This is a genomic window from Allobosea sp. ASV33, from assembly GCF_016428755.1.
GTDB lineage: Bacteria > Pseudomonadota > Alphaproteobacteria > Rhizobiales > Beijerinckiaceae > Allobosea.
Genome location: NZ_JAELTI010000004.1, coordinates 56323 through 111308, shown reverse-complemented (window position 1 = coordinate 111308; position 54986 = coordinate 56323). Strand labels below are relative to the sequence as shown.

Here is a 54986-nt window from a genome sequence, read left to right as displayed (position 1 = left end):
CGGTCGTGATGGGCGCATCCTTCCGCAACACCGGCGAGATCGAGGCCTTGGCCGGTTGCGACCGCCTGACGATCGGGCCGGGCCTGCTCGACGAGCTCGCCGCCGCGACCGGCGACCTGCCGCGCCGCCTCTCGCCGGCCGCCTCGCCGCAAATGGAAGGGGGCGTCAGCAGGAAGCTCGGCTTCGACGAGAAGGCCTTCCGCTTCGCCATGAACGAGGATGCGATGGGGACCGAGAAGCTGGCGGAGGGCATCCGCGGCTTCGTCAAGGACCTGCGCGGCCTGCGCAAGCTCGTCGCCGCGAAGCTGGGCTGAGGCGATTTGCGGCTGAGCGGCAGCGTGGCCTGATCTGCCGCTTTGCGGCAGATCATTGACGCGGGCCTCGGGCAGGCCTCTGATGGATCGATGTCCTGACGAGGCCGCCCCGGCTGTCGCGGCCCGCCCAACTGGAGTCGGTCATGAGCACGCCTGCAGAAACCTCGCCCCGCCATGGCTCCTCGCTCGCCACGCATCTCGTCCCGCTCCGCCGCAATTCCGGTTGGCTGATGGCGGCGGGCATCGCCCTCGTCATTCTCGGCATTCTCGGCCTTGGCGCCGTGACGATGCTCAGCCTCGCCAGCGCGATCTGGTTCGGCGCGATGATCCTGGTCGGCGGTATCGTCGTGCTGGTCGATGCCTTCAGGCATCAAGGCTGGAAGAGCCGCCTGCTGCATATCCTCATCGGCGCTCTCTATATCGCAATCGGCCTGATGACCTTCGCCAATCCGCTGCTCGCCACCGCCTCGCTGACATTGCTGGCGGGCGCGGCGCTGGTTGCGACCGGCGTGCTGCGCCTCGTAGTCGCCTTCCAGAACCGGGAATTGCCTGCCTGGGGCTGGATCGCCTTCTCGGGCGCGCTATCGCTGCTGCTCGGCGGCATGATCCTGGCGCAATGGCCGGCGTCCAGCTTGTGGGTGCTCGGCACCTTCCTGGCGATCGAACTGATCTTCCAAGGCTGGGCGGCGATCGCGCTGGCGCGCGCGATCCGCTCAACCTTCGATGGCGTGAAGCCGCGCTGAAGCCAAGCATTTTCGAGCGACGTGGGAACCGGTTCGCGTGAAGAAAATGCGAAGAGCGAGCCTTACTCGACGGCTTCGGCAGTCACGGCTGCCTTGGCGGGCGTGCTGAGATTGCCGAAGCGCGCCCTGCCGCCGGCGGCGGCCGTCTGCAATTGCTGTTTCCAGCCCTTGGAATCGCTGCCCCCGAGCGCGACGAAATCGGCCGGGCGTGCCGCATCGGCGTCGCGGCCCTGATAGACCAGCACGCCGCCGGCGGTGACGACGATGTCGCCGCGCCGCAGCGTCGGATCCTTGAGATACCACTGCTTGTCGCTCTGGGGATCGAGCTGGACCACGGGCGGCTTTGGCTTCGAGGAAGCCTCGGGCGCCTTGGCACGCGGCGCGCGCACGCGCGGCTCATCGTCATATTCGTAGATTGGAGAAGCCCTCAGGCGCGGCCCGCCGCCGAAGAAGGCGCGGGCGAGATCGTCGAAGAAGCCGGCCGCCTGGGCGCTCGGCGCAGCCGCGCAGGCAAGCGCTGCGGCCACCGCCCATCGCATCATTCCTGACCGCGTCATCGCCTCGCCTCCATCTCGTCGCCTTACCAACGACGAGTGGTCGCGAAAGGTTCGATCCGGGTTCACGAAAGCGGTTAAGAATCTTTCGCGCGATCCTCTGGCATCCTCACAACTGCGTGTCCGCCCCTGCCGGCGACCAGGCATCTCGGCCTAGGATGCCGGTGATCCGGCTGCCGAGGAGCCATGCCATGACGATGCGTGCGCTGCTTGTCGCGGCCCTCCTGGGGCTGCTCCCCGTTTCAGCGGTCGCGCAGGACAACTGGTCTCTGTCAAAGGGGGGCGGGGAAGTCTCCTTCATCGCCCGCCATTTCGGTATACAGACGGCGAGCGGCCGTTTCGGCGCTGTCGACGGTACCGTCACGCTCGATTTCGACCGGCCCGAGCGCAGCCGAATCCGCATGACGATCCAGACCGCGTCGCTGCGCACCGGCGCCGATCTCGTCGACGGCTTCATCAAGGGGCAGACGATGCTGGATGTCGCGCGCTATCCCGTCGCAAGCTTCGTGTCGCAGCAGGTCGCCCGCACCGGCGAACGCAGCCTCTCGATCATGGGCGAGCTCACCATACGCGGGGCATCGCAGCCTGTGACCGTCGACGCCGTGGCCGAAGGCGATCCCGCAGCGCTGGGAGCGGGCGGCAATCTCCCCTTCCATGCCAATGCCAGCTTCTCCCGCGCGGCCTTCGGGATCGGCCGCGAGGTCAATATCGTCGACGATCAGGTCGAGATTGCCATCAAGGGCGTGATTGCGCGCTAGCGTACCGATGATGCGCCCCCGCAATTGGCATCCGCTTCTGGTCCTGCTGCATTGGCTGACGGTGGTGCTGATAGCCGTGCAATACGGGCTCTCCCGCCTGATGGGCGACGAGACGCGCGACCTGCTCTCCCGCTTCGCGCTTTATCAGTGGCACAAGTCCTTCGGCCTGACGCTCGCCGGGCTCGTCCTGTTGCGGCTCGCGGCCCGGCGCCTGCTCGAGGCGCCCAGGCCGGTCCCGATGCCGTGCTGGCAGCGGATCGCGGCCGAAACCGTCCAAGGCGGGCTTTATCTCTGCCTGCTGGCGTTGCCGGTCACCGGCTTCCTGATGGCGGCAGCTGCGCCGATCCAGATCCCGACGCTGTTCTTCGGGCTGTTTTCCGTGCCGCATCCGATCGGGCCGGACCAGGCCGTCTATGACGCGATGCTGCGGGCTCATGCGATGCTGTTCGACATCATGGCCGCGCTCGCTTTCATCCATGCCGGCGCGGCCCTGCTGCACCAGTTCGTCCTCAGGGACGGGCTGATACAGCGGATGTGGTTCGGCAGGCCGTAGGGCAGGGCGATGCGTAAGAGAAACGCGGCGTCATCCCGGACAAGCGGCGGAGCCACGCAGATCCCGGATCCATCATGGAGCTCCAGAGCCCTCCGATGGATCCCGGGTCAAGCCCGGGATGACGGCGATGTTCCGAGGAAATCCGGTGCCCCTCAGTCTTTTTTCTGCGCCGCGAAAGCCTCGGCACGGATCGTCGAGAGCGACTTCGCCGGGGTGATCGCCTCGGGATCGAGCAGGCAGTGGATGATCGCGGGCTTGCCGCTCTTCACCGCACGCTCGAAGGCCGGCGCGAACTCTTCGGTCTTCTCGACGCGCTCGCCATGGCCGCCGAAGGCCTTGGCATAAGCCGCGAAATCCGGGTTCTTCAGCGTCGTCGCCGAGACGCGCCCTGGATATTCGCGCTCCTGATGCATGCGGATCGTGCCGTACATGCCGTTATCGACCACGACGACGATGACGGGCAGGTCGTATTGCACGGCCGTCGCGAAATCCTGGCCGTTCATCAGGAAGCAGCCGTCGCCCGCAAAGGCGATGACGGTGCGCTCCGGGAAGAGCCGCTTGGCGCCGATCGCGGCCGGCACGCCATAGCCCATCGAGCCGCAGGTCGGGGCGAGCTGCGTCGCGAACTTGTTGAAGCGGTGGAAGCGGTGCACCCAGGTCGCGTAATTGCCGGCGCCATTGCAGAGGATGGCGTCGTCAGGCAGCTGGCTGCGCAGCCAGCGCACCATCTCGCCGGGATGGAATTCGCCGGGCACGGGCGCCGGCTGCTCGCTCCAGGCGATATAGGCTTCATGGGCGGCCGCGCCGGCGCCCTTCCAGGCGGGAGACTTCGGCGGCTCGATCGTCTTGAGCGCGGCGCAGAAGCCGGCCGGCGAGGCGTTGATCGCGAGCGTCGGGCGATAGACCCGGCCGAGCTCTTCCGGGTCGGCATGGACATGCACCAGCGGCCGGCCTGGATTGGGAATGCCGAACAGGGTGTAGGACTGGCTCGGCATCTCCGAGAGGCGCCCGCCGACCAGCAGGACGAGGTCGCTCTCCTTGATGCGGGCGAGCAGCTTCGGGTTCGGGCCGATGCCGAGATCGCCGGCGAAATTCGGATGGTCGGCCGGGAACAGCATCTGCCGGCGGAACGAGACCGCGACCGGCAGGTCGAAACGCTCGGCGAAGGCCTGGAAGTCGGCGATCGCTTCCGGGCTCCAGCGCGAGCCGCCGAGAATCGCGATCGGCGACTTGGCTGCAGCGAAGCGCCTAGCGAGATCGGCCATCTGCGCCGGGGCGGGGTGCTGCTCCGTCACCTGATAGGGCTCGGCATCGGCAACATCCGCGAGGTCGGTCAGCACGTCCTCGGGCAGCGCGATCACGACCGGGCCGGGGCGGCCGGAGGTCGCGACATGGAAGGCGCGGCTGATGATCTCCGGGATGCGCGCGGCATCGTCGATCTCGGTCGCCCATTTCGTCATGGTGCCGAAGACGGCGCGGTAGTCCAGCTCCTGGAAGGCCTCGCGCTCGCGCATGCTGCCGTCGATCTGGCCGACGAAGAGGATCAGCGGCGTCGAATCCTGGTCGGCGATATGGACGCCGGGCGAGGCGTTGGTGGCGCCGGGGCCGCGCGTCACGAAGCAGATGCCGGGCCTGCCGGTGAGCTTGCCGGCGGCCTCGGCCATCATGCAGGCACCGCCCTCGGCCCGGCAGATGGTGACCTTCATCGAGGCGTCGTGCAGCGCGTCGAGCACGGCGAGATAGCTCTCGCCCGGCACGCAGAAGGCGTCGGTGGCGCCGTGGATCAGAAGCTGGTCGACGAGGATTTGCCCGCCAGTGCGATTAGCCATGCTGCGGCCCTCCCCAGGCCGGGTCGTTCAAGATGTCGTCGGCATGTTCGCCGAGCCGTGGGCTCGGACGTCCTGCCACCTGCCGCACGCCGTTCATGACGATCGGCGAGGCGATGGTCGGAATGCTGCCAGCCTTGGCGGCCTCGCTCGGCAGGTCGACCCTGACGCCGCGGGCGACGATCTGCGGATCGGCGAAGACCTCGGCGATATCGTTGATCGGGCCGGCGGGCACGCCGACCTTCTCCAGCGCGGCCAGCAGATCGAGCTTGGCATAGCGCTGGCAGAGCAGGTGCAGACGCTCCGTCAGCGCGACGCGGTTCTTCACGCGCGACTTGTTGTCGAGATAGTCGGGATGGTCGGCCAGAGCCGGCTCGCCGAGCACCTCGCAGAGCTTACGCCACTGCCCGTCATTGCCGGTTGCGATGATGATATGGCCGTCCGCGACCGGGAACACGTCATAGGGCACGATGTTCGGATGGGCGTTGCCGAGCCGCGGCGGCGGATTGCCGCCGACCAGATAGTTCATCGCCTGGTTGCCGAGCACGGCGACCTGCGAATCGAGCAGGGCGAGATCGAGCGTCGCGCCCTCGCCGGTCGCGTCGCGCTGGCGGAGCGCCGAGAGGATGCCGACCGTGGCGTAGAGCCCGGTATAGATGTCGGCGACGGCGTAGCCCGCCTTCATGGGTGCGCCCGCCGGCTCGCCGGTGATCGACATCGCCCCGCCCATGCCCTGGACGAGGAAGTCGTAGCCGGCGCGCGGCGCGTAGGGGCCGTCCTGCCCGAAGCCGGTGACCGAGCAATAGACGAGGCGCGGGAACTCCTTGCGCAGCGAGGCCGCGTCGAGCCCGTATTTCGAGAGGCCGCCGACCTTGAAGTTCTCGATGACGACATCGGCATGGGCGGCGAGACGCCGGACCAGCGCCTGCCCCTCGGCCGTGCGGAAATCGGCCGTGATCGAACGCTTGCCGCGATTGGCGGCGTGGAAATAGGCAGCGGAGAGATGCTCGTCGCCCGTGCCCTCGACGAAGGGGGGACCCCATTTGCGGGTGTCGTCGCCCTCGGGCGCCTCGACCTTGACGACATCGGCGCCGAGATCGGCCAGGAGCTGGCCGATCCAGGGACCTGCGAGGATGCGCGCCAGTTCCAGGACGCGCAGGCCGGCGAGGGGGGAGGTCGTCATGGCGGGTTCGACTCGGGCGTCATGGTCGGGCTTGACCCGACCATCTCCGGGGAGGTTCGCGTGGGACGAGATGCCCGGGTCAAGCTCGGGCATGACGGCTGACGATGCTCAGAAGAACGCCTGCAGGCCGGTGATCGCCCGGCCGAGGATCAGCGCGTGGACGTCATGCGTGCCCTCATAGGTGTTCACCGTCTCGAGGTTCGCGGCGTGGCGCATCACCTGGTACTCGATCTGGATGCCGTTGCCGCCATGCATGTCGCGGGCCTGGCGGGCGATGTCGAGCGCCTTGCCGCAATTGTTGCGCTTGACCAGCGAGATCATCTCCGGAGCCATCTTGCCGTCGTCGAGCAGGCGCCCGACGCGCAGCGAACCCTGCAGGCCGAGCGTGATCTCGGTCAGCATGTCCGCTAGCTTCTTCTGGTAGAGCTGCGTCTGGGCCAGCGGTTTGTTGAACTGCTTGCGGTCGAGCCCGTACTGGCGGGCGCGGTGGAAGCAATCCTCGGCGGCGCCCATCACGCCCCAGGAGATGCCGTAGCGGGCGCGGTTGAGGCAGCCGAACGGACCCGACAGGCCCGAGACGTTCGGCAGCAGGTTCTCTTCGGGAACGATGACGCCGTCCATGACGACCTCGCCGGTGATCGAGGCGCGCAACGAGAGCTTGCCGCCGATCTTCGGCGCCGAGAGACCCTTCATGCCCTTTTCGAGGATGAAGCCGCGGATCTGGTTGTCGTGCGCGGCCGATTTCGCCCAGACGACGAAGACGTCGGCGATCGGCGAGTTCGAGATCCACATCTTGGATCCCGTCAGCTTATAGCCGTCGGCGACCTTCTCGGCGCGGGTCTTCATGCCGCCCGGATCGGAGCCGGCATCCGGCTCGGTCAGGCCGAAGCAGCCGACCCATTCGCCCGAGCCGAGCTTCGGCAGGTACTTCTTGCGCTGTTCCTCGCTGCCATAGGCATAGATCGGGAACATCACGAGGGAGGACTGCACCGACATCATCGAGCGATAGCCCGAGTCGATGCGCTCGACCTCGCGGGCGACGAGCCCGTAGGAGACGTAGTTGGCGCCGGCGCAGCCATACTCCTCGGGGACGGTGACGCCGAGCAGGCCGAGCTCGCCCATTTCGTTGAAGATCGAACGGTCGGTCTTCTCGTCGAGATAGGCGTCATGGATGCGCGGTGCGAGCTTCTCCTGCGCATAGGCGCGGGCCGTGTCGCGGATCAGCCGCTCGTCCTCGTTCAACTGCTCGTCGAGCAGATAGGCATCGTCCCAGGTGAACTTCGCGAGCTTGTGGCTGCCGGCCATTTTCTGTCTCTCCCGTGTCGTTTGCGTCATGGTCGGGCTTGACCCGACCATCTCGGAAACCAGCTACTGGTTGTGAGATTCTCGGGTCTGCGCTTCGCTACGCCCGAGAATGACGGGTCTTAGTGATCACGCATCCACGTCGAAGCTGACGCCCTGCGCCAGCGGCAGCGTGGTGCCGTAGTTCACGGTGTTGGTGGCGCGGCGCATATAGGCCTTCCAGGCGTCCGACCCGGCCTCGCGGCCGCCGCCCGTCTCCTTCTCGCCGCCGAACGCCCCGCCGATCTCGGCGCCCGACGGGCCGATATTGACGTTGGCGATGCCGCAGTCGGAACCCTCGTCCGAGACGAAGAGCTCGGCTTCGCGCATGTTCAGCGTGAAGATCGAGGAGGACAGGCCGGCGCCGACCGCATTCTGGATCGAGATCGCCTCGTCGATGGACTTGTACTTCATCACATAGAGGATCGGCGCGAAGGTCTCGCGCTCGACCGGGCCGCACTGCTTGGGCATCTCGACCAGCGCCGGACGGACGTAGAAGCCGCCCGCGCCGACATCGACCTTCTCGCCGCCATGGACTTTGCCGCCCTCGGCCTTGGCCTCGGAGAGCGCCTTCTGCATGCCTTGATAGGCGGCCTCGTCGACCAGCGGGCCGACCAGAACGCCGGCCTCGCGGGGATCGCCGATCTTCACCGAGCCGTAGACCTTGGCGAGCTTCGGCACGAGCGCGTCATAGACGCTTTCATGCACGATCAGGCGGCGCAACGTGGTGCAGCGCTGGCCGGCGGTGCCCATCGCCGCGAAGGCGATGCCGCGCAGCGCGATGTCGAGATCCGCCGAGGGAGCGACGATCGCGGCATTGTTGCCGCCGAGCTCCAGGATGGCGCGGGCGAAGCGAGCCGCCAGCTTCTGGCCGACTTCCTTGCCCATGCGGGTCGAGCCGGTGGCCGAGACGACCGGGACGCGATGGTCCTGGACGAGGATGTCGCCGAGCTCGCGGCCGCCGATCAGGACCTCGGAGAGGCCGATCGGGGCCTCGGGGCCGAAGCGCTTCATCGTCTTCTCGACGATGGCCTGCACGGCCAGGGCGGTGAGCGGGGTCTTCTCGGAGGGCTTCCAGACCACGCTGTCGCCGCAGACGAAGGCCAGCGCCGCGTTCCACGACCAGACCGCGACCGGGAAGTTGAAGGCCGAGATCACGCCGCAGATGCCGATCGGGTGCCAGGTCTCCATCATGCGATGGTTCGGGCGCTCGGTCGCGACGGTCAGGCCGTAGAGCTGGCGCGACAGGCCGACTGCGAAGTCGCAGATGTCGATCATCTCCTGGACCTCGCCGAGGCCCTCGGAGGTGACCTTGCCGGCTTCGAGCGTCACCAGCAGGCCGAGATCGGTCTTGGCGGCGCGCAGCTCCTCGCCGAGCAGGCGGACGAACTCGCCGCGGCGCGGCGCCGGCACCTTGCGCCAGGCGAGATAGGCGGATTGGGCCCGGCCGATCGCGGCCTCTGCTTCGCCCGGAGTGGTCTCGCGCAGCGTGGTCACGGTCTCGCCGGTGATCGGCGAGCGGGCCGAAAGGCCGGCATCGGCATAGGCGCTCTCGGAGACGCCGAGGCGCTTGAGCAGGGCGAGCGTGTCTTTCGGCAGGGATGTGGCCATCTTTGTCTTCCAGCGGTCGCGAGCGGGTGCCCAAGGGCGCATGACGTAAAAGCGCGGGAACCGGAGGCCGCCGCGCTTGAGGCCGGCAGAATGCCCTCTTTCATGGCGCGACGGCAACCGATATGTTCTCACCACTTGATGAGATTTTATCATGGATGATGCCCTCGTTCCCGGCCGCTTGTCGGTGCCCTCGCTCTCCGCGCTCGCCGCCTTCGAGGCCGCGGCCCGGCATGGCAGCTTCACGCGCGCGGCGGAGGAGCTGAACCTGACGCAGGGCGCGGTCAGCCGGCAGGTCGCGCATCTCGAAAAGGGGCTTGGCGTCAGCCTGTTCGAGCGCGTCAAGAAGCGCGTCAGCCTGACGGCGGCGGGCGCGGCCTATGCCAACGACATCCGCGACGGCCTGTCCCGGCTCGCGGCCGCGACCGTCTCCGCGATGGCGTTTCGCGGCGCGGCCGGCGTGCTCAATCTCGCGACCTTGCCGACCTTCGGCACGCGCTGGCTGATCCCGCGCCTGCCGCGCTTCACCGAGGCGCATCCCGGCATCACCATCAATTTCACCACGCGGCTGGTACCGTTCGATTTCGCCCGCGAGCAGGTCGATGCCGCCGTGCATTTCGGTGCGGAGAACTGGCCGGGCGCACGGCTCCATCGCCTGATGGGTGAGGAGGTCGTGCCCGTGGCCGCGCCCTCCCTGCTGGCGCGCGTTGGGATCACGGAAGCGGCAGACATGCTGCGCGCACCGCTATTGCAGCAATCGACCCGGCCGCGCGCGTGGGCGAACTGGCTGGAACAGCAGGGATTGGCGCCCGAGCGGGCCCTGATGGGGCCGCGCTTCGAGCAATTCGCCATGATCGCGCAGGCGGCGGTGGCGGGGCTCGGGCTCGCCATCGTGCCGCGCTTCCTGGTCGAGGAGGAATTGCGCTCCGGCTCGCTGGTCATCCCGATCGACCGGCCGGTGACGGGCAAGGACGGCTATTATCTCGTCTATCCCGAGGAGAAGGCCAATCTGCCGACGGTCATCGCTTTCCGCGACTGGCTCCTCGGGGAATGCGCCCCGGCGAGCTGAGGCGCCTCTCGACAAGCGCTTCGCGCTCGTTCATTCATGCGCGAAATTCACCAACCCGGCTTTCCCAGCGAAGCCGGCTGCGCGAGGCCTGCCATGCCGCCCGTCTCCGAAAGCGCCGATGTCGTGATCTGCGGTGGAGCCGCGATCGGTTCCTCCGTCGCCTATCATCTCGCCGCCGATCCCGGCTTCACCGGCAAGGTCGTGGTGCTCGAGAAGGACCCGACCTATCGCTTCTCCGCCTCTGCGCTCTCGGCCGCCTCGATCCGCCAGCAGTTCTCCAGCGCGGTGAACATCCGCATCTCGCTCTTCGGCGTCGATTTCCTGCGCAATATCGGCCAGCACCTCGCTGTCGATGGCGAGGTGCCCGCTATCGATCTGCACGAGGGCGGCTATCTCTATCTCGCCAGCGAAGCCGGCGCGCCGATCCTCGAAGCCAACCAGAAGCTCCAGGCCGCCGAGGGCGCCGATATCGCCCTCTACGATCCCGCCACGCTGAAGCAGCGCTTCCCCTGGCTCAATACCGAGGATCTCGCCTGCGGCACCTTCGGCGTCAGCGGCGAGGGCTGGTTCGACGGCTGGGCGCTGCTCCAGGCCTTTCGCAAGAAGGCGCGCAGCCTCGGCGTCGAATACCGGCAGGGTGAGATTGCCCGCTACGTTACGGAAGGCGGTCGGATCACTGCGGTCGAACTCGCCGATGGCAGCCGCATCGCCTGCGGCGCGGTGGTCAATGCGAGCGGCACCCATGGCGCGAAGCTCGCCGCGACGGCGGGGATCGATATCCCCGTGAAATCGATGAAACGCTATGTCTTCACCTTCACCTGCAAGGGCGATGTCGATGGCTGCCCGCTCCTGATCGACACGACCGGCGCCTGGTGCCGGCAGGAGGGCAAGCGCACGGCGGAAGGCCAGCTCTTCATCGGCAGTTGCTCTCCCCTGACGCCGGAGCAGGACGTCGAATGGATCGAGACCGATCCTGCGGCCGAGGATGTCGACTGGGGCTTCTTCGAGGAGGTGGTCTGGCCCTCGCTCGCCACCCGCATTCCGGCCTTCGAGCAGATCAAGCCTGGCCGCGCCTGGGCCGGCCCCTACGACATGTGCGGGCTCGACCATAACGCGATCATCGGCCCGGCGGTCGGCCTGCCCAATCTCTATCTCGCCAACGGCTTCTCCGGCCACGGCCTGCAGCAATCGCCGGCGGTCGGGCGCGGCCTTGCCGAGCATATCGCGCATGGCCGCTATCGCTCGCTCGATCTTGCCGATCTCGGCCATCAGCGCATCGTTGAGGGCAGGCCTCTCATGGAGGCCAACGTCATCTGACCAAGAGCATTTTCGAGCGCAATGGATACCGGTTCGCGTGAAGAACCGAAGGTCCGCGCCAGCGAAAATGCGCTAAACCGATTGCCTAAGGAGGCCGCCATGGTCGATCCCGTTTTCGTCCAGACCATGGCCCGCTACAATGCCTGGCAGAACCGCAGCCTGATGGCGGCGGCGGACGGCTTGACCAACGAGGCGCGCAAGCTCGATCGCGGCGCCTTCTTCAAGTCGATCCACGGCACCTTCAACCATGTGCTCTGGGCCGACGAGACCTGGCTCAGCCGCCTCGCCGGCAGCGAGAAGCCCTCCGTCGGCGGGCGCGATTCGGCTGTGTATTTCGAGGGCTGGGCGCAGTTCTGCGCCCGCCGGCGCCAGCGCGACCAGTTCATTCTCGATTGGGCGGACAAGGTCACGGCCGATTGGCTGCGCGGCACGCTGATCTGGTATTCGGGCGCGGCCGGCCGCGAGATGGGCAGGCCGCGCGGCTTCGTGATCGCGCATTTCTTCAACCACCAGACCCATCACCGCGGCCAGATCCACGCCATGCTCACGGCGGCGGGCGCGAAGCCGGACGATACCGACCTCTTCCTGGTCGATGAGGTGCGGTGAGGGCCACCGCCGTCATGCTCGGGCGTGACCCGAGCATCTCCTGACACGGAGGCTCGGGAGCCTCTTCCTGAACGAGATTCTCGGGTCACCGCTTCGCGACGCCCGAGAATGACGCAAGGCGGGCGCCTAGCCCTCTCCCGCGACCGAAGAGGGCATGACCGCATGTTCTTTCGAGCGCCGAGCTTTCGCGTCTTCCTCCCCCTCATCCCGATCCGGCGGCACGGCCGCCGTCGCGTTCTGGCTGAGCTTCTGGAATAGGCCGAGCCCGACCAGCGCCAGCACGGCGAGCAGCATCAGCAGGCCGGGATAGACGACGTCGCCCATCGTATCGCGCGAGGTCTTGGCGATCAGCACCAGCGATTCCAGCGAGAGCGCCACGATCATGATCGACATGAACTTGGTCAGCGATCCCCGCGCCTCGGCCGGGCGGCGCATCTCGCGATCGGCGACGACCTCCTCCTCGAACAGGAACTTGCCGACATCGGCGACGGCGACCGCGATGATCACGAGCCCGATCGCGTCGAGCATCGTGTCGAGCGCGCCGTCGCCGGTCCAGAATCCCTGCGAAGTCCGCCAGACCGCGACGCCGATCAGCACGATCGAGGCGCCAAGCAACGCGACGGAGATGATGGTGTAGAGCAGCCGGCTGAACAGCGTCATGTTTCCCCCCAATGCGCTTGCAGGCGACAACCGCCTGTGGGCCGGTGGGTTCCGTGGCGGCGCATCCGGCGCTCCCGGAATGGCGGGCTTTGCATGGCCGCTCCCATCGTGCAGCCGATTGCCGGTTCTCGCGATCCATGGTCCAAGCGCTGAGTTCCGCCGGAGCGCTTCGCATGCCCGAGACGACGACCCTCATCACCTTCTCGCTGATCGCGCTCGGCATGGTGCTGACGCCCGGCCCCAACATGATCTACCTGATCTCGCGATCGATCGCGCAGGGCAGGGGCGCCGGCCTGATCTCTCTCGGCGGCGTGATCCTCGGCTTCTTCGTCTACATGTTCTGTGCAGCCTTCGGCATCACCGCGCTGCTTTTCGCCGTGCCCTATGCCTATGACGTGCTCCGGCTCGGCGGTGCGGCCTATCTGCTCTGGCTCGCCTGGCAGGCGGTGCGTCCGGGCGGGCGCTCGCCCTTCCATGTCCGCGATCTCCCGCATGACGGGCCGCGCAAGCTCTTCGCCATGGGCTTCCTGACCAGCCTGCTCAACCCGAAGATCGCGATGCTCTATCTGGCGCTCCTGCCCCAGTTCATCGACCCGGCCGCCGGCAACGTGCTGGGTCAGTCGATCGTCCTCGGCTTCGTCCAGATCGCGATCAGCGGCAGCGTCAACGCCCTGATCGCGACGGTGGCCGGCAGCATTGCGTTCTTCCTGAAGACGCGGCCCTTCTGGTCGCTGGTCCAGCGCTGGCTGATGGGCACGGTGCTGGCCGGCTTCGCGCTGCGTATGGCGATGGAAGCACGGCGCTAGCCGATCCGGATGTCGACGCTCGAAACCGCATCGGAAGCGCCCCGGCCGAGCCTGCCGGACCTGTTCACCGGCTTCCTCAAGATCGGCCTGATGGGCTTCGGCGGCGTCGGGCCGGTGGCGCGCCACATCATCGTCGCCGAACGCAATTGGCTCGACGATCGCGCCTATGCCGAACTGATGGGCATCTGCCAGGCCTTGCCCGGCGCCAACACCGTCAATGCCGCGGTGATGCTGGGCGATCGCTTCCGCGGCGGAACCGGCGCGCTGACCTGCGTCTTCGCGCTGATGGCGATGCCGCTGCTCTGTCTTGTCGCGCTGGCCAATGGCTATGACGCGGTCTCCGGCCACCCGCTGGCGCAGATCGCCCTGACCGGCGCGGCCGCCAGCGCCGCCGGGCTCATCCTCGGCACCGCGCTGCGGCTTCTGACGAAGGCAGGCCTTGCGCGCTGGGCCTGGCTGATGGCCGCTGCGGCCTTTGTCGCGGTCGGCCTGCTGCGCCTGCCCATGCTGCCGACCTTGCTTGTGCTCGTGCCGCTCGGCCTCGTCGCCGCAACATTGGGAGCGCGGCGGATCTGATGGAGCGTAGCGTCTTCTTTCAGTTGGTCGTCACCTTCGGCACGATCTCTCTGATGGCGATCGGCGGCGCCAATGCGGTCGTGCCGGAGATCCATCGGCAGGTCGTCGATATCCTCGGCTGGATGGACGCGCCGACCTTCGCCCGGCTCTTCGCCATCGCGCAGACGGCGCCCGGCCCCAACATTATGCTCGGCAGCATCATCGGCTGGCATGTCGCCGGTGTGGCCGGCCTGCTGGTCGCGACGATCGCGCTCCTGCTGCCCTCCTGTCTCCTGGCGCTGGCCTCCAGCCGCGGCCTGCAGCGCTATGGCGGCAGCCGCACGGTCCGGATCGTCACGCTCGCGCTCGTGCCGATCGCGCTCGGCCTGATGCTGGCGAGCGGCGTGGTCGCGACGCTCGCCGCAGATGCCGGCATCGTCGGCTATGCGATCACGGCGGCGACCGCGCTGGTGACCTATCGCTCGAAGGTCAACCCGCTCGTGCCGATGGCGATCGGCACGTTGGCCTATGTCCTCGCCTGGTCCGTCGGCATCGCCTGATATCCGGGGGAAGGATATCGCAAGCGCCGAGGCCATGCGCCGCATGAATGGCATGGCCGACCCATCCCGCCATTGCCGCCGGTCGCAATGGCGATAAGCTCCGCACATTGTCCCATCCGGAACGAATGCGAGCGAGCCCATGAGCGCCCCAGGCCAAAGCGCCCTGACCCCCGAGGAGAAGAAGGTCACCGAGTGGCTGGCGAGCCGCAAGGAGGGCATGGTCGCGCTGCTGCGCGAGCTGGTCGACACGGATTCCGGCTCCTACGATAAGGCCGGCGTCGACCGGGCGGGCGATGTCGTCGCCCGCTTCCACAAGGCGAACGGGCTCGAGGTCGAGATCGTGCCGGATAGCCGCTTCGGCGATGCGGTCCGGGCGCGCCTGCCGAACCCGACGGCCAACGACCAGCGCCCCGTCATGCTGCTAGGCCATCGCGACACCGTCTTCCCGCAGGGGGAGCCGACGCGCCGGCCCTTCACCATCAAGGGCTCTCGCGCCTACGGGCCGGGCGTCGCCGACATGAAGGCGGGCGTGATGATCTCGGCCTTCGTCGCCGCCGCCTTCGCCGAATGCGGCGGCCTCGCCGCGCCGCTGCTGATGCTGACGACCAGCGACGAGGAGATCGGCTCGCCGTCCTCGCGCCCGGTCATCGAGGCTGCGGCGCGCGAGTCGCGCTGCGTCTTCAATGCCGAGCCGAGCCGCCTGCCGGCCGGCACCGATTTCGCAAAGGACCAGAGGCAGTCGGTCACCAGCGGCCGCAAGGGCGGCGTCTTCATGCGCGCCGAGTTCACCGGCAAGCCTGCCCATTCCGGGGCGAATTACGAGAAGGGCGCCTCCGCCATCGTCGATCTCGGCCACAAGATCCCGAAGCTTCAGGGGCTCACCGACCTGGAGAAGGGCATCACCGTCAATGTCGGGCTGATCGGCGGCGGCCAGACCGTCAACACCATCGCGCCCAGCGCCTGGTGCGAGATCGACCTGCGCTATGTCACCGCCGCCCAGCGCGACGAGATGGTCGGCAAGATCAAGGCGATCATCGAGACGCCCGAGGTCGCCGGCACCAGCGCCGTGCTGTCGATCAAGGGCGAATTCCTGCCGCTGGAGCGCTCCTCGGAATCGGCTGCGCTCTACGACACCTATCGCGAGGCGGCTTCCGCCTTCGGCATCGGCGTCACCGCGGAATTCACCGGCGGCTGCGCCGATTCCGGCTTCACGGCCGCGCAGGGCACGCCGACCTTGTGCAGCGTCGGCCCGATCGGCGGCATGGCCCATACGCCGGACGAGTTCCTGGAGGTGGAGAGCATCGTCCCGGCGGCGCAGGTTCTGGCGCTCGCCGTGATGCGTGCAGCCGCCAAGGTGGAATGACCGGTCGCTAGCGGCAGAGCAGCTCGATCTTGCGGCTGAGCGAGGGCTCGTCCTCGCTCAGCCGGTCGGTCAGCGCGTGCAGCCAGTTGAAGGCAACCCATAATTCCAGCCGGTCGTCGATCTCCTCGGGCGCGAATTCGCCGCGCCCGGCGGCGCGCACGAACATCTCCCGCGGGGCCGCCAGCCGCTCCGGCATGAACTTGAAGCGCAGCGCGTCGAGCGCGCTGTCGCTGGTCTGCGCTTCCGCGATTAGTCCCTTGAAGACGCGCCCGGCCGTATCCTCACGCCAGAAGCGCCAGAGATCCCGTGTATAGCGCAACAGATCGGCGCGCAGGGAGCCCTCGTCCGGCACGGGGATGGCCGCATCCTTGTTCGCTCCGTAGATCGCGATGAACAGGTCGGCCTTGTTCGGCCACCAGCGATAGATCGTCGGCTTGCCGGCGCCCGCACGACGCGCGACCTCCTCGATCGAGAAGCCGGCATAGCCCTTCTCAGCCAGCAATTCGCGCGCCGCTGCCTTCACCGCGGCTTCCGTGTCGGGGCTGCGGCGAGCCCCGATCGAGGCCCGGCGCTTCGGTTTCGTTTCCACTCGCTCGAACCTCGCCAATCCATCGTCTCGCTTCTTGACATAACGAAACGGGCCGTTTAGATCAACAAATAGAAACGGAACGTTTCGTTATATGGAGATGCCCGATGGCTCTTTCATTCTTGTCGCGCCTCGGCTCACGCCTGCGCTTCCTGATGGTCGCAATCGTCGGTGCGTATGCCGCGATCAATCTCGTGCTGGCCGCGCTGGCGCCCTTCACCGCGGGCTGGCCCGTCCTTGGCGTCACGGCGCTGGCCGTGCCGCCCATGGTTGTGGCGATGGTCTACGGGGTGATCCCGATCGCCTTCCGCTTCGGTGCCCCGCGCTAAGCGGGCTACCGCGTGAAGCGGGTCGTCTCAGAACGCCTCTTCCCAATCCCGGCTCAGACGCATCGCGCAGTTGATCAGCCCGACATGCGAATAGGTCTGCGGGAAATTGCCCCAGAGCTCGCCGGTCTTGAGGTCGGCATCCTCCGAGAGCAGGCCGAAGCTGTTGCGGCGTTTCAGGACGCGCTCGAACAGCTCCTTCGCCTCGTCCCGGCGGCCGATCGCGTTCAGCGCATCGACGTACCAGAAGGCGCAGATCAGGAAGCCGGTGTGCATGTAGCCGAAATCGTCCTGCGTGGCGTAGCGCAGCAGCAGGTCGCCACGCTTGAGGTCGCGGCCGATCGCCTCGACGGTGGCGACGAAGCGTGCATCGTCCGGCTTGACGAAGCCGAGTTCCGCCAAGAGCAGCAAGGTGGCGTCGAGGTCCTCGCCGCCGAAGGTCGAGACGAAATGGCCTTTCGTCTCGTTCCAGATCTGGTCGGCGATGGTGCTCTTCAGCCGCTTGGCCTCGCTTTTCCAGAATTCCTTGCGATCGGCGCGCCCGAGCGTGCCGGCGATGCGGGCGAGCCGATCACAGGCCGCCCAGCACATCACACTGGAGAAGGAATGTACCGCCTCCTTCTCGCGCAGCTCCCAGGGACCGGCATCGGGCTTGTCGAAATAGGCGATGGCGAGCTCGCCCATGCGTTCGAGCTGTCCGAACAAGGCCTCCTTGCCGGGCTGGATCAGGCGGCGGTCGAAGAAGGAATGCGTCGCCGCCAGCACAACCGCGCCATAGCCGTCATTCTGAATCTGCGTCGCCGCGCCGTTGCCGAAGCGCACCGGCTTGTGCCCGCGATAGCCTGACAGGTTGCCGGCCTCGAACTCGTCCAGCGTGCCGCCGCGCGTGATCGGATAGAGCGGCGGCAGATGCTCGGCGCCGCTTTCGGTGAAGGTATCGACGATATTGGTGATGAAGCCGAGATAGTCCTCCATCGTCCGCGTCGTGCCGAGCCGGTTCAGCGCATGCACGACGAAATAGGCGTCGCGCAGCCAGCAATAGCGGTAGTCCCAGTTGCGCTGCGTGCCCGGCGCCTCCGGGATCGAGGTCGTCAGCGCCGCGACGATCGCACCGGTCTCCTCGAAGGAGCAAAGCTTCAGCGTGATCGCGGCCCGGATCACCTCCTTCTGGTACTCGAAGGGGATCGAGAGCGAGCGGACCCAGTCGCGCCAGTAATCGGTGGTCTTGTCGAGGAATTCGCGCGAGGTCGTTTCGATCTCGGCGCGCAGCGCCTCGTCCGAGCCTATGAAGAAGGAATAGGCCTGGTCCACCGCGAAGGGGGTGCCCTCCACGACATAGGAAAGCGGCGCATTGGTCGTCAGGCGAATGGTCTGGTCGGCGCCGACGAAGCGGACATGGTTGGAGCCGCGCGTCATCTCGTCGGGCTCCTCGCCGATGCCGAGGCACGGCTTGACCAGCACGCGGATGCGCGGCCGCCCGGAGACCCGCCGGACCCGCCGCACGAGCTGCGGCGGCCGGAAGAAGCGCTCATAGCGCACGAAGCGCGGCGCGAAATCGAGGATCTCGATCGCATTGCCCTGGTCGTCGGAGAGTACCGAGGAGAGGATCGCGGTGTTGTCGAGATAGCCCTGCTCGCAGCGCGTCATGCCGACCAGCTCGATCGCGAAGAAACCCTTGTCGGGATCGGCATCGCCGTCCTCGGCGTGGTTGTCGATCAGCGAACAGAACACGGGATCGCGGTCGAAGCGCGGGAAGCAGCCCCAGACGATGCGGGCGCGGCGGTCGATGAGGGCGGCGATCGAGCAATTGCCGATCACGCCGAGGTCGAGCGAGGCGGAGTGCTGCCCCGCAGCCGAAGTCGTCACGGTCATGGTCGGTCAGTCCTGCTTGAAGCTGGCAGCGGAAAGATGGCCGCTTTCGGCGGCTTCGAGAAGGATGTGCCGGAGCACTGTCGGCGAGGCCAGCCGGCAGGTTGCATGGCTCTCGCGGTCTGCGCCGATGCGCACGGAGATGCCGCCCATCGCGTTGACCGCCTCGAACCCATCCTCGTCGGTGATGTCGTCGCCGACGAAGACCGGGAGCCGGCCGGCATAGGTCGGGGTCGCCATCAGCCAGGCGATGGCGTTGCCCTTGCTGGCGCCGGCTGGAACGAGTTCCGCGACGGACTTGCCTTCCTGCAGGCGTATGCCCGGCCCCATTCGCTTGGCGAGGCCACGCATTAGCGCGAGCGCCTCGTCCTCCAGCGCCGGGGCGAGGCGCCAGTGCAGGGCGACGGAAATGCGCTTGTCCTCGACGATGATGCCGACATGGCTGTTGGCGAAGCGGACGAGGTCGCGCAGCGCCCCTCGCATGCCCTCATGCGGATCGGCCTGCGAGCGAATCTCGTCGTCGACGCGAATCTGCGCGCCATGCAGCCCGGCGATGTCGAAGCGATGCGGCGCCAATACGCCGTCGAGGAAGGCGATCGGCCGGCCCGAGACAAGCGCGAGTGCGCCGCCGAGCTGCGTGCGCAGCGCGCTCAGAGCCGGCGCCACCCGCCGGTCGAGGTGAACGTCGTTCGGCGAGGGGGCGATCTCCACCAGTGTCCCGTCGAAATCGAGAAACAGTGCGATTTCGCGATCTGCGGGAGCGATCTCGTGAGAGCTTGCGGCGCTATCGGGTTCGATCAATGTCGTCATCGTCTCGTATCTGGGCAGAGAAGGCGGCATAAGAGCGGCCGTGCAGCCAAGGATATCCTTTTCTGTCTTATCGACCGGCGGCGGCCTTGTCGAAAATAACGTGCGAGGGGTTGCCTCGATCTGTCGAAAGCCTACCATGGCGCCGCGATTTCACCGCACGGCTGCCACAGCGCGGCCATGTGACAGCGTCCGCACTACGGAAACATTACGCTTTCGGAAGCGTTCTGTTCCTGCCGCCGATGGCGAAATGCGGGCGGCCCCTGCCGGAGAATGCTCGTCCATGCGTCTTGTCATCGTTTCCAACCGGGTCACGATTCCCGATCGCCATGAAAAGGTGATGGCAGGAGGGCTGGCCGTCGCCCTGCGCGAGGCGCTGGAGCAGCGCGGCGGCTTGTGGTTCGGCTGGAGCGGGGCGGTCAGCGAGGGGTCGCCGGCGCAGGTCCGGCAGGTCGAGCACGGCAATGTCACCTATGCCGTTACCGATCTCAGCGAGCACGAGCGGCAGAGCTACTATCTCGGTTTCTCGAACCGGGCGCTCTGGCCGCTGATGCATTACCGGCTCGGCCTCACCGAGTTCCAGCGCAGCGATTACATGGGCTATCTCGGCGTCAACCGCCGTTTCGCCCGCGCGCTTGCCGCGCTGATCAAGCCCGACGATCTCATCTGGATCCACGACTACCATCTGATTCCTCTGGCGGCGGAGCTGCGCCGGCGCGGCGTCACCAACCGCATCGGCTATTTCCATCATATCCCCTGGCCGGCGGCCGAGGTCATCGGTGCCTTGCCCTTCAGCGCGACCTTGATCCGCACCATGGCGGCCTATGATCTCGTCGGCATGCAGACGGAGGTTGACGCCCGCAACCTGATCGGCGGGCTGGTCTCGCTTTGCGGTGCCCGTTCGGATGGCAGGCGCGTCCGTCTGGGCGCCCGCGAGACGGCAATCCAGGCCTTCCCGATTGGCATCGATGTCGAGGGCTTCCGGAAGCTCGCCGCCGCGTCCGTCCGCAAGGCGACGACGCCTTTGCGGGCGACGCAGGAATCGCTCGGCGAGCGTAAGCTCGTCATCGGCGTCGACCGGCTCGATTATTCCAAGGGCATCGTGCAGCGGCTGGAGGCCTTCGGCGAGTTCCTGCGCAATCATCCCGATGAGCGGGGCCGGGTGAGCCTTCTCCAGATCGCGCCGCCCTCGCGCAGCGACGTGCCCGAATACGCCGAGCTGGATCGCCAGTCCGATGAGGTCGCCGGGCGCCTCAACGCCCAGCTCGGCGAATTCGACTGGACGCCGATCCGCGTGGTCAAGAAGGCCTATTCGCGCAAGGCGCTAGCCGGCTTCTACCGCCGCGCCCAGGTTGGGCTGGTGACGCCGATGCGCGACGGCATGAATCTCGTCGCCAAGGAATATATCGCGGCGCAGGACCCGGCCGATCCCGGCGTGCTCGTGCTCTCGCGCTTCGCCGGTGCCGCCCAGCAGATGGGCGAGGCGCTGATCGTCAATCCCTTCGATTCCCATGAGGTGGCGGAGGCGATCCGCACGGCGCTGGCCATGCCCAAGACGGAGCGCATCCGCCGTTTCGAGAAGCTCTATGCGGTGATTGCCGGCACCGATATCGACTGGTGGACCCGCCAGTATCTTGCGGCACTGGCGGGAGAGGGGGCTGCCAAAGACATTTCGGCCGCAGGCGAACCGCATGGCGAGCAGCGCCGGGGCGTGCGACGGGCCGGGCGGGGCGAGGCATCGGCCGCGTCATCGGCGACCGCGGACGTCGCTGTACGCAAGATGTCGGCAGGAACCCGCGGCAAGCGGAGCGCTGGCAAGGCATCTCATCTCGCCCTGGTGCGACCTTGAGACTTTGCACTTAGGTCAGGAAAACGGCCGAAATCTTGGGGGGATGCTGCCTGCCCCCTTCGCGGCCCTTGCCGAATAAGGTCTTTGGTCGCTAGAAGGCAGCATGACCGGAGTGGGCGACTCAGGGTCTGGACAGGCATCGTATCATCGATGGCTGAGGAGGCGGGCGGAGGGCTGAGATCGATGCGAGGCGCTCTCGGAGGACCGGGCGTTCTGTTGCGCCGTCTCCGCGAGGTTATGGCGGCATCGATCAGCCCGCAGGAGCGGCTGGATCGCCTCGTCGTCCTGATCGCCGGCAATCTGGTGGCCGAGGTCTGCTCCGTCTACGTCCTGCGCGAGGACGGCTCGCTCGAACTCTACGCCACCGAAGGCCTCAACCGCGAGGCCGTCCACCTCACCACCATGCGCGCCGGCGAGGGTCTCGTCGGCCTGATCGCGAGCGAGGCCGAGCCGCTCGCCCTGTCGGACGCGCAGGCGCATCCCTCCTTCTCCTACCGTCCGGAAACGGGCGAAGAGGTCTACCGCTCCTTCCTCGGCGTGCCGATTCTGCGCGGCGGCGCCGTCATGGGTGTGCTCGTCATCCAGAACCGGGCGTCGCGGCTCTATTCCGAGGAAGAGGTCGAGAGCCTCCAGACCACCGCCATGCTGATGGCGGAGATGATCGCGGCCGGCGGACTGAAATCCCTGGCGGCGCCGGGCGCCTCGATCGGCCTCGATCGGCCGATCCATGGCGTCGGCGTGGCGCTGGCGGATGGCGTCGGCCTCGGCCATGCCGTGCTGCACGAGCCGCGCGTCGCGATCACCAATCTCATCGCCGAGAACCCGGCTGCCGAGGTCGGCCGGCTCGAAGCGGCGATCGGCGAGATGCGCGCCTCGATCGACGAGCTGGTCGAGCGCGGCGACGTCGCCCATACCGGCGAGCACCGCGACGTGCTCGAGACCTTCCGCATGTTCGCTCATGACCAGGGCTGGCTGCGGCGCATGCGCGAGGTCGTGATGACCGGCCTCACCGCCGAGGCGGCGGTCGAGCGCGTTCAGTCCGACACCCGCGCCAAGATGCTGCGCCAGACCGACCCGTATCTGCGCGAGCGGCTGCATGATCTCGACGATCTCGCCAACCGGCTGCTGCGCACGCTGGTCGGCAAGGCGAACGGCGTCGCCCGCGAGAACCTGCCCGAGAATGCCATCCTCGTCGCGCGCTCGATGGGGCCGGCGGCACTGCTCGACTATGACCGCGCCCATCTGCGCGGGCTCGTGCTGGAGGAGGGCGGGCCGACCAGCCATATCGCCATCGTCGCCCGCGCGCTCGGCATCCCCGCCGTCGGCGAGGTCGTCAACGCCACGGCTTTGGTCGAGGCGGGCGATGCCATCATCGTCGACGGTCAGGCCGGCGAGGTGCAGATCCGCCCGCAGCCCGACGTCGAGAACGCCTACAAGGACAAGGCGCGTCTGCGTGCCCGCAAGCAGAAGCAATACCAGAAGCTCAAGGAGCTTCCGGCGGTCACCCGCGACGGCGTCGACATCACCTTGCAGATCAATGCCGGCCTGATCGTCGATATGCCGAATATCGAGGCGACCGCTGCCGCCGGCATCGGCCTGTTCCGCACCGAATTGCAGTTCATGGTGGCGCAGCACATGCCGACCACCGCCGAGCAGCAGGCGCTCTATGCGGCCGTGCTGGAAGCCGCGGCGGACCTGCCGGTCACCTTCCGCACGCTCGATATCGGCGGCGACAAGGTGCTGCCCTATATGGAGCGGGTCGAGGAGGAGAACCCGGCGCTCGGCTGGCGCGCGATCCGCATCGGCCTCGATAAGCCGCGGCTGCTGCGCGCGCAGGTGCGCGCGATGCTGCGGGCGGGCGCCGGCCGCGACCTCAAGATCATGCTGCCGATGGTCGCGACCACCGAGGAGTTCCGCCGCGCCCGCATGATCATCCGCCGCGAGCAGGTCATGCTGGAGAAGCAGGGCGTGACGCCGCCGCGGGACCTGCGTGTCGGCGTCATGGTCGAGGTGCCCTCGCTGCTCTTCGAACTGCCGGAGATCGCGCGCGAGGCCGATTTCCTCTCGATCGGCACCAACGATCTCATGCAGTTCCTCTTCGCCGCCGATCGCGAGAACAAGCGCGTCGCCGACCGTTTCGATCCGCTCGGCGTCGGTGCGCTCCGGGCTCTCCGGCGCATCGTCGAGGCGGCGGCCGAAACCGGCTGCCCGGTCACCGTCTGCGGCGAGATGGGCGGCAAGCCGCTGGAGACTATGGCGCTGATCGGGCTGGGCTATCGCGGCTTCTCGATGTCGGCGGCCTCGATCGGGCCAGTCAAGGCGATGCTGCGCGCGCTCGATGCCGGCAAATTGCGCGAGCGCATGGACTGGATGCTGGCGTCGCCGGAAGGCGGCACCAATCTGCGCCCGCAGCTCGCGGCCTTCGCGGCCGAGTTCAAGGTCCCGGTCTAGCGACGCTGCCTCCGCATCCGCTGCCGCTTTTCCTGTCGTTTCACGAGTTCACTGAATGTCTCTCCAGCTTCCTCAGGATCGTCTCGACGTCATCGTGGCGCGCCATGCCGCGGCGACCGACGAGATAAACCATGCGACCGAGGCGGCGCGCACCGTCGAGCTCGCCAAGGAGCTGGCCGAGCTCGATCCCGTGGTCGCGGCGATCGCCTCCTGGCGTCAGGCGCAGGTCTCGCTGGAGGAAGCCGAGGCGCTGATCGCCGATCCCGCGACCGATGCCGAGTTCCGCGACCTCGCCTATGAGGAGCGCGATGCCGCCCGCGCCGAGATCGAAGCGCGTGCCCGCGAGATCCTCATCGCCCTGCTGCCGAAGGACGCTGCCGACGAGCGCGGCGTCATCCTCGAAATCAGGGCCGGCACCGGCGGCGACGAGGCCTCGCTCTTCGCCGGCGATCTCCTGCGCATGTATCAGCGCCACGCCGCCCAGAAGGGCTGGAGCGTCGATATCCTCTCCGAAAGCGAGGGGACGATGGGGGGGTACAAGGAGGTCGTCGCCGAGATCAACGGCCGCGGCGTCTATGCCCGCCTCAAGTTCGAATCCGGCGTCCACCGTGTCCAGCGCGTGCCTGATACCGAGGCGAGCGGGCGCATCCATACCTCCGCGGCGACGGTGGCGACATTGCCGCTCGCGACCGATGTCGATGTCGTCCTCAACGAGGCCGATATTCGCACCGATACCCTGCGCTCGGGCGGCGCCGGCGGCCAGCACGTCAACAAGACGGAATCGGCGGTGCGCCTCACCCATATCCCGACCAACACCGTCGTGCTGGTCCAGGACGAGCGTTCCCAGCACAAGAACAAGGCGCGCGCCTACGAATTGCTGCGCGCGAAACTCTTCGACATGGAGCGCCTGCGCATCGATGCAGAGCGCTCGGCAGACCGGCGTTCGCAGGTTGGCTCGGGCGATCGCTCGGAGCGCATCCGCACCTATAATTTCCCGCAAGGGCGCGTCACCGATCACCGCATCAACCTGACCCTCTACAAGCTCGACGAGATGATGCAGGGCCTCGTTCTCGACGAGATCATCGATGCGCTGACCGCCGAGCATCAGGCAAAACTGCTGTCCGAAGAGGGCATTGCCTGAGATGAAACCAAATCGCATCCTGGACGTTGGTGACGTACCGACACCAGAGAAAGGGGGGTTCTCCCATGATGAAGCTGTTTTCTGCTCTTGCAGTGGCCGGCCTGATGACCACCGCCATGACGGCGCCGTCGCAGGCTCAGGAAAGCAAGGTCTTCCGCAAGATGACCGCGGGTCAGCCCGCGGCGCTGCAGGGTTCGATGACCCAGGCGCAGGCCCGCAAGGCATGTCGCATGGAGATGAGCGGCGCGCGCGAAAGCAAGCGCTCGATCAACATCAAGATGCGCCAGTGCATGGACAAGAAGATGAACGGGACGATGTAAGCCCCGTCATCCATCTGAGGACGTTAAAGGGGAGGGCGCCGTGCCGACCGTGAGGGAGGTGCGGCGCCTTGCCGTTCAGACCTTGCGCCAAGCCGGTATCGAGACGGCGGGGCTCGATGCGCGCCTGCTGCTCGAAGGAGCTCTGAACATACGCGATCTCGATCCAGATCGTGTGCTCGATGCGAATGTCGCCGCGATCTTCGACGGCTTCCTGCTTCGGCGACGCGCGGGCGAGCCGGTCTGGCGCATTCTCGGCGAGCGCGAATTCTGGGGGCTGACCTTCCGTTTGTCCCCGGCGACGCTGGAGCCGCGCCCCGACAGCGAGACGATCGTCGAGGCAGCGCTCGCCCAGCTTGCCGGGCGCCGCGAGGAGGAGTTGGCGCTGCTCGATCTCGGGACCGGCACCGGCTGCCTGCTGCTCGCCTTGCTCAGCGAATTGCCGCAAGCGCGCGGTCTCGGCATCGACCTGTCGGAGGAAGCCCGCCGGACTGCGGCCGGAAATGCTGAGCTCAACGGCCTGAACGGACGGGCCACGTTCCGGCAGGGGAGCTGGACCGACGGGCTCGCCGGCCGGTTCGACCTCATCGTCTCGAACCCACCCTATATCCCCTCGGCCGAGATCACGACGCTGTCCGTCGAGGTGCGCGAGCACGATCCCATGCTCGCGCTCGATGGCGGCGCAGACGGGCTTGGACCCTACCGGCTCTTCGCATCGTCGCTGCCGCCCTTGCTGGCGCCGGGCGGCAGCATCGTCCTGGAGATCGGGGCGGGGCAGGGACCGGATGTCGTCGCGCTGATGCGGGCAGGAGGCCTTGAATTCCGCGGCAGCCGCAATGATCTTGGAGGCCACGAGCGGGCGTTGATCTTCACGCTCGCTTGATAGTGCACAGGCTTTTGGTCGATTTCGCTTGGAGAAGCAGCTAAAAGCAGCTATGCAGCATCCAGCCGAAGCTGGTGGCGTCAGAGCCGGGCCTCTGGGCAATTCCCGATCGTACAGGATTTGCTCGAGTTCGGTATCGTTTGCGGGCGTGTTCCCGAGACGGTGCAACTGATAAGCCGGATGGAGCCCCGAAGGCGCGCGGCGCCGATCGGCTCATGGGGTTGAAGCCCCTTTTTTGGAAAAGAGCGCGTGAAGACCAGGAACGGCGTATCGCCCCTTCAGGTCACCATAGTCCGACACAGCGTCGCAACCCGCTGTGCTTCGCAACGCGCATGACGGCGCCACGGTTGCTTTGAACACAGAAGCGCGAGACAGACGCGAATGAGACCAGGTCAGAACCGGCGTATGCGCGGCCGTAACAATAACGGCGGCGGCAACAACAACGGCAATCGCAAATCTCCGAATCCGTTGCAGCGTAGCTACGAATCCAACGGCCCGGATGTAAAGGTTCGCGGTACGGCGCAGAATGTAGCCGAGAAGTACCTGCAGCTTGCGCGCGATGCCCAGTCTTCGGGCGACACCGTTGCTGCCGAGAGCTATTTCCAATACGCCGAGCACTATTATCGCATCCTGCTCGCGGCACAGGAGCAGATGGCTCAGCAGTTTGGCCATTCCTTCCCGCCGAATCGCGCCTTTGTCGAAGACGCGGACGATGGAGAGGAAGAGGGCGACGAGGACGGTCAGGTCTTCCAACCCGGCACCGGTCCGCAGCCGGATATGCGTGCCAACGGCAACGGCTATGGCAACCCCAATGGCTATAACGGCCATGGCGGCGGTCAGCGCGCCGAGGGCGAGGGCGGCGAGGGCCAGCAGCAGGGCGGCCAGCGTTTCGACCGCCCGAATCGTCGCGAGCGTTTCAACAACGACCGCAATAACAACAGCAATAACGGCAACAACGAGCGGCGCTTCGATCGCCCCGAGCGTGGAGAGCGCCGTTTCGACCGCAACGCCGAAGGCGGCCAGGGGGCTCCCGGCGGGTACGCCCCGCGTCCCGATGCGCCGCGTTCCGATATCCCGGTCAGCGAAGGTGGTGCCGTCGAGGCGGCTCCCGAGCAGGCCCAGAGCGAACAGCGCCGCTTCGAGCGTCCGGAGCGGAGCGAGCGTCCCCAGCGTGAGCGTCGTCCGCGCCGCGAGCGCGAGGTCGAGGCCGATGCGGGCGATGATGTCGCCGCCGCGCTGCCGTCCTTCCTGACCAACCCCGTGCGTGTCCCCGCGCCGGAGCCGGTCGAGGCCCCCGCGGCTGAGCCGGTTACCGCCGCAGCGCCCGCCGAGGAGGCCGCGGAATCGACACCGAAGCGCACCCGCCGTCGCCGCTCGCCGCGCGAGGTCATGGATGCGCTGGGCTCGGACACGGAAGGCTCGGCCGAGTAAGCCGCTCCCGGATCGCAGATCTGATATGAAAAGGGCCCTATCGGGCCCTTTTTCTTTGCCTGCAGAGTATCAGGCGATGCCGAGCTCGGCCGGCGCGTCCGCGGCCGTCAGGCTGTCGCCTTCGGCCAGCGTGCCCTCGGCAAGGACGCGGCAATAGATGCCGCAATCGACATGTCCGTAATTCTTCATCAGCGCCTTCGGGATCTGCATGTCGCGCGCGCCGGTCTCGGGATCGACATTGGTCGCCGCGCAGCGCTCGATCCGCTTGATCACCTGCAGGCGCAGGCCGCCGGGGCCGGTCAACTCGCGGTCGACGAGCTCGTTCTCGGCCCAGGGCGCGAGACCGCTGACCATCAGGTTGCCGCGGAAGCGCAAGGGATCGACCGGCTGTCCGAGGCGCCCTTCGAGATCGGCGACGCTGGCGAGGTTGATGATCGAGACGAAGCCCGAACGGGAATCGGTGAAGCGATAGGTCGGCGGTGCCGTCAGCAGCTTGGGCTCGCCGCGCAACTCCTCGGGCATGAAGCCGGTGAAGAAGCGCGCGATCGCAGCATGGCCCTCGTCATTGGCGGTCGCCGCGCGCAGGACTTCCTGCCCGTTCTCATGGATGACGAGATCGCCGCTGGCATCGTCGTAGCGGGTCTTCAGCCGGGCGAGCGACTCGTTGCGCATCAGCATCAGGTATTTGATCTTGGGCTGATGGACGGGCTCGGCCGCATCGAAGCCGGAGGGGCCGTTCTCGATGGCGAAGAGCCGGTCGCCCGGGAAATAGCCGCCGGCCGGCAGCGCGGCGCGCTCGAGCCGTTCCGGCGAGAGCCCCTTCACGGGATAGCGGTAGAGCGTTTCGATGCGCATGGTCGGGTCCGTTCAGGCGAGGTCGCGGACCATAGCCTTGTCGGCCGGCCCTGACAGATCAAATCTTGTATCCGTTTCGATCAATCGGACGCGTCGTCCTCGCCATCGCTGACCGAGCGCTGGCAGCCCCAGCCGGCGAGCACGGCGTCGGTGTCGTCGGCGACGAAGAAGCGGGCGGCGTCGCGGTCGTAGCCCTCGCCGAGCAGGCGCTCGTAATCGGTATGGACGTGGCGGATATGGCTGCCGAGCGCGAGCCAGAGCGCGGTCGAGGGCGGCAGGTCCTTCATGTGGCGCCGCTCCGCCAGCGTGACCACGGCTTCGGCGTCCGACAGCGGTATGCCGGGCGCCAGCGCTCTCAACGCCCGACGAATCGCCTGCTGTCGCTTGGTCCCGGCCATGCCCGATCTGCGCCTGCCGCTTGCGCCAGGTCAATTCTGGGCCAGCCCTCTTCCGTTGCGTGAAAGCCACACTATCTTGAGAGGCGAAGGGCGGCCCATCGCGGCGCCCTATCCTGATGAAAGGCAGCGGGTTCGCGTCGCTACGGGGCGCGGCCTGTGGGCGGAGATATCTGCATGAACATTGAGAAATATACGGATCGGGCGAAGGGCTTCCTCCAGGCGGCGCAGACGATCGCCTTGCGCGAGGGGAACCAGCAGTTCACCCCCGAGCATCTTCTGAAGGCCTTGCTCGACGACAACGAGGGCATGGCGGCCGGTCTGATCGACCGGGCCGGCGGCCAGTCGCGCGTCGCCTTGCAAACTGTGGAGCAGGCGCTGGCCAAGCTCCCGAAGGTCTCGGGCGGCTCGGGCGGCCTTAACCTGACGCCTGGCCTCGCCCGCGTCTTCGATACCGCCGAGAAGGCCGCGGAAAAGGCTGGCGACAGCTTCGTCACGGTCGAGCGGCTCTTGCTTGCACTCGCGATCGAGAAGGACAGCGAGGCCGGCAAGGCTCTCTCCAAGGCCGGCGTGACGCCGCAGGCGCTCAATGCCGCGATCGAGGCGATCCGCAAGGGCCGCACCGCCGATTCCGCGTCCGCCGAGCAGGCCTATGACGCGCTGAAGAAATATGCGCGCGACCTCACGGCTGCGGCGCGCGAGGGCAAGCTCGATCCGGTCATCGGCCGTGATGAGGAGATCCGCCGCACCATCCAGGTGCTGTCGCGCCGGACCAAGAACAATCCCGTCCTGATCGGCGAGCCCGGCGTCGGCAAGACCGCCATCGCCGAGGGCCTCGCCCTGCGCATCGTCAATGGCGACGTGCCCGAGAGCCTGAAGGACAAGGAACTGCTCGCGCTTGACATGGGTTCGCTGATCGCCGGCGCGAAATATCGCGGCGAGTTCGAGGAGCGGCTGAAGGCCGTTCTGACCGAGGTCTCGTCCTCGGATGGCGGCGTCATCCTGTTCATCGACGAGATGCATACCCTCGTCGGCGCCGGCAAGACCGATGGCGCGATGGATGCCTCCAACCTGCTGAAGCCAGCACTGGCGCGTGGCGAACTGCACTGCGTCGGCGCGACCACGCTCGACGAGTACCGCAAATATGTCGAGAAGGACGCTGCCTTGGCGCGGCGCTTCCAGCCGGTCTTCGTCGACGAGCCGACGGTCGAGGATACCGTCTCGATCCTGCGCGGCCTGAAGGAGAAATACGAGCAGCATCACCGCGTCCGCATCACGGATTCGGCGCTGGTCTCGGCCGCGACCCTGTCGAACCGCTACATCACCGACCGATTCCTGCCGGACAAGGCGATCGATCTTGTCGACGAGGCTTCGGCGCGCCTGCGCATGCAGGTCGATTCCAAGCCGGAAGAGCTGGACTCGATCGACCGCGAGATCGTCCGTCTCAAGATCGAGCAGGAGGCGCTCAAGAAGGAGAGCGACGCCGGCTCGAAGGAGCGGCTGAAGCGGCTCGAATCCGAGCTGGCCGACCTGGAGTCGCGCTCGGCCATCATCACCGCCAAATGGAAGGCGGAGAAGGACAAGCTGGGCGCCGCCGCGGAGATCAAGACCAAGCTCGACAACGCCCGCAACGAACTGGCGCAGGCGCAGCGCAAGGGCGAGTACCAGCGCGCGGGCGAGTTGGCCTATGGCGAGATTCCGCAGCTCGAGAAGAAGCTGGCCGAGATCGAGGAGAAGGGCGACAGCGCCGGCATGGTCGAGGAGGCCGTGACGCCGGACCATGTCGCGCAGGTCGTCAGCCGCTGGACCGGCGTGCCGGTCGATCGGATGCTCCAGGGCGAGAAGGAGAAGCTGCTCCGCATGGAGGAGGTTCTCGGCTCCCGCGTCGTCGGGCAGCGCGAGGCGGTGGAGGCGGTTTCGACCGCGGTCCGCCGCGCCCGCGCCGGCCTTCAGGACCCGAACCGCCCGATCGGCTCCTTCATGTTCCTCGGCCCCACCGGCGTCGGCAAGACCGAATTGACCAAGGCGCTCGCCTCGTTCCTGTTCGACGACGATACGGCGCTCGTGCGCATCGACATGTCCGAGTACATGGAGAAGCACTCGGTCGCCCGGCTGATCGGTGCGCCTCCCGGCTATGTCGGCTACGAGGAGGGCGGGGCGCTGACTGAAGCCGTGCGACGCCGGCCGTATCAGGTCGTGCTCTTCGACGAGGTCGAGAAGGCGCATCCGGACGTGTTCAACGTCCTGCTGCAGGTGCTCGATGACGGCCGCCTGACCGATGGCCAGGGCCGCACCGTCGATTTCCGCAACGTGCTGATCATCATGACTTCGAATCTCGGTTCGGAGTTCCTGGTGAACCAGCCCGAGGGGCAGGATAGCGATGCGGTTCGCGACGAGGTCATGGGCGTGGTCCGCCACGCCTTCCGGCCCGAGTTCCTGAACCGGATCGACGACATCATCCTGTTCCATCGCCTGCGGCGGAAGGACATGGACGCGATCGTCGACATCCAGATGGCCCGGCTGGCGAAGCTGCTGACCGATCGCAAGATCACGCTCGAGCTCTCGAAGGAGGCGCGCGAGTGGCTGGCGGACAAGGGCTACGACCCCGCCTATGGCGCGCGCCCGCTGAAGCGCGTGATCCAGAAATCGGTGCAGGACCCCCTCGCGGAAGCGATCCTCGCCGGCGAGATCGTCGACGGCGAAGACGTGCCGATCACCGTCGGGCCGGGCTCGCTGATGCTGGGTTCGGTCCCGGCCGTGAAGGAAAAGCGGCCGGCGGGTGTGGCGCTGAACTGAGGCGGCTTTCGAGCTGCGTCATCCTCGGGCGGCGCTCAGCGCTGACCCGAGGATCTCTGGATGGAAGGGCGCGAGAGCCTTATCCGGCATGAGATGCTCGGGTCGAGCCCGAGCATGACGGGCGCGACGCGCCCGTCACCCCCGCTTCAACAGAAACACCGCCTGCGCACCGAACAGGTTCCAGAACCACCACGGCGCTTTGACGCCGACCTTGCCGCCTGCGGCGTCGAGCGCGACCGCGCGCTCCTTCTTGGCGCCGATCTGGTCGCAGAGCGCCACGAAGTCGCGGATCGTGCAGAAATGGATGTTGGGCGTGTCCCACCAGGCATAGGGCAGGGAATCCGTCACCGGCATCCGCCCCTGGAAGAACACCTGGCTGCGCATCCGCCAATGCCCGAAATTCGGGAAGGAGACGATGGCGTGCCGGCCGATGCGCAGCATCTGCTCCAGCACGAGCCGGGGGTTGCGCGTCGCCTGGATCGTCTGGGAGAGGATCACGTAGTCGAAGCTGTCGTCCGGATAGTCGGCGAGATCGGTATCGGCGTCGCCCTGGATCACCGAGAGCCCGCGCGCGACGCAATCGGCCACGCCCTCGCGCGACAATTCGATGCCGCGCGCATCGACCTGGCGGCTCTCCGCCAGCAGCGCGAGCAGGGCGCCGTCGCCGCAACCGACATCGAGCACGCGCGTGCCGGGCTGCACCATCTCGGCGACGAGCTTGAGGTCGATGCGGTTGGTCTGGTTGTCCGGGAGGGTCATGGCCTAGAGCCCCCGTGCCCGTGCCGCCGCGCCGATGAAGCCGCGCGTCGTGGCGAAGAGATTGGGCTCTTCCAGCAGGAAGGCGTCGTGGCCCTTGTCGCTCTCCAACTCGACGAAGGAGACAGAGGCGCCTGCCGCGTTCAGCGCATGCACGATCGCGCGCGAGTCGGTGGTCGGGAACAGCCAGTCCGAGGTGAAGGACGCCACGCAGAAGCGCGTCTTCGTGCCTGCGAAGGCTCGCGCCAGCACGCCGTCATGATCGGCGGCGAGGTCGAAATAATCCATCGCCCGCGTCACGTAGAGATACGAATTGGCGTCGAAGCGCTCGACGAAGCTCAGCCCTTGATGGCGCAGATAGCTTTCGACCTGGAAGTCCGCATCGAATGAGAAGGTCGGCGCCTCCCGGTCCTGCAATTTGCGGCCGAACTTGCGGTGCAGCGCCTGCTCCGAGAGATAGGTGATATGCGCGCCCATCCGCGCGACCGACAGCCCTTTGGCCGGGCGCGTGCCCTCCTCGAGATAGCGTCCGCGCCGCCATTCCGGATCAGCCATCACCGCCTGCCGGCCGACCTCGTGGAAGGCGATGTTCTGCGCCGAGTGCTTAGCTCCCGTCGCCAGCGGCAGCGCCGAAAAGACGCGGTTCGGATAGCTCGCCGCCCATTGCAGCACCTGCATGCCGCCCATCGAACCGCCGGCGACGCAGAACAGCGTCTTGATGCCCAGGGAGTCGACCAGCGCGGCCTGCGCCCGCACCATGTCGCGGATGGTGACGACCGGGAAGGACAGGCCCCAGGGCTTGCCCGTGGCCGGGTTGGTCGAGGCCGGGCCGGTCGTGCCGGTGCAGCCGCCGATCACATTGGCGCAGATCACGAAGAAGCGGTCTGTATCGACAGGCTTGCCCGGCCCGATCATCGCGGTCCACCAGCCGCCCTTGCCGGTGATCGGGTTGCGGCTCGCGACATATTGGTCGCCGGTCAGGGCGTGGCAAACCAGGATCGCGTTCGATTTCTCGGCGTTTAAAGTGCCATAGGTCTGGTAGGCGATCTGCCAGTGGTCGAGCACCACGCCGCAATCCATCAGCAAGGGCGTATCGGGCCCAAAGCGCGCGACCGGGCTGGAGGGCTCGTTGGCCTCCTTCTGCGGATCGGCCAGGCTGGGGGAGAGATCGCTCATGTCGTCAGCTTCGGCAGTAGGATTTGTCTTGCCGGTCCAGGCGTTCGGAAAATCGAACTCTAGCGATGCCGCGTCGAGGCGTCGCTGTCAACGCGGGACTGCGCAGCCGGCTTTGCCAAGGCGCGGCGGGAGCGCTAAGGAGCGTGGCCTTGCCGGAAAGCGCGTTGCCATGACCGAAGCCGCCCCGACCACCCTTGCCGATCTCCGCGGTGAAATCGACCGCATCGACAGCGCGATGCATGCGCTGCTGATGGAGCGCTCGCAGGTCATCGAGACGCTGATCTCGATCAAGAAGACGCAGGCATCCGGCTCCGCCTTCCGCCCCGGCCGCGAGGCCGACATCATGAAGCGCCTCGCGCTGAGCCATAAGGGCCTGCTGCCTCTCGACACGGTCGAGAGCGTCTGGCGCATCATCATCGCCACCTTCACCTATGTGCAGGCGAATTATTCCGTCCATGCGGACGTCTCCGGCGGTGACCCGGCGATGCGCGATTCCGCCCGGTTCCATTTCGGCTTCACCGTCCCCTTCGTGCCGCATGAGGACGCCCGCGCCGTCATCCGCGCGGTCGCGGAATCGGCCGGCGATCTCGGCATCTTCCGCATGGACCAGGGCGCCAGCGCCGGCATCTGGTGGCGCGACCTGATCGGAGCCGACGCGCCGAAGATCATCGCGCGGCTGCCTTTCGTCGAGCGCCCGAACCATCCTGCGGGAACGCCGGTCTACTGCATCGCCAAGCCGCTGGCGGATGCCGCGGTGCGCGAGATCGTGCTCTACGCCGCCCGGGTCGAGCGCTGGTCTGAAAGCTTGCGTCATGGCCTCGCCGAGCATCTGGCCGAGGTCTCCGCCTCGGCCGCCGACGGCTCGCATCTCTCGCTGCTGGTCGCGGCTTCCGGCGAGGTCGATCAGGCCTCGATCCGGCAAGCGCTCGTGCCGGCGGGCTTGAGCGACTTCGCCGAGATCGGCAGCCACGCCGCCCGCTTCTCCGTCAAATCCGCCCGCTGAACGGGCTCGCATCGTTCCCTGCTGCAAGGTCAATCGTCATGGCGACCCGTCCCATCCCGCGTCCCGGCGTCCTCGATATCGAGGCCTATGTTCCCGGCAAATCCGCCGCGCCCGCCGGCGTGAAGCTGCACAAGCTCTCCTCCAACGAAACCCCGCTCGGGCCGAGCCCGAAGGCGATCGCAGCCTTCGAGGGCCTCGCCGCCAAGCTGGAGCTCTATCCCGACGGCACGTCGGCCAAGCTCAAGCAGGCGATCGCCGGCCGCTACGGTCTCGACCCGGCGCGGATCATCTGCGGCAACGGCTCGGATGAGCTGCTGGAGCTCGTCACCAAGGCCTATCTCGGCGCGGGCGACGAGGGCATCTACAGCCAGTACGGCTTCCTGGTTTACCGCATCGCCATCCTTGCCATGGGGGGCAAGCCGGTCGTCGTGCCCGAGAAGAACTACACGGCCGATGTCGACGGCATCCTGGCCGCGGTGACGCCGAAGACGAAGATCGTCTTCCTCGCCAACCCCAACAACCCGACCGGCACCTATCTGCCCTTCGACGAGGTCAAGCGCCTCCAGGCCGGCCTGCCTCCGCATGTCCTGCTCGTGCTCGACGCGGCTTACGCGGAATATGTCCGCCGTAACGACTACGCCTCCGGCATCGAGCTCGTCGCCGAGAGCGAGAATGTGGTGATGACCCGCACCTTCTCGAAGATCTACGGCCTTGCCAATCTGCGCATCGGCTGGATGTATGCGCCGGCTCATATCATCGATGCGCTCGAACGTATCCGCGGCCCCTTCAACGTCAACGGCGCCGCGATCGAAGCCGGCGCCGCGGCCGTCGCCGACGAGGCGCACGTTGCTGCCGCGCTTGAGCACAACGAGAAGTGGTTGGCATGGACGACGGCGGAGCTGGAGCAGCTCGGCCTGACCGTCACGCCCTCGGTCGGCAATTTCGTGCTGATCCATTTCACCAGGACGCCCGGCAAGACCGCGAAGGACGCCGATGCCTTCCTGACCCAGCGTGGCCTCATCCTGCGCGCCGTCGGCGGCTACGGGCTGCCGGACGCGCTGCGCATGACCATCGGCAGCGAAGAGGCGAACCGCCTCGTCGTCGCGGCGCTCGCCGATTTCCTCAAGGCATGAGCGAGATGGCGGAAAGCTTCGCGCCGCGCCGGCCCGCACCGGTCTTCGGCCGCCTCGCCATCATCGGAATCGGGCTGATCGGCTCCTCGATCGCGCGCGCGGCGAAGGAGCTGAACCTCGCCGGCACGATCGTGCTGGCCGACCGGGACGAACCCGTCCGCAAGCGGGCGCGAGAGCTGGGTCTCGGGGACACGGTCACGGATACGGCAGCGGAGGCGGCTCGCGACGCCGATCATATCATCCTCTGCGTTCCGGTCGGTGCCTGCGGGCCGGTCGCTGCCGAGATCGCGCCGGAGCTGAAGCCGGGCGCGATCGTCTCCGATGTCGGCTCGGTCAAGGGCTCGGTCGTCGACGCCGTCCTGCCGCATCTGCCCGAGGGTGTCGCCTTCGTGCCGGCCCATCCGGTCGCGGGCACCGAGAATTCCGGCCCCGATGCCGGCTTTCCGAGCCTCTTCCTCAACCGCTGGTGCATCCTGACCCCGCCGGAAGGGACCGACGCGGCGGCCATCGCCAGGACGCGCCAGTTCTGGGAGGGGATGGGTGCGCTGGTCGAGGTGATGAGCGCTCAGCACCATGACCTCGTGCTCGCCGTCACCAGCCACCTGCCGCATCTCATCGCCTACAACATCGTCGGCACGGCCGAGGATCTGGAGGCGGTGACGCAGTCCGAGGTGATCAAGTTCTCCGCCGGCGGCTTCCGCGACTTCACCCGCATCGCGGCTTCCGACCCCACGATGTGGCGCGACGTCTTCCTGCACAACAAGGAAGCGGTGCTGGAAATGCTCGGCCGCTTCAACGAGGACCTCGCCCTCCTCACCCGCGCCATCCGCTACGGCGATGGCGAGACGTTGCACAAGCACTTCACCCGCACCCGCGCCATCCGCCGCGGCATCGTCGCGCTCGGCCAGGAGAAGCCGGAGACGGAGAAGCTGCGCAAGGATTGACGGACTGGCGGGCCAAGCCGCCCTGGAGGCGCTGTGCATGGCGTCGAGTTTGGCTTGCCAAGCCCACCGCCTGCTGGTACAGCGCCACCCGTTGCCGCTTTAGCTCAGCTGGTAGAGCACCTCATTCGTAATGAGGGGGTCGGGGGTTCGAATCCCTCAAGCGGCACCAGTTTCATGTGCAGCCTGCTGCAGCCTTGCTTCCAAGAATGTCCTGAGCACGAATCGCTCCGCCTGCGGCATGAACGTCGGCAGCGGGCCATACCGTTCGGGGCAGCTTCGTCCTCTCAGCCAGATTCGGTCATGGCGCCGAGACGCCGACGGGGGCGCCATCGCGGGCGACGACCCGGCCGCTTTTGACCACGAGCCGACGTATCGGCACGTCCGCGACTGCCTCGGCGGCCGTCTCGGCATCGACCAGCACGAGATCAGCCTTGCAGCCGGAACCGAGGCCGTAATCCGGCAGGCCGAGCGCCCTCGCACCGAGCGTGGTGCAGGCTTCGAGCGCGAATTCCAGATCCTCGTCGCGGGAAAAGCCGTTGCGCTGGCCGATCAGCGCGGCGCGCTCCAGCATGTCGCCCCGCCCATAGGGGCTCCAGGTGCCGCGCGGGCCGTCGCAGCCGCCGCAGACGAGAACGCCGAGCTCGTGCAGCCGCTTGATCCGCGGTGCCGGGAACCCGGCGGGGCCAGCCGTCATAACCGCGATGCCGGCTTCGGCGAGGCCGGCGGCGAGCGAGTCGTGCCGGGCCGGCTCGATCATGCCGAGGCAGTAGGCATGGCTGATCAGGACGCGCCCTTGCAGGCCGAGCGCGCGCGTGCGCTCGATGATCAGCTCCATCGAAAAGGCGCCGAGCTCGCCGAGTTCATGCAGGTGGATGTCGACCGGCTTGCCGAAGCGATCGGCCATGCCGAAGATCACGTCGAGATGGCGGACCGGATCGCGATCGATCTCGGCCGGGTCGAGTCCGCCGACGATGTCGGCGCCCATCCGCAGGGCTTCCTCCATCAGTGCGACGGTGCCTTCCCGGATCAGCATGCCGCTCTGCGGGAAGGCGACGATCTGGATGTCGACCATGTCGCGATAGGCCTCGCGGGTCGCCATGACGCCGGCGATGCTGGCGGTGCCGATCTCGGTGTCGACATCGACATGGCTGCGGATCGCTGTGACGCCGAGTGCCAGCGTTTGCACGGCCTGGCGCGCCGATTGGCGGGCGGGGTCGATGCCGAGGCGCTTCTTCTCGCGCCGATCCGTCTCGATGCGATCGCTGCGGTGCGGCCCGTTCTGGTTGCGCCACCACGGCATGCCGATCAGGTTCTTGTCGAGATGGGTATGGGCCTCGACGAGACCGGGCAGCATCAGCGCGCCGTCGCCATCGATCGTCTCGATGCCGGCCGGGATGGATTCGCCGGCATCGGCGAAACGTCCGTCGAGGATCAGGATATCGGTCGCATCGACGCCCATCGGGCGCACATTCTTGAGGAGTAGGGCAGTCATTGCGGCAGGCCTTCGCTGAGCAGGGGGAAGCGCTCGCTGAGACCGGCGCGCGCGACCATCGTCGCATAGGCGCCGGCCGCTTCCCGCAGCACGGCGGCGGGGTCGACGCTTAGGACGCGGCGGTCCTGCATCAGCACCCGCCCGGCGACGACGACGCTGGCGACATCGGCGCCGTTGGCGAAGCGGGTCAGGCGCTGGACAGGCTCGATGGGCGGCCACAGATGCGGCTTCGCCCAGTCGACGACGATCACGTCCGCGCGCTTGCCCGGTTCGAGCGAGCCGATCTGGTCGACGAGATTCAGGGCCTTCGCGCCCTCGATCGTCGCCATTTCCAGCACCTGCCAGGGCGGGAGCACCGAATCGTCGTGGAAATGCGTCGCGTGATAGCGGTGCATGTGGAACATGCAGCGGAACAGATCGAAGGGCCGGTCCGGCGCCGGGGCGTCCGAGCCGATCGCGACCGTGACGCCCTCCGCCGCAAGCTCCGGCGCCGGGCAACGGCCGAACACCGACATGAGCGCGCTGGGATTATGAGCGATGGCCGCGCCTGAGGCCCGCAGCGCCGCGCGATCGGCTTCGGTCAGGTCGATCGAATGGGCGAAGACCGCGTGGCGGGGGCCGAGCCCCACGGTCGCGGCGGCGGCGGCCATGCTGCCGTCGCGATGGCCGTCCTGAACCAGCAGGGCGCCCGTCTCCTTGGCCAGTCGCAGCGCGACGCGGCTGAGCGCGGCCGGCGCATCCTCGCCCGCGATGGCGAGGTCGGTCCCGGTAAATACCGGCAGGGAGACGGCGATCTGCAGCGTGCTCCCGCCATCGCCGTTATGGGCCTGGATCAGCTTGCGGGCCACGGTGAGCTGCTCGCGCGGCGAGACGGGAATCTCGCGGCTTTCAGTGCCGGTCCAGGATAGGTAATGCGCCGGCCCGTCGGGCCTGTTGGGGCCTACGGCCAGGACCTCGGCGACGCCGACCGAGCGGACGCCGTCGAGATGGGCCTCCGCCGCCTCCGGCGTTTCCGTGCGCATGATGTCGGGGCCGCCGCCCATCAGCAGCGCGGCGGTCGTCGTGCCGCAGAGCAGCCGCTCCAGCGCCGAGAGCCGGGCTTCGGCATGCCAGAAGGCCGCGTCGGTCGCCCGGGCATAGATTCGGCCGGCGATGGTCATCCACTCGCCCGATGCCGAGCCCAGCCCCTTGGTCAGGCCGTGGCCGGCATGGGCATGGGCGTCGACAAGCCCCGGCAGGATCAGGCCGCCGCGCGCATCTAGGCGGGTGAGCCCCTCCCGCTCCGGCGCCGGGCCGGGCCCGACCGCGACGATGCGATCGTCCTTAATCAGGACATGCCCGTTTGCGATGATCTCCCGTTGCGTCATCGGGAGCACGGTTCCATTCTCGATCGCTAACCAACCGGGCATGGCCTTTCGCCTTCTTCGTTCGCGTTGAAAATCGCATACAAAATCTTGCGCGTTCAGTATGCGATCTTGCTGGTCTTTCGCCAAGCCGCTCTGTGTCGATCTCGCTGCGCCTATGCCGGTCAGGTTGTCGCTAGCCGTTTCCGCATTTGCGATGACTCATCAATAAATTATCGTATACAATATTTGCCTGTTTCTGTATGCATATGGCGTTCACGAAAAGTGAGGGGACAACGATGAAACGCGGTTTGATGGCGCTTGCTGGCGCCCTTGCGATTCTGATGACGCAATCCGCCGGTGCGCAGACGCTGCGCTGGTCGGCTCCGGGGGACGCGGTCTCCTTCGATCCGAACGCCCAGCTCGACAGCTTCACGCAGAACATCCAGCTCATGGTCTACGACACGCTGGTGCGCCGCAACCGCAAGCTCGAGATCGAGCCGGGTCTGGCGACCTCCTGGCAGATCGTCGAGCCGACGCGCTGGCGCTTCAAGCTGCGCCCGGGCGTCAAGTTCCATGACGGCGAGCCCTTCACCGCCGACGACATCGTCGCCACCGTGATGCGCACCATCGATCCGGATTCCCGCAACAAGGGCAATCTCGCGACCGTCGTGAAGGCCGAGAAGGTCGACGACCTGACTGTCGATATCGTGCTGAGCGGCCCCTATCCGCTGCTGCTTAACGACCTCACCGGCATCTTCGTGATGAGCAAGTCCTGGCTCGAGAAGAACAATGCCATGAAGCCGGGCAACACCTCGACCGGCGTCACCACCTTCGCCTCGACCCATGCCAACGGCACCGGGCCGTTCAAGCTCGAGAGCTACGCCCCGGATTCCAAGACCGTGATGACGGTCAACGAAGGCTGGTGGGACAAGCCGGAGCACAATCTCAAGCGCATCGAGTTCCGCCCGATCAAGTCTGACGCGACCCGTGTAGCCGCGCTGCTTTCCGGCGAGATCGACATGATCTCCTCCGTGCCGCTGCAGGACGTCGCGCGCGTCACCGGCACGCAGGGCTTCAAGGTCGTAGAGGATCCGTCGCTGCGGCTGATCTTCCTCGGCTTCAACTGGAAGCCGGAGCTCTATGCCGACCCCGGCAAGAAGAACCCGCTGCTCGACGTCAAGGTGCGCCAGGCGCTCTGGCATGCGGTCGATCTCGACGCCATCCAGAAGCGCATCATGCGCGGCAAGTCGCGCAACACCGGCACGATGGTCGCGCCGCCGGTGCCGGGCTACCTCGCCGATATCGACAAGCCGCTGGCCTATGATACGGCGCTGTCGAAGAAGCTCCTGACCGAGGCCGGCTATCCCAACGGCTTCAAGACTGGCCTGTCCTGCACCAATGACCGCTACATCGCCGACGAGCAGCTCTGCCTCGCCATTGCCGGCATGTGGACCAAGGCCGGCATCCAGGTCGACGTGAAGACCGAGAGCAAGGCGACCTATTTCCCGCGCCAGGATCGGGGCGAGCTCGACGTCTGGATGCTGGGCTGGGCGACGCTGCCGCAGATGGACGGCTTCAGCGTGCTCTCGGGCATCTTCGCCTCGCGCAAGGACGGCTATGGCGGCTCCAATGCCGGCGGCATGGCGATCCCCGCGCTCGACGATCTCGCCCGCAAGACCGCGGTCGAACTCGACGAGGGCAAGCGCCGCGCCATGATGGGCGAGGCCTTCAAGATCGCCAAGGATCAGGCCCTCTTCATCCCGCTGCACCAGCAGCCGCTGGCCTGGGCGATGCGGAGCAATGTCGACATGCCGCAGTTCCCGGACGAATACGTCCGGCCCTGGTTCGCCAAAGTGAACTGAGGGGGACGCGCCGTGATCGCTTCCATCGGTTCTCGCCTCGGACAGGCCGTCCTCGTCATGCTCGCGGTGACGGCCATCGCCTTCGTGATGTTCCGCTATGTCGGCGATCCCGTCGCGATGATGTCGCGCGAGGATGCAAGCCCGGCCGAGAAGGCGGAATTGCGCGCCTCGCTCGGGCTCGACCGGCCGGCGATCGTCCAGTACGGCGAGTTTCTCGGCCGCACGCTGAAGGGCGATCTCGGCATCTCCTTCCGCAATCAGCGCCCGGTGGTCGATCTGCTGGCCGAGCGCCTGCCGGCGACGCTGGAGCTGGTGATCGTGGCGACGATCCTGTCGCTCGCGGTCGGGGTCCCCGTCGGGGTCTATTGCGCGCTCAAACCGGATGGCGCGTTGACCCGCGCCATCCAGACGATTTCGCTGGTCGGCATCTCGATGCCGACCTTCGTCACCGGCATCGGGCTGATCCTGATCTTCGCGGTGACGCTGCGCTGGCTGCCGTCCTTCGGGCGCGGCGATGTCGTGCAGATCGGCGGCTGGTCGACCGGCTTCCTGACCCGCTCGGGCTGGGCCTCGCTGCTGCTGCCCTCGATCACGCTGGCGCTCTACCAACTGACGCTGATCATGCGGCTGGTGCGCGCCGAGATGATCGACGTGCTCTCCTCGGACTATATCCGCTTCGCCAAGGCGCGGGGCCTGCCGCCGCGCTACATCAATTTCCGCCTGGCCCTGCGCAATGCGCTGATGCCGGTGGTGACGGTGACCGGCCTGCAGATCGGCTCGCTGATCGCCTTCGCCATCGTCACCGAGACGGTGTTCCAGTGGCCCGGCATGGGCCTGCTCTTTATCCAGGCCGTCAGCTTCGCCGACGTGCCGGTGATGGCGGCCTATCTGCTCTTCGTCGGCTTTCTCTTCGTCGTCATCAACATGGTCGTCGACCTCACCTATACCCTGATCGATCCGCGCCTGAGGACGCGCCGCGCATGAGCCTCGCCGCCCCCAAGCTGCCGGCCACGCGCCGACGCCGCCTGCAGATGCCGGTCTCCGTGATGATCGGGCTCGCCGTTGTCGTGCTGATGCTCGCCGTCGCGCTGCTCGCGCCCTGGATCGCGCCGACCGACCCGACCAATGTCGCGAGCTTCGACCTGATGAGCGCCGAGCTGCCGCCGGCCTTCATGCCGGATGGCGACCCGGCGCACTGGCTCGGCACCGACAACCAGGGCCGCGACCTGTTCTCAGCGATCCTCTACGGCATGCGCGTCTCGATCGCGATCGGCGGCGGTGCGGTGCTGGTCGCGGCCAGCCTCGGCGTCGTGCTCGGCCTGCTCGCCGGCTATTTCGGCGGTTGGGTCGACATCGTCATCATGCGCGTCGGCGACGTCATCCTCAGCCTGCCGACCATCCTGCTCGCGCTGCTGGTCAGCGGCATCGCGCGCGCCGTCTTCCCGGAGGCCGGGACGGCGCAATGGGCGCCGGTGATCCTGATCGGCGCCATCGCCATCCATGAATGGGTGCAATATGCCCGCACCGTGCGCGCCGCGACCATGGTCGAGGCCTCGAAGGATTATGTCCGCGCCGCGCGCGTCATCGGCCTGCCGCCGCTGCACATCATGGTCCGCCATATCCTGCCGAACGTGATGAGCCCGGTGATGGTGATCGCGACGATCAACCTCGCCGCCGCCGTGCTGACCGAGGCGACCCTGTCCTTCCTCGGCGTCGGCATGCCGCCGACCTATCCCTCGCTCGGCACCCTGATTCGTATCGGCAACGAGTTCGTCTTCTCGGGCATCTGGTGGATAGCGGTCTTCCCGGCGGTCACGCTGGTGGTGCTCGTGCTTGCGGTCAATGTCGTCGGCGACTGGCTGCGCGATCGCTTCAACCCGAAGCTGAAGGGGCGCTGATGAAATCCGCCGCCCTCTCCATCACCGATCTCACCGTCGACTACCCGCTTGCCGACGGCTCGGTCATCACCGCCGTCAGCGGCGTGAACCTCGAGGTCGCGCCCGGCGAGATCCACGCGCTGGTGGGCGAATCCGGCGCCGGCAAGACCACGATCGGCAATGCGCTGATGGGCCTGCTGCAGGCGCCCGGGCGCGTCGCCAAGGGACGGATCGAGATCGGCGGCAAGCCGGTCGACATCCGCACCGGCCGCACCGAGGGTATCGTGCAGGGCAAGGATGTCGGCGCCATCTTCCAGGACCCGATGACCTCGCTGAACCCGCTCTTCACGGTGGAGAGCCAGCTCGGCGAGACGATGCGCCATCATCTCGGCCTCAGCCGCGCCGAGGCGCGCCAGCGCTCGCTGGAGTTGTTGCGTGCCGTCGGTATCCCTGAGCCGGAGCGGCGGCTGAAATCCTACCCGCACCAGCTCTCCGGCGGGCAGCGCCAGCGCGTGGTGATCGCTGCCGCCCTGTGCTGCGACCCCAAGCTGATCATTGCCGACGAGCCGACCACGGCGCTCGACGTCTCCGTGCAGGCGCAGATCCTCAAGCTGATCCGCGGCCTCGCCGACGAGCGCGGCGTCGGCATCCTGCTGGTCACGCACAATATGGGCGTCGTCGCCGAGGTCGCGGATCGCGTCACCATCATGCTGAAGGGGCAGGTGGTCGAGAGCGGCCCGGTGGCGCAGGTGCTCGGCGCGCCGCAGCACCCTTATGCCAAGGCGCTGATCGGTGCCGTCCCGCGCGTCGACGTCAAGCTGCCGCGCCTGCCCGTGCCGGCGCAGGAGAGCCCCGGCACCGCCGCGGCGCGCGAGCAGGTCCGCGCCCGCATGGGCGGCGGCGATGAGGCCAAGGCGGGCGTGCTGTCGGTCGACAACCTCGTCGTCGAATACGGCACGCGCGGCGGGCTGTTCGGCGGCGGCTCGCGTGTGTTCCGGGCGGTGAAGGGCGTCTCCTTCACGGTCGAGCCCGGCGAGATTTTCGGCCTCGTCGGTGAATCCGGCTGCGGCAAGACGACCGTCGCCAACACCATCGCCGGCCTCGCGAAGCCGACCTCCGGCTCGGTCACGCTCGGCGGATTGCCGATCGGCGCCAAGCAGGGAGGGCTGGCGCGCAAGGTGTTGCAGATGGTGTTTCAGGATCCGTATTCGGCGCTCAATCCGCGCCTGCGCGTCGCGACTGCCATCGCCGAGCCGATCGCCTTCTACCATCTCGCCGCCACCAAGGTTGAAGCCGCGGAGGATGCGGCGCTGCTGCTCGAGGCGGTCGGGCTCGACCGTGCGGCCGGGGCGCGCTTTCCGCACGCCTTCTCGGGCGGCCAGCGCCAGCGTATCGCCATCGCGCGCGCCTTGGCGCCCCGGCCGCGCTTCCTCGTCTGCGACGAGCCGACCTCCTCGCTCGACGTCTCCGTCCAGGCGCAGATCCTCAACCTGCTCAAGGACCTGCGCGATCTCGCGGGCCTATCGATCCTGTTCATCAGCCACGACCTCGCGGTGGTCCGGCAGATGTGCGACCGCATCGCCGTGATGAAGAGCGGCGAGATCGTCGAGCAGGCGCCGACCGAGGAGCTTTTCGCCGCGCCGAGCCATCCCTATACGCGGGAGCTGCTCTCGCTGGTCCCCTCGCTTGACAAGATCGCGCGGGAGCCGGCGCCTCTCGGTGGAGCCGTAGGCTAGGGCGACATTCCGCTTGACGATGATGAGGGCGCGCGACAGTGTCGCGGGCTCATGCTCAGGAACCGGACCCTTTGCGATCGACGCCGACGTCGCTGCCTCCAAGCGGCGGCTCTTCCGGCTGCGCGTCGATCGGCGTCCTTCCACGGGTGATGGCCTCATCATAGGCCCCCCGGAACGGCCCGACCCGCGTTCCTGAACCCCCGCAGCCCTCGGCTTCGGGGGTTTTCTTTTGCCTGAACCCCAGAATCTGCCCGAACCCAGGAAGGACACTCCCATGAGCATTCGCGTCGGCATTGTCGGCATCAGCGGTTTCGGCGGCGGCGAGGCGATGCGCCTGATCGCCGGCCACCCCTCCTTCGAACTCGTCTACGCCGCGGGCGAGGGGAGCGCCGGCAGCCGTCTGGTGGACCGCTTTCCGGGTGTACCGGCCAAGCTCACGGGGCTGGTGATCGAGAAATGGGACCCTGCGGCCCTGCCGAAGCTCGACCTGTTGTTCGCGTCGCTGCCCACGGGCACCTCTGCGGAGGCGCTGGCGCGTGTCCCCAAGGACGTGAAGATCGTCGATATCGGCGGCGACCACCGCTATGTCGAGGGCTGGGCCTATGGCTTGGCGGACATCTGGCCCGCCGAGATCGCAGGGCAGACCCGTATCGCCAATCCCGGCTGTTTCCCGGCGGCGACGCTGACGGCTCTGGCGCCGCTTCTGGCCAATGGGCTGATCGAGCCCGGCAATATCGTGATCGACGCAAAGACGGGCATTTCCGGTGCCGGCCGTGGCGGCGGCGACAGCAAGTTCGGCTATGCCGAGAGCAACGAGAACTTGGTGCCCTACGGGCTGCTCAAGCATGTCCACATGCCCGAGATGGCCAGGACGATCGAGCGGCTGAGCGGGGGCAGCGCGGCCGGGCTGGTGTTCACGCCGCATCTGGTGCCGATGACCCGCGGCCTGCTCGCTACGATATATTGCCGCGGCCGCGCCACGACGGAGCAGTGCCTGGACGCGGCGCGGCGCTTCTATGCCGGGCGGGCTTTCGTCCGTGTGACCGACAAGCCGCCGCAGACCAAATGGGCCACCGGCTCGAACCTCTCTTTCGTCAGTTACGCGGCCGATCCGGAACGCAATCTGGTGATCGCGATGGGCGTGGTCGACAATCTCGGCAAGGGAGCCGCCGGGCAGGCCGTGCAGAATGCGAACCTGATCTGCGGGCTGCCGGAAACCGCGGGGCTGGATGGCGCGCCGATCTGGCCTTGACGAGGGCAGGGCCCCGGCAGCGCGCAATCCCGCCTACTTCAGCTGGCTGTCCTTGCTGCCACGCCGGTTGTAGCTGGATTGCGCCGCCGAGCGGTCATGGCCGGATTGGCAGGCAACACAAAGGCGGGCGCCGGGCATCGCGAGGCGCCGCGCTGCGGGGATTTCATCCCCGCATTCCCTGCAATGGATCTCGCCCGGACCGCTCGGCAGCCGCGAGCGCGCGAGACGCACCGCATCCGTGATCGAGCCGTCGATCTGGTCCTGAACCGCTCCGTCGGGAGCCCATCCGCTTGCCATGACGCAACCTCCGATAGCCATAAGATGGCCTTGGCAGGTGCGGAATCCAAGAGCTCTGGCCTGGCGCGGGGCAGCCGCGTTCAGGCGAAACGCTTCGCCCCGGCCACGCAAAGCACGACCACGGCGGTTGCCGCGATCATCGTCCAGGCGATCGGCTCGCCGAGCAGCCAGCCCGCCAGAGTGAGCCCGAAGAACGGTTGCAGCAGCTGGAGCTGGCCAACGCTGGCGATGCCGCCGAGCGCCAGGCCGCGATACCAGAACACGAAGCCGACCAGCATGCTGAAGACCGAGACGTAAGCGAGGCCGATCCAGGCCGGCGTGCCGATGCCTTGCCAGGTCGGAGGCCAGAACAGCAGGGCGATCACGGCCATCGCCGGCAGCGACAGCAGGAGCGCCCAGGAGATCACCTGCCAGCCGCCGAGCCGGCGCGACAGCGTCGCGCCTTCGGCATAGCCGAGCCCGCAGAGCAGGACGGCCGCGACCATCAGCAGGTCCCCCGTCAGCGCGCCGCTGTCGCTGTTGGCGAGCGCGAAGCCCGCGACGGTGGCGCTGCCGATCCCGGAGAACAGCCAGAACACCGGCTTCGGCCGCTCGCCGCCGCGCAGCACGCCGAACAGCGCCGTCGCGAGCGGCAGGAGGCCGATGAAGACGATGGAGCGCGCCGAGGGGATATGCTGCAGGGCAAGCGCCGTCAGCAGCGGGAAGCCGAGAACGACGCCGATGGCGACGATCGCCAGGGGGCGGATATCCGCCCGGCTTGGCCATTGCTGGCGCAGCAGCATGAGACAAGCCGCGCCCAGCAGGGCTGCGATCCCGGCGCGGGCGCCGGTCAGGAACAGCGGCGAGAACCCGGCAACCGCGACGCGCGTCGCCGGCAGCGAGCCGCTGAAGATCAGCACGCCGATGAGCCCGCTGCCCCAGCCCTTGCCGCCCCAATCCTTCATCATGTGACCTGTCCTGCCCTTTCGCGGGAAGCCGTGCTCTAGGCGTGAGGGCCTGACGAAGCCAGCGACAGAACGATACATTCATGGCAAACTGTATGGCTATGAATGACCATACACTCTTTGGGAGCGGAGCCGTATCGACGCGCACCGACGCTGTGATGGCCGCGATCCGCGGCCGGTTGGCGGCACGGGCGCTGGCGCCTGGCGATCGCTTGCCCTCGATCCGCCGCTTCGCCACCACGATGAAGGTCTCGCCCTCCACCGTCGTCGAGGCCTATGACCGTCTCGCCGCCGAGGGGCTGATCCGCGCGCGCCAGGGCTCGGGCTTCTATGTCACCGGCGGTGGCCTGCCGCCATTGGCGCTGACGCAGGCCGCTTCGCCGCAGGAACTCGCCGTCGATCCGTTCTGGGTCTCGCGCCAGTCGCTCGATGCCGAGCCCGGTGCGCTGAAGCCGGGCTGCGGCTGGCTCCCGCCCGACTGGATGCCGGACGAGGCCTTGCGCCGCGGCTTCCGGGCGCTGGCCCGTGCCGATGGCGCGATCCTCACCGATTACGGCGGCACGCGCGGCGCTTCCGTCCTGCGCCGGCTCCTGCTCGGGCGCTTCGCCGAGGCCGGGCTCGCGGTTGCGCCGGAACAGCTCATGCTGACCGGCTCGGGCACGCAGGCGCTCGACCTGATCTGCCGTTTCCTGCTGCGGCCGGGCGACGCCGTCCTCGTCGACGATCCCTGCTACTTCAACTTCCAGGCGTTGCTGCGAGCGCATCAGGTGCGTGTGCTGAGCGTGCCCTATACGCCCTCGGGTCCGGACATCACGGCGTTCGAGACCGTCGTGGCGGCCGAGCGCCCGCGCCTCTACCTGACCAATTCCGGATTGCACAACCCGACCGGCGCCGGCCTGTCGCCGCAGGCCGCCTTTCGCGTTCTCAGCGCCGCCGCTGCCAACGACATGATCATCGTCGAGGACGACATCTTCGCCGATTTCGAGCCGGAATCGTCGTCGCGATTGGCGGCGCTCGACGGGCTGGAGCGTGTCATCCGGATCGGCAGCTTTTCGAAGACGCTATCGGCCGCCACGCGCTGCGGCTATATCGCTGCGCGCTCCGACTGGATCGAAGGGCTCGTCGACCTGCAGGTCGCGACCAATTTCGGCGGCCCCAGTCCGGTCTCGACGGAATTGCTGGCGGGTGTTCTCGCCGGCGGAAGCTACCGCAAGCATATGGAAGAGCTGCACCGCCGCCTCGCCCAGGCGCGGCGCGAGGTCGCCGCAAGGCTTGAAACGCTCGGGATTCGCCCCTGGCTGATGCCGCGCGGCGGCTTCTATCTCTGGTGCCGCTTGCCTGAAGGCATCGATTCCGCCGAACTGGCGCAACTCGCCGTGATGCAGGGCGTGGTGCTGGCGCCCGGCAATGTCTTCAGCGTCGCCCAGACGGCCGGCAGCTTCATGCGCTTCAACGTCGCCCAGTCGCGCGACCCGCGCGTCATCGAGGTGCTGAGGCAGGCGATGGCGACGATGCGGCAGCAGGGCCGGCCGGCAGCCGCCCGCGATTGATCCAGCGCAGCTTGGGCTTGCGCCGCACTCGTCAGCCCGGCGCCCCCCTGTTATAGACCGCCGCAATAACCGGCCCGGCCGGACAGGACCCGAAAGTTTTGAGATCATGCATCTGAGGATCGGCACGCGCCGCAGCCCGCTGGCGATGGCCCAGACCAACCACGTCATGGGTCTGATCCGGGAGAAGTTTCCGCAGACGGAATTCACCCTTTGCCAGATCGCCACGATCGCCGATCGCGACCGCGTTTCCGAGTTCCACCAGTTCGGCATGGTCGGCGTCTTCGCCGTCGAGCACGAGCAGCAATTGGTCAAGCGCGAGGTCGATTTCGTCGTCCATTCGCTGAAGGACCTGCCGACCACCTTGCATGAGGGCCTCGTGCTCGCCTCGGTGCCGCCGCGCGAGGACCCGCGCGATGCGCTCTGCGGCGCGACCATGGACTCGCTGCGCCAGGGTGCGCGCGTCGGCACGGGCTCGCTGCGCCGCCGCGCCCAGATCCTGAACCTGCGGCCGGACGTCACCGTCGTCCCGATCCGCGGCAATGTCGGGCCGCGCCTCGCCAAGATCGGTGGCGAGGACGCGCTCGATGCCGTCATTCTCGCCCATGCCGGCCTGCGCCGGCTTGGTATGGACGGCGCATCCTCGGAGGTGCTCGCGCCTTCGCTCTTCCCCTATGCGGTGGGACAGGGCGCGCTCGGGCTCGAAGCCCGCGCCGAGGATACGGCGGTGATCGAGGTGCTGAAGGCGATCGAATGTCCGAAGGCCCGCGCAGAGGCCGAGGCCGAGCGCGAGATGATGCATGCGCTGGGGGCTGGCTGCAGCCTGCCGGTCGGCGCCTGCGCGACCTGGCAGGATGGTCGCCTGACGCTGCACGCGCAGGTGACCTCGATCGAAGGCACGGAGCGCGTCGTCGCTGATCAGAGCGCGCCGCCGGATCAGGCGCGCCAGCTCGGCCTCTCTGTCGCGCAGACTCTGAAGGAACGGGGCGGCGTTGCGATCCTCGAAAAGAGCTATCGCAGTCATTATCCGAGCTTCAAGTCGCTGTAGTCGAGCGGCACAATAAGAAGCCCGGCCTCCGCAGGGAGGGCCGGGCCTCGTGATAGCCACCGTCGCATGCAGGCGAGTGGCCGCTTCCGAAATTGTCTCAGAGCCGGACGGCGACGTCGCGATGGCGCGTCGCGAACAGGGCCGCCTCGCGGCGAAACAGCATCCAGGCGGGCTGCGGCGTCTCGTGGCCCGGCTCCCGCATCGACATCGTGTAGGGGCCGGCATTGCCGGCCGGCTTGTCGGGGTCGAGCCGTGCCGCCCGGCACATCGCCCGCGCGATCCGCGTGATCCTCTCTTCGTCCATATCCGCCTCCGCCGCGAAGATTCAGCGGCGACGGAACGCCGAATCGGGCCTCCCGGTTCCCGGATAAAAGTCGAAAAAGGAAAAGCCGAACAATGGGAATGTGTTGCGCGACGGCAGTGGGTCGGCCGGGCAGCGACGGCTCCGCCCGCGGCTAGATGGGATCGCGCGGATCGTCGGCACCAGGCTTGTCGAGCATGGCGCCTCCCGCATCGCGCGAGCGCGCCCACATAGTCGACAGTACGATCCCGATCGGAACGCCGATCAGCAGGATCCAGACGACGAAGCCCCAATCGCCAGTCATCGGGCTGCCTTCCCCGGGCTCAGATCTTCGGCGGCAGCGAGCCGCGATCGAAAACCGGGATCGACTCGGTGTTGCCGCGCAGCGGCCGGCCCACCGGCACGTCCTCGGCTGCCTGCCGCACGGCCTCTTCCGATTCCGTCAGCCCGTCCGGCGTGTCGTTGGCGTCGCTGCCGGCATCATGGACATTGGTGCGGTCGCTGACGCGACGGCTCTCGGCGAGGTCGGCGTCGAGGACGCTCTGGCTGGCATCGATAGGCGTGGGCACGTCTTCGAGCCGTGCGGGATTTTCGCTCTTTTTGTCGATCTGGGCCATAGCGGCTCTCCTTTGAAGGGTTTCAGGAGCAAGCTCTCAGCGGCGGCATTGTTCCCGCGATGTCAGGCTGCCAGCAGCCCAAGCGCGCGCTCGATGCGCGAACAGCCGGGCTTGGCGCGCGCCTTCGCATAGGTCTTCTGCAGGCGGCCGCTGGCATAGGCGTCGATGACGATCGCGTGGACATAGCTCTTTCGGACGACGGCCGGCGTGTTGACCAGCTTCTCCGAGATCGAGCGCATGATATCGGCGAGCTGGCGCTTGCGTCCGGCTTCGCTCGCCACCGCCTCGCCGGCGAGCAGCAGTTCGGCTGCGGCTGCATTGGCGGCGAGCATGCGCAGGTCCTTGCTGCTGACCGGCAAGCCGCAGGCGCGTTTGAGATAGGCGTTGATCTCGGACGCATGGATTGGCGCGACGGAGCCGTCTTCGCTCCGATGTTGCAGCAGGCGCCGGCCGGGCAGGGTGGTGATCCGCGCGATCGCACGCGCCAGCGGCGCATCGTCGATCACGCAGGAAATCTCCTTGCCGCTCTTGCCGCGGAAATGCAGCGCGACCCGCGTGCCCGTCAGCGAGACATGGCGTTTGAGCAGGGTCGAGGTGCCGTGGCTGCCATTCTTCCTGGCATAGGTTTCGTTGCCGACGCGCAGATGGCCGCGGTCGATGATGGCGGCGGCGCAGGCCAGCGCCTTGTCGCGTGATAGCGTTCGCGCCTTGACGTCGGCAGCGATGCGGGCGCGCAGCTTCGGCAGGGCTTCGATCAGGCGGGCGAGCCGCTTGAGCTTGCGCCGCTCGCGCACCTTCTCCCAATCGGGATGGTAGCGATGCTGGATGCGGCCGGCCTCGTCATGGCCGATCGCCTGCAGATGAGCCCGCGGATCGGCTGCGATACGGACGTCCTGATAGGCCGGCGGGATCGCCAGCGAGCGAATGCGGGCCAGCGTCTCCTCGTCGCTGATCTTGCGGCCTTCCGCATCGCGATAGCCGAAGGAGCGGCCGTGGCGGATGCGGCGGATCGTGAGTTCGTCTGACGAAACGCGGCGCAGTCGCGTCGTCGAGGAAGGGCGTTTAGCGTCGGAGGAAACCGGCATGGGCGGCGCTCGCAGGGGTCCGCTGCGAAAACGGCGCCATCGTCCAATTGGTTCCGTTCAGTCGAGCATATTCACCACGCTTCGACAAGCGCGCCGGCTTCTGGGGACGTATGCGCGAAAATCAGTGGCCAGATCACAGGTGGCTCGCCCAAACTGTCAAAAAAATTGAACGATTTATTTGGGGAGACGATAGTGCCGCGCGTTTTGATCGCCGAGTTCATGCATGAGACGAACACCTTCAGTGTTCAGCTCACGGACGAAGCTACCTTCAGGGCGCATGGCGCTTTCAGGGACAACGAGATCCCCGGCGCCTTCCGTGGCACGCGCACTTCGATGGGTGCAGCGTTCGAGGCAGAAGACAAATTCGGCTGGAGCCTTGTCCACCCGCTGGTGACCGGTGCCAACCCGTCCGGCCGCGTCACCGACCACGCCTTCGACCTCTTCGCCGGCCAGATCGTCGATGCCGCCTCGGGCGTCGACGGCGTGCTGCTGCATCTCCACGGCGCCATGGCGACGGAAAGCTCGGATGACGGCGAGGGCGAATTGTTGGCGCGCCTGCGCAAGCGCATCGGACCTGATGTTCCCGTCGTCGCGGTGCTCGATCTGCACGCCACGGTCACGCAGCTCATGGCCGACAATGCCAATGCGCTGATCTCCTACCGCACCTATCCCCATATCGACCAATACGAGCGGACCTGGCAGGCGGCCGAACTGCTGCAGCGCGCGATGAAGGGCGAGATCAAGCCCAAGGTCGCGCTCGCCCGGCGCCCGATCCTCTACGCGCTCGATGGCGGGCGCACGACCTCGCCGCCCTTCCTCGAATTGCTGCGCCGTGGCGATGTGCTGGAAGCCTCCGGCGATGCGCTCGTCGTCAGTGTCCAGGCTGGCTTCTCCTCGGCCGACGTCCACGATATCGGCCCCTCGATCGCAGTTACCGCCGATGATCGCGGCAAGGCTCAGACGATCGCCGAAGAGCTGATGGACTATGCCTGGGAGCAGCGCCGCTTCTCCTCGATCCATTTCACGCCGCTGGCCGAGGCCATGGCCCGCGCCAAGGCCGGCGAGGCCGATACGGGCAAGCCCGGCTACAAGCCGGTCGTGATCTCGGACTATTCAGACAATCCCGGCTCCGGCGCCTATGGCGATGCGACCAACCTGCTGCGCGCGGTGCTCGATGCCGGATTGAAGAATGTCGGCTTCCACGCGATCAACGACCCCGAGGCCGTGCTCGCCGCGCAGGCGATCGGCGTCGGCAAGCGCGGCCGGATCAAGCTCGGAGGCAAGGTCGATCCGAGCATGGGCGGCGGCCCGCTCGATCTCGACGCCCATGTCGTCGCCATAACGGACGGTTATTTCCTCTGCCATGGCCCGATGGCCGGCGGCGTCTGGCGCAATTACGGGCTCTCGGCCCTGCTGCGCGTCGACGATGTCGAGATCATCGTCATCACCCATAACGGCCAGGCGACGGACCTCGCGCAGTTCACCTCGCTCGGCGTCGACCCGACCCGGAAATCGACGGTGATCGTCAAGTCGATGCAGCATTTCCGCGCCGCCTTCGAGCCGATCGCGCGCGAGGTACTGGAGGTCGATACCGGCGCGCTCTCGACGCGCAATTTCAAGGAGCGGCCCTACAAGAAGGTGCGCCGCCCGATCTTCCCGCTCGACGATATCTGACCGCCGCTCTCAGGAGCCGCGACGACTGGACTTGAGGAGAACACCATGGCGATTCAGGCCGATATCGTATTGCGCAACGGGCCGATCTGGTGCGGGCGCGAGGAGGGCGTCGTCGAGGCGCTGGCGATCTTCCGCGACAAAGTGCTGGCAGCCGGCAGCGATGCCGAGATCAAGCCGCTGATCGGGCCGAAGACCCGCGTCATCGATCTCAAGGGCCGGCTGGCGACGCCGGGCCTCAACGACTCGCATCTGCATCTGGTCTCGCTCGGCATGACCATGGGCTGGGTCGATTCCAAGCCGGAGGCCGCGCCGACGCTCGAAGCGCTGCTCGGCGCGATCGCAGCCCGCGCCGCCCAGTCCAAGCCCGGCGAATGGATCCTCTCGCGCGGCTACGACCAGACCAAGCTCGACACCGGCCGCCATCCCTATCGCGAGGAGCTCGACCGCGCGGCGCCGAACAATCCGGTGATGCTGGTGCGCGCCTGCGGCCATATCGCGATCTGCAACTCGGAGGCGCTGCGCCTCGGCGGCATCGACGAGCAATCGCCGACGCCGCAGGGCGGCCTGATCGAACAGCAGAACGGGCGGCTCACCGGACTGCTTGCCGAGAACGCACGCGCGCCGGTCCAGGCGGCGATTCCCGCCGCGACGGAAGAAGACATCATCGCCGGCATCGAGCGAGGCGGGCAGTATCTGCTCTCGCTCGGCATCACCAGTTGCATGGATGCTGCCGTCGGCCAGAAGGGCGGTTTCCGCGAGATCGCGGCCTATCATCGGGCCAAGCGCGACGGGCGCCTGCCGGTCCGCACCTGGCTGACGCTGCTGGGTGACGATGGCCGCTCGATCGTGCCTGATTGCTACGACGCCGGCCTGATCTCCGGCACCGGCGACGAGATGCTGATGATCGGCGCGGTCAAGCTCTTCCTGGACGGCTCGGCCGGTGGCCGCACCGCCTGGATGACCGAGCCCTATCTCGGCGAGGACAAGACCACCGGCGTCTGGATGTGGGAGGATGCCGAGCTCGAACGCATGGTGCTCGACGCCCACAAGAAGGGCTATCAGCTCGCCTGCCACGCCATCGGCGATGCCGCGATCGAGCAGTTGATCACGGCCTATGAGAAGGCGCTCGCCGCCTATCCCGATCCGGACCGGCGCCACCGCATCGAGCATTGCGGCTTCTCTACCCCGGCCCAGCACGAGCGCATGGTCAAGGCCGGCATCTATCCCTGCCCGCAGCAGGTCTTCATCCATGATTTCGGCGATGCCTATGTGAAGGTACTGGGCCCCGAGCGTGCTCTGCCGAGCTATCCGTTCCGCACCTGGTTCGACCTCGGCCTGAAGCCGGCGACGGGCAGCGACGCGCCGGTCTGCGAC

General features: G+C 67.3%; 53 protein-coding genes and 1 tRNA gene (2 of these 54 only partly in view). 32 read left to right on the top strand and 22 right to left on the bottom strand.

The window, feature by feature from the left end; genetic code table 11:
- Both tal and JHD80_RS02450 read left to right on the top strand, forming a co-directional pair.
- On the top strand, positions 1–314 hold the final stretch of the coding sequence (gene tal, locus JHD80_RS02455) for a transaldolase (protein ID WP_199084780.1). 655 nt of this gene lie to the left of the window's left edge; only the last 314 of its 969 coding nucleotides appear in the window; its start codon lies beyond the left edge, outside the window; it ends in the stop codon at positions 312–314.
- A 143-nt stretch (positions 315–457) separates the two neighbouring features.
- Positions 458–1057, top strand: a complete 600-nt coding sequence (locus JHD80_RS02450) for an HdeD family acid-resistance protein (protein WP_199084779.1) — start codon at positions 458–460, stop codon at positions 1055–1057.
- 62 nt (positions 1058–1119) lie between these two features.
- On the opposite strand, the gene JHD80_RS02445 is transcribed toward JHD80_RS02450, so the two are convergent.
- On the bottom strand, positions 1120–1614 hold the full coding sequence (locus JHD80_RS02445) for a hypothetical protein (protein WP_199084778.1): 495 nt from the start codon (positions 1612–1614) through the stop codon (positions 1120–1122).
- A gap of 188 nt (positions 1615–1802) precedes the next feature.
- On the opposite strand from JHD80_RS02445, the gene JHD80_RS02440 reads away from it, so the two are divergent.
- The gene (locus JHD80_RS02440) at positions 1803–2369 is read left to right on the top strand and encodes a YceI family protein (protein WP_199084777.1); all 567 of its coding nucleotides are present in this window, start codon (positions 1803–1805) and stop codon (positions 2367–2369) included.
- A 10-nt stretch (positions 2370–2379) separates the two neighbouring features.
- Complete coding sequence (locus JHD80_RS02435; protein WP_210339781.1) at positions 2380–2922, top strand: cytochrome b; 543 nt, start codon at positions 2380–2382, stop codon at positions 2920–2922.
- Between the two features lie 152 nt (positions 2923–3074).
- Here the strand turns inward: JHD80_RS02435 and JHD80_RS02430 are convergent, their stop codons facing one another.
- The 4 genes from JHD80_RS02430 to amaB form a co-directional block, all read right to left on the bottom strand.
- Complete coding sequence (locus tag JHD80_RS02430; RefSeq protein WP_199084775.1) at positions 3075–4751, bottom strand: thiamine pyrophosphate-binding protein; 1677 nt, start codon at positions 4749–4751, stop codon at positions 3075–3077.
- Positions 4744–5931, bottom strand: coding sequence for a CaiB/BaiF CoA transferase family protein (locus tag JHD80_RS02425; protein ID WP_199084774.1), 1188 nt, complete (start codon positions 5929–5931; stop codon positions 4744–4746). The genes JHD80_RS02430 and JHD80_RS02425 overlap by 8 nt, the downstream gene beginning before the upstream one ends.
- Before the next feature lie 108 nt (positions 5932–6039).
- Entirely contained in the window at positions 6040–7236 is a 1197-nt protein-coding gene (locus tag JHD80_RS02420; RefSeq protein ID WP_089176658.1) for an acyl-CoA dehydrogenase, read from the bottom strand.
- 126 nt (positions 7237–7362) lie between these two features.
- Positions 7363–8883 (bottom strand): L-piperidine-6-carboxylate dehydrogenase, encoded by a 1521-nt coding sequence (gene amaB / locus JHD80_RS02415; RefSeq protein WP_199084773.1) that lies wholly within the window; start codon positions 8881–8883, stop codon positions 7363–7365.
- A 151-nt stretch (positions 8884–9034) separates the two neighbouring features.
- Between amaB and JHD80_RS02410 the strand changes: the two genes are divergently transcribed.
- The 3 genes from JHD80_RS02410 to JHD80_RS02400 all read left to right on the top strand — a co-directional run bounded on the left by JHD80_RS02410 (position 9035) and on the right by JHD80_RS02400 (position 11872).
- The gene (locus JHD80_RS02410; protein WP_199084772.1) at positions 9035–9949 is read left to right on the top strand and encodes a LysR family transcriptional regulator; all 915 of its coding nucleotides are present in this window, start codon (positions 9035–9037) and stop codon (positions 9947–9949) included.
- Between the two features lie 93 nt (positions 9950–10042).
- On the top strand, positions 10043–11266 hold the full coding sequence (locus JHD80_RS02405; protein ID WP_199084771.1) for an NAD(P)/FAD-dependent oxidoreductase: 1224 nt from the start codon (positions 10043–10045) through the stop codon (positions 11264–11266).
- A 99-nt stretch (positions 11267–11365) separates the two neighbouring features.
- A complete protein-coding gene (locus tag JHD80_RS02400) occupies positions 11366–11872 on the top strand; it encodes a DinB family protein (RefSeq protein WP_199084770.1) in 507 nt (168 codons plus the stop codon).
- A gap of 126 nt (positions 11873–11998) precedes the next feature.
- Here the strand turns inward: JHD80_RS02400 and JHD80_RS02395 are convergent, their stop codons facing one another.
- Complete coding sequence (locus JHD80_RS02395) at positions 11999–12532, bottom strand: GNAT family acetyltransferase (protein WP_199084769.1); 534 nt, start codon at positions 12530–12532, stop codon at positions 11999–12001.
- Between the two features lie 173 nt (positions 12533–12705).
- Between JHD80_RS02395 and JHD80_RS02390 the strand changes: the two genes are divergently transcribed.
- The 4 genes from JHD80_RS02390 to JHD80_RS02375 all read left to right on the top strand — a co-directional run bounded on the left by JHD80_RS02390 (position 12706) and on the right by JHD80_RS02375 (position 15816).
- Positions 12706–13338: a LysE family translocator gene (locus JHD80_RS02390; RefSeq protein WP_199084768.1), complete on the top strand. Its 633-nt coding sequence runs from the start codon at positions 12706–12708 to the stop codon at positions 13336–13338.
- Positions 13339–13347: 9 nt separating this feature from the next.
- Positions 13348–13914, top strand: coding sequence for a chromate transporter (locus JHD80_RS02385; RefSeq protein WP_199084767.1), 567 nt, complete (start codon positions 13348–13350; stop codon positions 13912–13914).
- A complete protein-coding gene (locus JHD80_RS02380) occupies positions 13914–14453 on the top strand; it encodes a chromate transporter (protein ID WP_199084766.1) in 540 nt (179 codons plus the stop codon). Before JHD80_RS02385 ends, JHD80_RS02380 begins: the two co-directional genes overlap by 1 nt.
- Before the next feature lie 139 nt (positions 14454–14592).
- Positions 14593–15816, top strand: coding sequence for a M20 family metallopeptidase (locus JHD80_RS02375; RefSeq protein ID WP_248311343.1), 1224 nt, complete (start codon positions 14593–14595; stop codon positions 15814–15816).
- A gap of 7 nt (positions 15817–15823) precedes the next feature.
- On the opposite strand, the gene JHD80_RS02370 is transcribed toward JHD80_RS02375, so the two are convergent.
- Positions 15824–16405: a TetR/AcrR family transcriptional regulator C-terminal ligand-binding domain-containing protein gene (locus JHD80_RS02370; RefSeq protein ID WP_199084765.1), complete on the bottom strand. Its 582-nt coding sequence runs from the start codon at positions 16403–16405 to the stop codon at positions 15824–15826.
- 104 nt (positions 16406–16509) lie between these two features.
- Between JHD80_RS02370 and JHD80_RS02365 the strand changes: the two genes are divergently transcribed.
- A complete protein-coding gene (locus JHD80_RS02365; RefSeq protein ID WP_199084764.1) occupies positions 16510–16731 on the top strand; it encodes a putative antibiotic biosynthesis monooxygenase in 222 nt (73 codons plus the stop codon).
- Positions 16732–16758: 27 nt separating this feature from the next.
- Here the strand turns inward: JHD80_RS02365 and JHD80_RS02360 are convergent, their stop codons facing one another.
- On the bottom strand, positions 16759–18600 hold the full coding sequence (locus JHD80_RS02360) for a glycoside hydrolase family 15 protein (RefSeq protein WP_199084763.1): 1842 nt from the start codon (positions 18598–18600) through the stop codon (positions 16759–16761).
- A gap of 6 nt (positions 18601–18606) precedes the next feature.
- Entirely contained in the window at positions 18607–19407 is an 801-nt protein-coding gene (gene otsB / locus JHD80_RS02355) for a trehalose-phosphatase (protein ID WP_199084762.1), read from the bottom strand.
- A 280-nt stretch (positions 19408–19687) separates the two neighbouring features.
- On the opposite strand from otsB, the gene JHD80_RS02350 reads away from it, so the two are divergent.
- The 6 genes from JHD80_RS02350 (at position 19688) to JHD80_RS02325 (ending at position 27476) form a co-directional block, all read left to right on the top strand.
- Positions 19688–21253, top strand: coding sequence for an alpha,alpha-trehalose-phosphate synthase (UDP-forming) (locus JHD80_RS02350; protein WP_199084761.1), 1566 nt, complete (start codon positions 19688–19690; stop codon positions 21251–21253).
- Positions 21254–21436: 183 nt separating this feature from the next.
- Positions 21437–23704: a phosphoenolpyruvate--protein phosphotransferase gene (gene ptsP, locus JHD80_RS02345; RefSeq protein ID WP_199084760.1), complete on the top strand. Its 2268-nt coding sequence runs from the start codon at positions 21437–21439 to the stop codon at positions 23702–23704.
- A 55-nt stretch (positions 23705–23759) separates the two neighbouring features.
- On the top strand, positions 23760–24845 hold the full coding sequence (prfA, locus tag JHD80_RS02340; RefSeq protein WP_199084759.1) for a peptide chain release factor 1: 1086 nt from the start codon (positions 23760–23762) through the stop codon (positions 24843–24845).
- A gap of 65 nt (positions 24846–24910) precedes the next feature.
- Positions 24911–25165 (top strand): hypothetical protein, encoded by a 255-nt coding sequence (locus JHD80_RS02335; protein ID WP_199084758.1) that lies wholly within the window; start codon positions 24911–24913, stop codon positions 25163–25165.
- 40 nt (positions 25166–25205) lie between these two features.
- Entirely contained in the window at positions 25206–26045 is an 840-nt protein-coding gene (prmC, locus tag JHD80_RS02330) for a peptide chain release factor N(5)-glutamine methyltransferase (protein ID WP_199084757.1), read from the top strand.
- Between the two features lie 405 nt (positions 26046–26450).
- Complete coding sequence (locus JHD80_RS02325; RefSeq protein ID WP_248311342.1) at positions 26451–27476, top strand: DUF4167 domain-containing protein; 1026 nt, start codon at positions 26451–26453, stop codon at positions 27474–27476.
- 69 nt (positions 27477–27545) lie between these two features.
- Here JHD80_RS02325 and JHD80_RS02320 read toward each other — a convergent pair whose 3' ends face one another.
- Entirely contained in the window at positions 27546–28331 is a 786-nt protein-coding gene (locus tag JHD80_RS02320) for an MOSC domain-containing protein (RefSeq protein ID WP_199084755.1), read from the bottom strand.
- Positions 28332–28411: 80 nt separating this feature from the next.
- Positions 28412–28729 carry a DUF2293 domain-containing protein gene (locus JHD80_RS02315; protein WP_199084754.1) on the bottom strand — a complete coding sequence of 106 codons (318 nt, stop codon included), beginning with the start codon at positions 28727–28729 and terminating at the stop codon, positions 28412–28414.
- Between the two features lie 174 nt (positions 28730–28903).
- Here JHD80_RS02315 and clpB point away from each other — a divergent pair, with 174 nt between their 5' ends.
- Complete coding sequence (gene clpB / locus JHD80_RS02310; RefSeq protein ID WP_199084753.1) at positions 28904–31522, top strand: ATP-dependent chaperone ClpB; 2619 nt, start codon at positions 28904–28906, stop codon at positions 31520–31522.
- Positions 31523–31657: 135 nt separating this feature from the next.
- Here clpB and metW read toward each other — a convergent pair whose 3' ends face one another.
- Together metW and metX are read right to left on the bottom strand one after the other, a co-directional pair.
- Entirely contained in the window at positions 31658–32281 is a 624-nt protein-coding gene (gene metW / locus JHD80_RS02305) for a methionine biosynthesis protein MetW (RefSeq protein WP_199084752.1), read from the bottom strand.
- Positions 32282–32284: 3 nt separating this feature from the next.
- Complete coding sequence (gene metX, locus JHD80_RS02300; protein ID WP_199084751.1) at positions 32285–33454, bottom strand: homoserine O-acetyltransferase MetX; 1170 nt, start codon at positions 33452–33454, stop codon at positions 32285–32287.
- Between the two features lie 169 nt (positions 33455–33623).
- Here metX and JHD80_RS02295 point away from each other — a divergent pair, with 169 nt between their 5' ends.
- The 4 genes from JHD80_RS02295 (at position 33624) to JHD80_RS02280 (ending at position 36703) form a co-directional block, all read left to right on the top strand.
- Positions 33624–34457: a chorismate mutase gene (locus JHD80_RS02295; protein WP_199084750.1), complete on the top strand. Its 834-nt coding sequence runs from the start codon at positions 33624–33626 to the stop codon at positions 34455–34457.
- Positions 34458–34489: 32 nt separating this feature from the next.
- Positions 34490–35590: a histidinol-phosphate transaminase gene (hisC, locus tag JHD80_RS02290; RefSeq protein WP_199084796.1), complete on the top strand. Its 1101-nt coding sequence runs from the start codon at positions 34490–34492 to the stop codon at positions 35588–35590.
- Between the two features lie 5 nt (positions 35591–35595).
- Complete coding sequence (locus JHD80_RS02285) at positions 35596–36534, top strand: prephenate/arogenate dehydrogenase family protein (RefSeq protein ID WP_199084795.1); 939 nt, start codon at positions 35596–35598, stop codon at positions 36532–36534.
- Between the two features lie 93 nt (positions 36535–36627).
- Positions 36628–36703, top strand: a tRNA-Thr gene (locus JHD80_RS02280).
- Positions 36704–36832: 129 nt separating this feature from the next.
- On the opposite strand, the gene JHD80_RS02275 is transcribed toward JHD80_RS02280, so the two are convergent.
- Positions 36833–38026, bottom strand: coding sequence for an amidohydrolase family protein (locus JHD80_RS02275; protein WP_199084749.1), 1194 nt, complete (start codon positions 38024–38026; stop codon positions 36833–36835).
- Complete coding sequence (locus JHD80_RS02270; protein WP_199084748.1) at positions 38023–39435, bottom strand: amidohydrolase family protein; 1413 nt, start codon at positions 39433–39435, stop codon at positions 38023–38025. Before JHD80_RS02270 ends, JHD80_RS02275 begins: the two co-directional genes overlap by 4 nt.
- A 233-nt stretch (positions 39436–39668) precedes the next feature.
- On the opposite strand from JHD80_RS02270, the gene JHD80_RS02265 reads away from it, so the two are divergent.
- From JHD80_RS02265 to JHD80_RS02250, 4 genes are read left to right on the top strand one after another with little or no spacing between them, the layout of a single operon-like run.
- Entirely contained in the window at positions 39669–41234 is a 1566-nt protein-coding gene (locus JHD80_RS02265; RefSeq protein ID WP_199084747.1) for an ABC transporter substrate-binding protein, read from the top strand.
- 12 nt (positions 41235–41246) lie between these two features.
- Positions 41247–42218: an ABC transporter permease gene (locus JHD80_RS02260; RefSeq protein ID WP_349237192.1), complete on the top strand. Its 972-nt coding sequence runs from the start codon at positions 41247–41249 to the stop codon at positions 42216–42218.
- Positions 42215–43132: an ABC transporter permease gene (locus JHD80_RS02255; RefSeq protein WP_199084746.1), complete on the top strand. Its 918-nt coding sequence runs from the start codon at positions 42215–42217 to the stop codon at positions 43130–43132. Before JHD80_RS02260 ends, JHD80_RS02255 begins: the two co-directional genes overlap by 4 nt.
- A complete protein-coding gene (locus tag JHD80_RS02250) occupies positions 43132–44847 on the top strand; it encodes a dipeptide ABC transporter ATP-binding protein (RefSeq protein WP_199084745.1) in 1716 nt (571 codons plus the stop codon). The genes JHD80_RS02255 and JHD80_RS02250 overlap by 1 nt, the downstream gene beginning before the upstream one ends.
- 55 nt (positions 44848–44902) lie before the next feature.
- On the opposite strand, the gene JHD80_RS02245 is transcribed toward JHD80_RS02250, so the two are convergent.
- Positions 44903–45196: a hypothetical protein gene (locus tag JHD80_RS02245; RefSeq protein ID WP_199084801.1), complete on the bottom strand. Its 294-nt coding sequence runs from the start codon at positions 45194–45196 to the stop codon at positions 44903–44905.
- Here JHD80_RS02245 and argC point away from each other — a divergent pair.
- Positions 45122–46099, top strand: coding sequence for an N-acetyl-gamma-glutamyl-phosphate reductase (argC, locus tag JHD80_RS02240; RefSeq protein ID WP_199084744.1), 978 nt, complete (start codon positions 45122–45124; stop codon positions 46097–46099). The two genes, JHD80_RS02245 and argC, sit on opposite strands and share 75 nt — an antisense overlap.
- Before the next feature lie 33 nt (positions 46100–46132).
- On the opposite strand, the gene JHD80_RS02235 is transcribed toward argC, so the two are convergent.
- Positions 46133–46396 (bottom strand): DksA/TraR family C4-type zinc finger protein, encoded by a 264-nt coding sequence (locus JHD80_RS02235; protein ID WP_199084743.1) that lies wholly within the window; start codon positions 46394–46396, stop codon positions 46133–46135.
- An 80-nt stretch (positions 46397–46476) separates the two neighbouring features.
- Entirely contained in the window at positions 46477–47343 is an 867-nt protein-coding gene (locus tag JHD80_RS02230; protein ID WP_248311340.1) for a DMT family transporter, read from the bottom strand.
- 155 nt (positions 47344–47498) lie between these two features.
- Between JHD80_RS02230 and JHD80_RS02225 the strand changes: the two genes are divergently transcribed.
- Both JHD80_RS02225 and hemC read left to right on the top strand, forming a co-directional pair.
- Positions 47499–48890 (top strand): aminotransferase-like domain-containing protein, encoded by a 1392-nt coding sequence (locus tag JHD80_RS02225; RefSeq protein ID WP_199084742.1) that lies wholly within the window; start codon positions 47499–47501, stop codon positions 48888–48890.
- A 106-nt stretch (positions 48891–48996) separates the two neighbouring features.
- Positions 48997–49935 (top strand): hydroxymethylbilane synthase, encoded by a 939-nt coding sequence (gene hemC, locus JHD80_RS02220; protein WP_199084741.1) that lies wholly within the window; start codon positions 48997–48999, stop codon positions 49933–49935.
- 97 nt (positions 49936–50032) lie between these two features.
- Here the strand turns inward: hemC and JHD80_RS02215 are convergent, their stop codons facing one another.
- From JHD80_RS02215 to JHD80_RS02200, 4 genes are all read right to left on the bottom strand, one after another.
- Complete coding sequence (locus tag JHD80_RS02215; RefSeq protein ID WP_199084740.1) at positions 50033–50239, bottom strand: hypothetical protein; 207 nt, start codon at positions 50237–50239, stop codon at positions 50033–50035.
- Between the two features lie 151 nt (positions 50240–50390).
- A complete protein-coding gene (locus JHD80_RS02210; RefSeq protein WP_199084739.1) occupies positions 50391–50540 on the bottom strand; it encodes a hypothetical protein in 150 nt (49 codons plus the stop codon).
- Between the two features lie 19 nt (positions 50541–50559).
- On the bottom strand, positions 50560–50853 hold the full coding sequence (locus JHD80_RS02205) for a hypothetical protein (RefSeq protein WP_199084738.1): 294 nt from the start codon (positions 50851–50853) through the stop codon (positions 50560–50562).
- A 62-nt stretch (positions 50854–50915) separates the two neighbouring features.
- On the bottom strand, positions 50916–51938 hold the full coding sequence (locus JHD80_RS02200) for a DNA topoisomerase IB (RefSeq protein ID WP_199084737.1): 1023 nt from the start codon (positions 51936–51938) through the stop codon (positions 50916–50918).
- A 192-nt stretch (positions 51939–52130) separates the two neighbouring features.
- Here JHD80_RS02200 and JHD80_RS02195 point away from each other — a divergent pair, with 192 nt between their 5' ends.
- Positions 52131–53612 carry a M81 family metallopeptidase gene (locus JHD80_RS02195; protein ID WP_199084736.1) on the top strand — a complete coding sequence of 494 codons (1482 nt, stop codon included), beginning with the start codon at positions 52131–52133 and terminating at the stop codon, positions 53610–53612.
- A 45-nt stretch (positions 53613–53657) separates the two neighbouring features.
- Positions 53658–54986: the 5' portion of an amidohydrolase gene (locus JHD80_RS02190; RefSeq protein ID WP_199084735.1), read on the top strand. Its footprint extends 291 nt past the window's final position; the window shows 1329 of its 1620 coding nt (coding positions 1–1329); it begins with the start codon at positions 53658–53660; its stop codon lies beyond the right edge, outside the window.

What these genes read in the sequence shown, in the direction of transcription:
- JHD80_RS02320 (WP_199084755.1), bottom strand. Translation starts at nt 28,331, where the DNA reads ATGCGCATCGAAACGCTCTACCGCTATCCCGTGAAGGGGCTCTCGCCG.
- JHD80_RS02265 (WP_199084747.1), top strand. Translation starts at nt 39,669, where the DNA reads ATGAAACGCGGTTTGATGGCGCTTGCTGGCGCCCTTGCGATTCTGATG.
- JHD80_RS02210 (WP_199084739.1), bottom strand. Translation starts at nt 50,540, where the DNA reads ATGACTGGCGATTGGGGCTTCGTCGTCTGGATCCTGCTGATCGGCGTT.
- JHD80_RS02225 (WP_199084742.1), top strand. Translation starts at nt 47,499, where the DNA reads ATGGCCGCGATCCGCGGCCGGTTGGCGGCACGGGCGCTGGCGCCTGGC.
- JHD80_RS02270 (WP_199084748.1), bottom strand. Translation starts at nt 39,435, where the DNA reads ATGCCCGGTTGGTTAGCGATCGAGAATGGAACCGTGCTCCCGATGACG.
- JHD80_RS02375 (WP_248311343.1), top strand. Translation starts at nt 14,593, where the DNA reads ATGAGCGCCCCAGGCCAAAGCGCCCTGACCCCCGAGGAGAAGAAGGTC.
- clpB (WP_199084753.1), top strand. Translation starts at nt 28,904, where the DNA reads ATGAACATTGAGAAATATACGGATCGGGCGAAGGGCTTCCTCCAGGCG.
- ptsP (WP_199084760.1), top strand. Translation starts at nt 21,437, where the DNA reads ATGCGAGGCGCTCTCGGAGGACCGGGCGTTCTGTTGCGCCGTCTCCGC.
- prfA (WP_199084759.1), top strand. Translation starts at nt 23,760, where the DNA reads ATGTCTCTCCAGCTTCCTCAGGATCGTCTCGACGTCATCGTGGCGCGC.
- argC (WP_199084744.1), top strand. Translation starts at nt 45,122, where the DNA reads ATGAGCATTCGCGTCGGCATTGTCGGCATCAGCGGTTTCGGCGGCGGC.
- JHD80_RS02435 (WP_210339781.1), top strand. Translation starts at nt 2,380, where the DNA reads ATGCGCCCCCGCAATTGGCATCCGCTTCTGGTCCTGCTGCATTGGCTG.
- JHD80_RS02230 (WP_248311340.1), bottom strand. Translation starts at nt 47,343, where the DNA reads ATGATGAAGGATTGGGGCGGCAAGGGCTGGGGCAGCGGGCTCATCGGC.
- JHD80_RS02445 (WP_199084778.1), bottom strand. Translation starts at nt 1,614, where the DNA reads ATGACGCGGTCAGGAATGATGCGATGGGCGGTGGCCGCAGCGCTTGCC.
- metX (WP_199084751.1), bottom strand. Translation starts at nt 33,454, where the DNA reads ATGAGCGATCTCTCCCCCAGCCTGGCCGATCCGCAGAAGGAGGCCAAC.
- otsB (WP_199084762.1), bottom strand. Translation starts at nt 19,407, where the DNA reads ATGACGACATTGATCGAACCCGATAGCGCCGCAAGCTCTCACGAGATC.
- JHD80_RS02255 (WP_199084746.1), top strand. Translation starts at nt 42,215, where the DNA reads ATGAGCCTCGCCGCCCCCAAGCTGCCGGCCACGCGCCGACGCCGCCTG.
- JHD80_RS02395 (WP_199084769.1), bottom strand. Translation starts at nt 12,532, where the DNA reads ATGACGCTGTTCAGCCGGCTGCTCTACACCATCATCTCCGTCGCGTTG.
- amaB (WP_199084773.1), bottom strand. Translation starts at nt 8,883, where the DNA reads ATGGCCACATCCCTGCCGAAAGACACGCTCGCCCTGCTCAAGCGCCTC.
- JHD80_RS02405 (WP_199084771.1), top strand. Translation starts at nt 10,043, where the DNA reads ATGCCGCCCGTCTCCGAAAGCGCCGATGTCGTGATCTGCGGTGGAGCC.
- JHD80_RS02380 (WP_199084766.1), top strand. Translation starts at nt 13,914, where the DNA reads ATGGAGCGTAGCGTCTTCTTTCAGTTGGTCGTCACCTTCGGCACGATC.
- JHD80_RS02450 (WP_199084779.1), top strand. Translation starts at nt 458, where the DNA reads ATGAGCACGCCTGCAGAAACCTCGCCCCGCCATGGCTCCTCGCTCGCC.
- JHD80_RS02425 (WP_199084774.1), bottom strand. Translation starts at nt 5,931, where the DNA reads ATGACGACCTCCCCCCTCGCCGGCCTGCGCGTCCTGGAACTGGCGCGC.
- JHD80_RS02250 (WP_199084745.1), top strand. Translation starts at nt 43,132, where the DNA reads ATGAAATCCGCCGCCCTCTCCATCACCGATCTCACCGTCGACTACCCG.
- JHD80_RS02285 (WP_199084795.1), top strand. Translation starts at nt 35,596, where the DNA reads ATGGCGGAAAGCTTCGCGCCGCGCCGGCCCGCACCGGTCTTCGGCCGC.
- JHD80_RS02315 (WP_199084754.1), bottom strand. Translation starts at nt 28,729, where the DNA reads ATGGCCGGGACCAAGCGACAGCAGGCGATTCGTCGGGCGTTGAGAGCG.
- JHD80_RS02390 (WP_199084768.1), top strand. Translation starts at nt 12,706, where the DNA reads ATGCCCGAGACGACGACCCTCATCACCTTCTCGCTGATCGCGCTCGGC.
- JHD80_RS02420 (WP_089176658.1), bottom strand. Translation starts at nt 7,236, where the DNA reads ATGGCCGGCAGCCACAAGCTCGCGAAGTTCACCTGGGACGATGCCTAT.
- JHD80_RS02360 (WP_199084763.1), bottom strand. Translation starts at nt 18,600, where the DNA reads ATGACCGTGACGACTTCGGCTGCGGGGCAGCACTCCGCCTCGCTCGAC.
- JHD80_RS02410 (WP_199084772.1), top strand. Translation starts at nt 9,035, where the DNA reads ATGGATGATGCCCTCGTTCCCGGCCGCTTGTCGGTGCCCTCGCTCTCC.
- JHD80_RS02365 (WP_199084764.1), top strand. Translation starts at nt 16,510, where the DNA reads ATGGCTCTTTCATTCTTGTCGCGCCTCGGCTCACGCCTGCGCTTCCTG.
- JHD80_RS02295 (WP_199084750.1), top strand. Translation starts at nt 33,624, where the DNA reads ATGACCGAAGCCGCCCCGACCACCCTTGCCGATCTCCGCGGTGAAATC.
- JHD80_RS02430 (WP_199084775.1), bottom strand. Translation starts at nt 4,751, where the DNA reads ATGGCTAATCGCACTGGCGGGCAAATCCTCGTCGACCAGCTTCTGATC.
- JHD80_RS02385 (WP_199084767.1), top strand. Translation starts at nt 13,348, where the DNA reads ATGTCGACGCTCGAAACCGCATCGGAAGCGCCCCGGCCGAGCCTGCCG.
- JHD80_RS02350 (WP_199084761.1), top strand. Translation starts at nt 19,688, where the DNA reads ATGCGTCTTGTCATCGTTTCCAACCGGGTCACGATTCCCGATCGCCAT.
- JHD80_RS02400 (WP_199084770.1), top strand. Translation starts at nt 11,366, where the DNA reads ATGGTCGATCCCGTTTTCGTCCAGACCATGGCCCGCTACAATGCCTGG.
- hemC (WP_199084741.1), top strand. Translation starts at nt 48,997, where the DNA reads ATGCATCTGAGGATCGGCACGCGCCGCAGCCCGCTGGCGATGGCCCAG.
- JHD80_RS02215 (WP_199084740.1), bottom strand. Translation starts at nt 50,239, where the DNA reads ATGGACGAAGAGAGGATCACGCGGATCGCGCGGGCGATGTGCCGGGCG.
- metW (WP_199084752.1), bottom strand. Translation starts at nt 32,281, where the DNA reads ATGACCCTCCCGGACAACCAGACCAACCGCATCGACCTCAAGCTCGTC.
- JHD80_RS02205 (WP_199084738.1), bottom strand. Translation starts at nt 50,853, where the DNA reads ATGGCCCAGATCGACAAAAAGAGCGAAAATCCCGCACGGCTCGAAGAC.
- JHD80_RS02325 (WP_248311342.1), top strand. Translation starts at nt 26,451, where the DNA reads ATGCGCGGCCGTAACAATAACGGCGGCGGCAACAACAACGGCAATCGC.
- JHD80_RS02200 (WP_199084737.1), bottom strand. Translation starts at nt 51,938, where the DNA reads ATGCCGGTTTCCTCCGACGCTAAACGCCCTTCCTCGACGACGCGACTG.
- JHD80_RS02440 (WP_199084777.1), top strand. Translation starts at nt 1,803, where the DNA reads ATGACGATGCGTGCGCTGCTTGTCGCGGCCCTCCTGGGGCTGCTCCCC.
- JHD80_RS02235 (WP_199084743.1), bottom strand. Translation starts at nt 46,396, where the DNA reads ATGGCAAGCGGATGGGCTCCCGACGGAGCGGTTCAGGACCAGATCGAC.
- JHD80_RS02275 (WP_199084749.1), bottom strand. Translation starts at nt 38,026, where the DNA reads ATGACTGCCCTACTCCTCAAGAATGTGCGCCCGATGGGCGTCGATGCG.
- JHD80_RS02335 (WP_199084758.1), top strand. Translation starts at nt 24,911, where the DNA reads ATGATGAAGCTGTTTTCTGCTCTTGCAGTGGCCGGCCTGATGACCACC.